Source organism: Gordonia sp. VNK21 (assembly GCF_046098115.1).
GTDB lineage: Bacteria > Actinomycetota > Actinomycetes > Mycobacteriales > Mycobacteriaceae > Gordonia.
On the sequence record NZ_JBJURU010000002.1, the window covers coordinates 156488 to 213181 of the forward strand.

Sequence of the window (56694 nt, forward strand, 5' to 3'; positions counted from 1 at the left end):
GCGGCCGGCCGTAGACGCCTACTAGACAGTGCCCCGGCAGCCCCCAGTCGCCGAGCGCCAGGTAGGCCTCGTGCAGCGAGTCCGGACGCCAGCCCTCGGTGCGGCCCACCCCGTGACAGATCATCCGCAGATGCCGGCCGGCGGTGACCCGCGGATCCTTCTGCCGCAGCGACCCCGCCGCCGAGTTGCGCGGATTGGCGAACGGCGGCTTGCCCGCCTCGACCAGCGAGGCGTTCAGGTTCTCGAAGTCCTCGATCCGGAAGAAGACCTCGCCGCGGACCTCCAGCAGCGCCGGGACCGGCCGCTCGGCGGTGCCGGTCAGCTGGTGCGGGACGCCGTCGATGGTGCGGGCGTTGAGGGTGACGTCCTCACCGGTGCGGCCGTCGCCGCGGGTCACCCCGCGCACCAGCCTGCCGTTCTCGTACACCAGCGACAGCGCGACGCCGTCGATCTTCAGCTCGCACAGGAACTCGATGCCCGCCCCCGCCTCGCCCTCGGTCTTGGCGACCCAGTCGGCGAGCTCGCCGGAATCGAAGACATTGTCCAGGGAGAGCATCCGCTCGAGGTGGTCGACCGGGGTGAACGCGGTGGAGAAGCCGCCGCCGACCAGTTTGGTCGGCGAATCGGCCGCCGCCAGCTCCGGGTGCGCCTCCTCGAGGTCCTGCAGCCGGCGCAGCAGCCGGTCGAACTCGGCGTCGCTGATCACCGGCGCATCGTTGACGTAGTACCGGAACTGGTGCTCGCGGATCTCGTCGGCCAGTTCAGACCATTGCTGCTGTGGTGAGGTCACGGAAAAATCCTATGCCACCGCGCCGACGGCCTGCGTCTGCGAGATCACCGCCGCTCCAGGATGAGGGTGTAGCCCTGGAACGGCAGGGTGATGGTGTCGCCGGTCAGAGTGGCTTCAGCGTCGGTGCTACGGCAGCCGTCCCCGTTGATCAGGGTCAGATGCAGCGAGGCGGTGGTCGCATCGGTTCTGCTGTTCTGGCTGAGCGAGTACTCGCAGGAGCCGCCGATCGCCCCGGTGATGATCATCCGGCCGTCGATCGGATCGTCGTCGGTGAAGATGTAGGTGTGGGTGTCGCCGGCCGCGTCGCCGCCCGCGGCCGGTACCGTCCCGACGAAGGTCCCGATCCAGCCGGAGCCGGTGTAGTCGGTGGTGGTCGGGGTGCTGGTGGTCCAGGTGGGTTCCTCGGTGGACGGGCTGACGAGGGTCGCCGGCGAGGAATGCGTCGCCGTCGTCGACGATGAGTCGTCGTCATCGGAGCCGAGGGTGAGGACGAGCGCCACGACGACGGCGACGATCACCGCCAGGCCGATGAGCACCGCGACCGCCGTACCGGAGCCGCCGCCGCGCCCGCCCGTCCCGTACTGGGCACCGCCGTGCGGGCCCGGCGCCCCGTGCTGAGGCTGAGCCGCATACGGCTGCTGCGGGCTGTAGGGATTCTGGGCCGGATAGGGATTATTGGCCGGATAGGGGTTCTGGGCCGGATAGGGGTTCTGGGCGCCGTACGGATTCTGGGCCGGATACGGATACTGGGCGCCGTAGGGGTTCTGGCCCGCGTACGGATTGTGAGCACCGTACGGATTCGGGTCGGCGGCTCCCTGCGCACCCGGAATCTCGCGGGTGGCCGACGAATCGGGTGCGGGCTGCTGTGCACGCGGATCGGAGACCGGCGCGATCTGCGTCGGCTCGTAGGCGCTGCTGTCCGTCGCGCTGCTGTCCGTCGGGCTGCTGTCCCCCGCACCGCTGTCCGGCACCTCGTCGGGCTCGCCGGATCCTGCTGCGTTCTGGTTCATGGTGCGCGGACCTCTCCCTCGGTGGTGCTGCGTGACGATTCTGCCCCTGCGACGGCGATTCCGCGGTATCGGGGTCAGTCGGTCGACAGGTCGCCGAGCAGCCGGGCCGCACCCGAGGCCGTACGCAATGCGGCGGCCGCTCCGGTGGGGCCGACGCCGGCCAGCCCGCACGCGGGTGTGACCAGCAGGTTCTCGGCGAGCACCCGGCGCGGCAGGCCGATCCGGTCGATCAGCCGGGCCAGCGCCAGCGCCGGCTGCTCGGGATCGAGCGGGCGCGCCGTGTCGCACGCCGGGACGATCCCGGCGGCCAGCATCCCGCCGCCGTCGAGGTAGCCGCCGAGCGCGTCGAAGTCGGGTTCCCCGATCGTGCTCATGTCCAGGGACAACGTGAAGCCGTCGAGCAGCTCGAGCAGCTCCCAGCGCGGCGGCGCGCAACTGTGCAGCAACATCGGCCGGCCGATGGTCGCCGCCATCGACTGCAGGGTCTGCGCCGCCTCGGCCGCCGGGATCGGCCGGATCGGATCCATCCGGGTGAGCGGGGTGACGGTCCCGTCGAGCACCGCCCCGATCGACGGCTCGTCCAGCTGCACCAGCACCGTCGTGCCGAGCCGGCGCTCGAGCTGCTCGGCGTGCTCGGCCAGCCCCGCCGCCAGCGAGGCGGCGACGTCGGCCACCGCCCCGCGATCGCGGGCGATGCGGTGACCGCCGCGCAGCTCCACCTCGGCGGCCAGCGTGAACGGCCCGCAGGCCTGCACCTTGAGCGCGGGCGCACCGCTGCCCGCCCGTTCCCACTGCTCTTCGAGGGCGTCGAGGTCCCAGCGCAGATGGTCCCGGGCAGTGCGCATCAGCGAGCCGGGGGCAGTGCACAGCCGGTAGGTGCGGTGCACGTAGTCCATCGGGACGTCGATCAGCAGGGCTGCGGTGCGTCCCACCAGGTCCGCGCCCGGGCCGCGGGCCGGGAGCTCCGGCAGGAACGGCAACGCCGTCTCGCCGACGGCGATGCGGGCCGCCTCCTGCGGATCGGTGCCCGGCATCGACCCGATTCCGGTGGCGACACCGGCCGGGACGGCGGTGCTCACGCGACCGGGGCGGTCGCCCGGGTCTCGGCGATGCGGCCCGAGCCCAGCACCAGGTCGCCGCGGTCGCCGTCGGGCAGGTACAGCACCGCGGCCTGTCCGCGGGCCACCCCGCGCAGCGGCCGGAGCAGATCGATGCGGATGCCGTCGACGCCGTCGACCACGATCGGGGTGGCGACGGCCGGGGCCAGCCCTCCGTGTGCGCGGACCTGCACCTGGCAGTCCACCGGGCCGTCCGGGATCTCGCCGGACGACCAGACGGCGCGGGTGGCCACGATCTGGGCGATGTCCAGGTCGGCCGCCGCGCCCACGGTGACCGTCGCGGTGTCCGGGTCGATGGAGGTCACATAGCGCGGTGCGCCGTCGGCGCCGGGTCCGGCGATGCCCAGCCCCTTGCGCTGACCGATGGTGAAGCCGTGCACACCGTCGTGTTCGGCGAGCTGCTCACCGGTCGCCGCGTCCACCACGGCACCCGGCCGCACCCCGATGCGTTCGCCGAGGAAGGCCTGGGTGTTGCCGGTCGGGATGAAGCAGATGTCGTGAGAGTCGGGCTTGTCGGCCACCAGCAGACCGCGTGCGGCGGCCTCGTCGCGGATCTGCGGCTTGGCGGTGTCGCCCACCGGGAACATCGCCCGGCCCAGCTGCGCGTGGTCGAGGACGGCCAGCACATAGGACTGGTCCTTGTCGGCGTCCACCGCGCGCCGCAGCTGCCCGTCGGACAGCCGTGCGTAGTGGCCGGTGGCCAGCGCATCGAAGCCGAGGGCGACGGCGCGTTCGGCGAGCGCCGCGAACTTGATCTTCTCGTTGCACGACAGGCACGGGTTGGGCGTTTCACCGGCCGCGTAGGCCGCGACGAATTCGTCGATGACGTCCTCTTTGAACCGGTCCGCGAAATCCCACACGTAGAACGGGATGCCCAGCACGTCGGCCACCCGGCGGGCGTCGTCGGCGTCTTCCCGCGAGCAGCAGCCGCGCGAGCCGGTGCGCAGGGCACCGGGCGCGGTCGAGAGGGCCAGGTGCACGCCGACCACGTCGTGTCCGGCGTCCACCGCCCGCGCCGCGGCCACCGAGGAGTCCACGCCCCCGCTCATCGCCACCAGTACCCGCATCTACAGCACCGCCGCCCGTGACGACATGCCGGCGGCCCGGGCGCGGTCGAGCACCTCGTCGAGCACCGAGAGCAGGTACTCGATGTCGGCGTCGGTGTTGTCCGGGCCCATCGAGAAGCGCAGCGAGCCGCGGGCCGCGGCCCGGTCCAGGCCCATCGCCAACAGGACGTGGCTGGCCGAGGCGACGCCGGCGGTGCAGGCCGAGCCGGTGGAGCATTCGACGCCCCTGGCGTCGAGGAGCATCAGCAGCGCATCGCCCTCGCAGTGGTCGAAGGTGGCGTGCACGATGCCCGGCAGCCCGTCCGGCTGCGAGTTCACGGTGATCCCGCCCAGCTCGCCGAGTCCGCGCAGCAGCCGCTCACGCAGGCCGAGCAGGTGGGCGGTGTGCTGGTCGATGCTGCGCACCGCGTGGTCGAGGGCGGCCGCCATCCCGGCCGCACCCGCCACGTCCTGCGTGCCCGAGCGGACGTCGCGCTCGTGGCCGCCGCCGTGCAGCAGCGGTGCGACGCTCACGTCGCGGCCCAGCAGCAGCGCCCCGGCACCGGTCGGGCCGCCGAACTTGTGGGCGGCCAGGCTCAGGGCGCTCAGTCCGGAGGCCGCGAAATCGACGGGCAGATGGCCGACCGCGGAGATGGCATCGCTGTGCACCGGCACCCCGTAGTCGGCGCCGAGGGCGGCGATCTCGGCGATCGGCTGCACCGTGCCCACTTCGTTGTTGGCCCACATCACCGAGACCACAGCCACCTCGCCGGCGTGCTCGCTCAGTTCGTGGCGCAGCGCCTCGACACTCACCCGGCCGGCCGCGTCCACCGGCAGCAGCACGAGTTCGGCCCCCTCCCGGTCGGCCAGGTACTGGGCGGGGTCGAGTACGGCGTGGTGTTCGACGGCCGAGATCACGATCCGGCGGCACCGGTCGTCGGCGGCGCGCCGGGCCCGGTAGATGCCTTTGACGGCCAGGTTGTCGGCCTCGGTGCCGCCTGAGGTGAAGATCACCTCGGACGGCCGGGCGCCCACGCAGCGTGCGATGGTCTCGCGGGACTCCTCGAGGAGGCGGCGCGCCTGCCGGCCGGCGCCGTGCAGCGACATCGGGTTGCCGGGCAGCCGCCAGGCATCGGTCACGGCCGCCCTGGCCTGCGGGACCAGTGCGGTGGAGGCGGCGTTGTCGAGGTAGACAGACATGATCGTCGTCCAGGATAGCCGCGGCCCGGCCCCCGATACCAATGCGGATCGGCGGTGGTGCCGACGACGGCGCCCCCGCAGTCCACCGGGGACTGCGGGGGCGCGGCCGGGAACCGTCCGCCAGAACGGTTACTTGCGCTTCTTGATCTCTTCGGTCAGCTGCGGGGCGACGTCGAACAGGTCGCCGACCACACCGAAGTCGCTGATCTCGAAGATCGGGGCCTCTTCGTCCTTGTTGACGGCCACGATGGTCTTCGAGGTCTGCATGCCGGCACGGTGCTGGATGGCGCCGGAGATGCCCAGCGCGATGTACAGCTGCGGCGACACGGTCTTGCCGGTCTGGCCCACCTGGAACTGGCCCGGGTAGTAGCCGGAGTCGACCGCGGCACGCGAGGCGCCCACGGCGGCGCCGAGCGAATCGGCGAGTTCCTCGACCACCGAGAACTTCTCGGCACTGCCCACACCGCGGCCACCGGAGACGACGATCGACGCCTCGGTGAGCTCGGGACGGTCGCCGCCCACGTTCGGCGCGAAGCCGGTCACCTTGACGGCGTTCTCGGCCTGCTCGGGCACCGCTACCTCGACGCGCTCACCGGCGCCGGCGGCCGGGGCCGCCTCGACGGCACCCGGGCGGACCGAGATGACCGGGGCGTCGCCGCCGGCCTGCACGTCCACGGTGTAGGCGCCACCGCGGATGGACATGACGGCCGCGCCGCCCTCCTTGACCTCGATGACGTCGGTCAGCAGACCCGAGCCCAGCCGCACGGCCACCCGGCCGGCGACCTCTTTGCCCTCGGCGTTGGCGGCCACCAGCACGCCGGCGGCGCCGTTCTCCTCGGCGAGCGAGGCGAGGACGTCCACCTTGGGGCTCACCAGGTAGCCGGTGGCGTCGTCGGATTCGGCGACGTAGATCTTCTCGGCGCCGGCCGCGGCCAGGTCGGACGCGATCGCGTCGGCGCCACCGGGCTTGCCCACCACGACGGCGGCCGGGGTGCCCAGCGCACGGGCGGCGGTGATCAGTTCGTTGGTGACCTTCTTCAGCCCACCCTCGGCATCCTGCTCGACGAGCACGAGTACTTCAGCCATGTTCTCTCTCCTGAATGTCTTTGCTTCTCGCGGGTGTGTGTACGGGTGGGATCAGATGATCTTCTGACCGGACAGGTACTCGGCGACCTTCACACCGCCGTCACCCTCGTCGGTGACCCGCTCGCCCGCGGCACGCGGCGGCTTCGGGGTGACCCCGGTGACCTGGCTGGCAGCGTTCTCCAGGCCCACGGTGCCGTCCTCGATGCCCAGTTCGGCCATGGTGAGGACCTCGGGGGTCTTCTTCTTGGCGGCCATGATGCCCTTGAAGGACGGGAAGCGCGGCTCGTTGATCTTCTCGTTCACCGAGACGATGGCCGGCAGGGTGGCCTCCACGTTGTAGATGCCCTCGTCGGTCTCGCGCTCGCCGCGCAGGGTCTCGCCGTCGACCTCCAGCTTGCGCAGGTGGGTCAGGTGCGGCAGCTCCAGGTACTCGGCGATCATGGCCGGAACGGCACCGGCCCGGCCGTCGGTGGCCTCGTTGCCGGCGATGACCAGCTCGACGCCCTCGACGGTGCCGAGGGCGGTGGCCAGCGCGTAAGCGGTCTGGATGGCGTCGGAGCCGTGCATGGCGGGGTCGTTGATGTGGATCGCCTTGTCGGCGCCCATCGACAGCGCCTTGCGGATGGCGTCGGTGGCCTTGTCCGGGCCGGCACAGAGGATGGTCACCTCGCCGCCGGTGGCTTCCTTGATCTGCAGCGCCTCCTCGACGGCGCGCTCATTGATCTCGTCGATCAGGCCGTCAACGGCCGCACGGTCCAGCGTGTAATCGTCGGCCGAGAGTTCCCACTCGGCGGCGTAGTCGGGCACGTGCTTGATCAGAACAACAACGTTCGTCATGGGTCTACGTCGACCTCCTGCATCGGGTTCGGCAACTTACCGGCCGGTAAGGCCATGGGTCATAGTTACTCTAGCTGCCCAGACACCACCGGCGTAAGGCGGGCGGCAACTAACCTGCCTTGACCTGTGTCACAGATTCGGCGGCGACTAGTCTCGGTCCAATGACCGATCCGACGGGCGCCACCGACCACACCGCCGTCCCCGCCGCGACCGATCCGGCACAGGTGCCGATCGACGTGACGCTCGCCCTGACGGGCGAGCGCACCGTGCCGGGCATCCCCGCCGAGAACTACTGGTTCCGCCGGCACGAGATCGCCTACGAGTTCATCGCCCCGCGCTGCGCCGGGCTGCGTGTTCTCGAGGCCGGCTCCGGCGAGGGTTACGGAGCGGCGATGATCGCCCGGACCGCCGCGTCGGTCGACTGCGTCGACTACGACGAGCAGGCGGTGGCGCACACCCGGCGCCGGTATCCGGAAGTGACTGTGACGCAAGGCAATCTCATCGATCTGCCGCAGGCCGACGGCGCCGTCGACGCGGTGGTGAACTTTCAGGTGATCGAACACCTCTGGGATCAGCCTGCCTTCGCTGCGGAATGTCGACGGGTGCTGACCCCGGCGGGGCTGCTGGCGATGAGCACCCCCAACCGCATCACCTTCTCCCCCGGCCGGGACACCCCGCTCAACCCCTTCCACACCCGCGAGCTCGACGCCGCCGAGCTCACCGAGCTGCTCACCGGCGCCGGATTCACCGTGACCGCCGTGCTCGGCGTCTTCCACGGCCCGCGGCTGGCCGAACTGGACGCCAAGTGGGGCGGCTCGCTGATCGACGCGCAGATCGAGCGCGCACTGGCCGGGCAGCCCTGGCCCGACGAGCTGGTGGCCGACGTGGCCGGGATCAGCGCCGCCGACTTCGAGATCGTCGACGCCGCCGACCGGAACATCGACGACAGCCTGGATCTGCTGGCGCTGGCCACCGCCCCGGGCGAGGCGTGACGGGCGCCCGATGAGCAGCGCGGTCCCCGGACAGTTCACCCTGGTCCTGCACTCGCATCTGCCGTGGCTGGCCAATCACGGCCGCTGGCCGGTGGGCGAGGAATGGCTGTATCAGTCGTGGGCGCACAGCTATCAGCCGCTGTACGCCATGCTGCGACGGCTGGCCGCCGACGGCTACACCGATCAGCTCTCGCTGGGCATCACCCCGGTGCTGGCCGCCCAGCTCGACGACCCGCACTGCGCGGCGTCGATGTACGAGTGGCTCGCCGACTGGCAGCTGCGGGCGGTCGAGGCGGCCATGGACGACGATCGCGACCGGATCGCCCTGGGCCACCGGGAGTTCCGCGCCGCCAAGGCGGCCCTGGAGGACTTCGAGACGCACTGGCGGCACGGCGGCAGCAGCCAGATCCGCGGCCTGCTCGACTCCGGGGTGTTCGAACTGCTCGGCGGCCCGCTGGCCCACCCGTTCCAGCCGCTGCTCGACCCGCGGCTGCGCCGCCTGTCGCTGCGTGAGGGGCTGGCCGACGCGGCGCTGCGCTGGGGCCACCGGCCCACTGGGATCTGGGCGCCGGAGTGCGCCTACACCCCGGGTATGGAGGCCGAGTACGCGGCGGCCGGCGTGGGCCACTTCATGGTCGACGGCCCCACCCTGCGCGGCGACACCGCGCTCGGCCGGCCGGTGGCCGGCAGCGATGTGGTGGCCTTCGGCCGGGATCTGACGGTCAGCTACCGGGTGTGGTCGCCCAAGTCCGGCTATCCCGGTCACGCCGCCTACCGCGACTTCCACACCTACGACCACCGGACGGGCTTCAAACCGGTGCGGGTGACCGGCAAGAACGTGCCCGGTGAGGCCAAGAAGCCGTACCTTCCGGAGGCCACGGCCGCGGTCGTCGACAAGCACGTCGACGACTTCGTCGCCTGTGTGCGCGAGCGGCTGATCGCCGAATCCGAGCGGATCGGCCGTCCGGCCCTGGTGGTGGCCGGCTTCGACACCGAGCTCTTCGGGCACTGGTGGCATGAGGGCCCGGCGTGGCTGGAGAAGGTGCTGCGCACCCTGCCTCAGGCCGGTGTCAGCGTCGGCACCCTGGCCTCCGCGCGGGCCGGCGGCTATGTGGGCGAGCCGGTGGAGCTCGGTGATTCGTCGTGGGGTTCGGGTAAGGACTGGCGGGTCTGGGAGGGGCCGCAGGTGGAACATCTGGTGCAGCTGAACAGCGAGGTGACCGCCACCGCGCTCGACAGCCTGGACAAGCGCGGCGAACACCGCGACCCCGGCCATCGCGACCCGGTGGCCGATCAGATCCTGCGGGAGACGCTGCTGACGGTGCAGTCCGACTGGCCGTTCATGGTGTCCAAGGACACCGCGGCCGGCTACGCCCAGGACCGCGCCTACAAGCACGCGCACGCCACCCGGGAGATCTGCGCGGCGGCCGACGCCGGCAGAGACAACCGGGCGGGTGAGCTGGCCGCCGGCTGGCGCCGCGCCGACAACCTGTTCGGCGCGCTCGACGCCCGGCGGCTGCCGGACCGGCACGGCGGCGACGGGGGGCGGCGATGAGCGGCGTGCGCCGGCGCATCCTGCTGGTCTCCTGGGAGTATCCGCCGGTGGTCGTCGGCGGGCTGGGCCGGCACGTCCACAATCTGGCCGAGGCCCTCACCGGCCTCGGCCACGAGGTGACGGTGCTGAGCCGGCGCCCGTCCGGCACCGACCCGAGCACCCATCCGACCACCGACACCGTGGTGGAGGGGGTGCGGGTGATCGCCGTCGCCGAGGATCCCCCGGAGTTCGACTTCGGGGTGGACATGATGGCCTGGACGCTGGCGATGGGCCACAGCTTCCTGCGGGCGGGGCTGGCGCATCTGCGCGATTGGCGACCCGATGTGGTGCACGCCCACGACTGGCTGGTGGCGCATCCGGCGATCGCGCTGGCCGAGTTCTTCGACGTGCCGCTGGTGGCCACCCTGCACGCCACCGAGGCGGGCCGGCACAGCGGCTGGGTGGCCGGGCACATCAATCGGCAGGTGCATTCGGTGGAGTGGTGGCTGGCCAACGAAGCGGACACCCTGATCACCTGTTCGTCGTCGATGCGCGACGAGGTGATCGAGCTCTTCTCCCCCGGCCCGGACACCGACGTCACCGTCATCCACAACGGCATCGATCTGACGGCGTGGGAGTTCGCCGAACGGCGCCGGGCCGTGGGGCCTGCCGAACTGCTCTTCGCCGGGCGCCTGGAGTACGAGAAGGGCGTGCAGGATCTGATCGCCGCGCTGCCGCTCATCCGGCGGCGGCATCCGGGCACTACCCTGACCGTCGCCGGTGAGGGCACCCAGCGCGAGTGGCTGGCCGGGCTGGCCGTCAACCACCGGGTGGCCGATGCGGTCACCTTCCTCGGCAATCAGGATCACGACGCTCTGGTGCGGCTGATGCGCCGCTGCGAGGCGATCGTGCTCCCGAGCCGCTACGAGCCCTTCGGCATCATCGCGCTGGAGGCGGCCGCCTCGGGGATCCCGTTGGTCACCTCGACGGCCGGCGGCCTCGGCGAGGCCGTGCACGACGGGACCACCGGACTGACCTTCCCCCCGGCGCAGGCGCCCGACCTGGCGGCGGCGGTGATCGCCACGCTCGACGATCCGGCCGCCGCGGCCGCCCGCGCCCGCCGGGCACGGGCCCTGCTCACCGAGGAGTTCACCTGGCAGGCGGTCGCCGAGCGGACCGCCGCCGTCTACGCCGCCTCGGTCCGGCGTCCGCACCGGCCGCTGGCCCGGCCGGAGATCCCGCTGCGGCCGCTGCCGCATCGCGATCCGGCCAATCCGGTGGCCGACGTCCAGGCCTGACCGGCGCTCCAGTCCGCCCGGCGCTCAGGCCTGCCCGGCGTGCGGTCCGGCTCCGGCGCGATCGACGGTCCGCGACCGGGCGATCAGGCGGTCACCTCGGTTACGAAGGCCGCGACCCGATCGACCAGCTGCGCCAGTCCGGGGTCTTCGAGCGGATAGTGCCCGGCGTTCTGCAGAACCGTCTCGGAGACGGGTACCCAGTGGATCTTCGAGAGCACCGGGTTGCTCAGGTGCCGCGGCGTCCAGCGGTCCCGCTCCGGCTGGGTGAGCAGTACCGGGCACCGGTCGAAATCGGCCGGCTCGATCGCCGGCGGATAGGTCATGTAGCTGTCGAGGAAGGCCAGCGACATGGAGTTCCCGGCCGAGGTGCGGTCGCGGTAGAAGACGCGCAGGGCGTCGTCGTCGTTGGCCAGCGCCGACATCTTCGAGGCGAGGCGCATCGAGTAGCGCAGCCTGCCCAGCGGTGTACCGGCGACCAGGCCCATGAGCGGGACGCCCACCCGGGAGGCGAAGCGGTCGTGCGCGGTCTCGTCGCGCACCTGGCGGTCGCGCTGGTCCAGGAAGGTCATGCCGACGATGCCGCGCACCGCGTCCCGCGGTGAGGCGGCGGCCGCGTGGTAGGCGAGCATGCCGCCGGCGCTGAGGCCGTAGAGCACGGTCGGCTTGGGGTCGCGGGCGTTCTCGGCGGCGAGGAAGTCGACGATCAGCCGCACCCAGTCCGCGTAGGTGGGGTTGGTGCCGGCGGCGACCGCCGTCATCCCGTAGCCGAGGTTGTCCACGGCCACGGTCTCCACGCCGAGCGCGGCCAGTGGGGCGCCGAGGATCAGCGACATCTGCCGGCCGTTGGTCCCGACGCCGTGCAGCAGCACCACGCGCGCCGTCGCCTCCGGCTTGCGGTATCGATCCAGGTGGACGGTGTGACCGTTCCAGTCCCAGAAGTCCTCCTCGGGTGCGGTCTCATCGGTCAGCCGCAGTCGTGGCGGCAGGAACTCCTGCAGTTGGCGCCAGGCGTTCTGGTCCCGGTAGTAGCGACGCTCGGTCATGCCGGCTCCTTGGGTCGAGTGCAGTGCTTGTGACACACAGTGCCCGCCATGGCACTTGGTGTCAACACTGCTAGGATCGGACCCGTGACGACGTTGCGGGATCAGAAGCGGCTGGCGGTACAGCGGGAGGCGACAGCGACCGGGCTCGAACTGTTCGCCGAGCACGGCTATGACGCGGTCACGGTGGATCAGCTCGCCGAGGCCGCGGGCATGTCGCGCCGCACCTTCTTCCGGTACTTCGCCTCCAAGGACGAGCTGATCATGTCCAAGTGGGAGCTGATCGGACGCGACGTCGTCGAGGCGCTGCGGGCCCGGCCGGCCGCCGAGCCGGCATGGACCGCCATGCGGCGCAGCTTCGACGTCGTCGTCGAGCATTACGCCGATCCGTCCCGGCGCGCCACCTCCCTGCGGCTCGACGCGATCGTGGCCGAGCATCCCTCGCTGCGGGGGGCCTATCTGGTGAAGATGCAAGACATCGTGCGCTCGTGCGCCGGGATCCTCGCGCACCGCGACGATGCGGCCGATCACGCGGCCGTGCCCTATCTGATCGCCAGCAGCGCGGGCCTCTGCCTGATGACGGCGATGGCGGCCACCCTGCAGTCCCGGCCGCAGGAGCTGGCCGGGGAGATCGACGCACTGATGGCGCGGGTCGACATCCGTTGACCCTCGCCGCCGGTTCAGCCGGCGTCGCCGGCCGCGCGGGTCTTCTTGCGTTCGATGTCGGCCAGGGCCCGCTCGTGTTCGGCCCGCGCCGCGGCGCCGAGCTCCCAGGCCTCCTTGCGGTTCTTCACCTGCCGGGCCGGCGCGCCGACGGCGATCGCGTAGTCCGGCAGCACTCCGCGCACCACCGAATGCGCGCCGAGCACGCTGCCGCGACCGACGATCGTGCCGCGCAGCACGGTCACCTTGGCGGCCACCCAGGTGTCGGCGCCGATGCGCACCGGGCTCTTGACGATCCCCTGGTCCTTGATCGGGATGTCGATGTGCTCGGTGACGTGGTCGAAGTCGCAGATATAGCACCAGTCCGCGACCAGGGTGGAGCCGCCGATCTCGATGTCGAGATAAGCGTTGACCACGTTGTTGCAGCCGAAGACCGTCTTGTCCCCGATCCGCAGGCTCCCCTCGTGGCAGCGCAGCGAGTTCCCGTCGCCGATGTGCACCCAGCGGCCGATCTCCATGCGCGCGAGCTGCGGAGTGGCGTGGATCTCGACGTTCTTGCCGAGGAAGACCATGCCGCGCAGCACGATGTGCGGATTGGCCAGCCGGAAGCGCAGCAGCCGGTAGTAACGCACCAGATACCAGAGGCTCCAGGCCCGGTTGCGTTTGATCCAGCGCAGCGAGTCCAGGGTCAGAAAACGGGCCTGCGCGGGATCCCGGCGGCGCAGTCCGGCGCGCCAGCGCGAACGATACGAGGCGTTCCACATCGTGGTCATGGGGACAAACCCTAATCGACCGATTTTCCGGGCACGATAGAGTCTTCCGCGAACCTGAAGAAAGGCCAGTGACGCAGAATGCAGCACGCCCAGTCCGGCTCCGGTCGTCGCCCCGGTCGTCGTCGCCCCGGTGGTCGTCCCCGCAGGGCGCTTCTGCCGGCCCTCCTGACCGCCGTGGTGCTGCTGTTAGTCGCCGCCTGCTCGGACGGACACACCGACGTGCGTTCGCAGCCCGCGGCCGGCTGGCCGATGTACGGCGGCAACGAGGGCAACGCCAACTTCAGCCATGCGCAGGTCCCGGACGGCCTCGAACTCTCGTGGACCCGGCCCACCGGCGGCCCGATCACCGCGCCGCTGACCCTCAACGCCAGCGGCGACGTCGGTGTGACCGCGAAGACCCCGAACGGCTGCAATACCTTCGTCTTCGCGCACGACAGCGGACGTAAGAACTTCTGCAAGGCGATGCGCGAGGGCGTGCAGTTCAATGCACTGGCCTTCGATCAGTACAGTCAGCCGTTCATCGGCGAGGAGACCACCTTCCTCTCCTTCAACGGCGGCGGCGCCATCCGGTGGCGGATGCCGGTGGTCGGGGTGCCGGTGTCGGCCAAGTTCGCCGCCCCGGGCACCGTTCTGACCGTCACCCAGCGCGGCCAGGTGCTGTTGCTGAACGCGCAGACCGGCGACTTCCAGGCGCCCGAGCTGCGGCTGTGGCCCGACGTCGATCCGGCCGATCCGCTCAACGGTCTCGGCGACTGCGTGAGCGGCGGGCCCGCCTGCGCGGTGTCCGCACCGCCGGCCGTCGACCCGCAGCGGCACCGGTTCTTCCTGAACTTCGTTCCGCAGGGCGCGAAGGTCTCGCAGGTGCAGGCGATGAGCTACCGCGTGGGCAGCAACGCCGAGAGCGGCGCCCTCGGCGCCAACTGGTCGGCCGAACTGCCCGGCGGGGTGATGGGTCCGCCGGCGCTCTCACACGACGGTCAGACCGTGTACGCCTTCAGCCGGTCCGGCTCCCTGTTCGCGCTCGCCGCGGACTCCGGAGAGGTCAAGTGGCACTACGATCTCGGCGGTTTCGGCTTCGCCACGCTGTCGGTGTCGCCGGACGGGCTGATCATCCCGACCAGCACTCTGGGCGGCCCGCTGACGATCCTCAAGGATGACGGCGACAAGGCCGAACTGGTGACCCGCCGCACCGATGTGCAGACGGTGGGCCTGGCCGCGCAGACCACGGCCGGCACCGCGTGGACCGTGCTCCGCGAGGGTGACGATCAGCACCTGGTGCTCACCGAGGTGTCGACCAAGGACGGCGCCACCAAGCGCTCGCTGCCACTGCCCGACGCCGTCGGATTCACCACCGGGGTCGCCGTCTCCGCGTCGGGTTCGGTGGCCGTGGCCACCAACCTCGGACAGGTCTACTACTTCTCCGGTTAGCGAGGTCGGCGCTGGATCTGCCGTGTCCGTGGGTACTGCCCTGTCGGTGAGGTCTGTCCTGGAGTAGGCCGGCTCCCCTGCCGGTATCGCCGCCTCGAAGCCCCAAACTGAAGCACCGGGGTGATGCGTCTATCAATGTCAGAGGTCGGTCGTACTCTGAACTCAAGACATCGGATCGAGCTGTTTCGCCAGGTGAGAAGGGGAATCTGCACCGGCGAAGACTCGACGAGAGACGCACAACGAGATAGTCGATACCGGCACTTCGGGGGGTACGTATGACGACCAGCATCGACGACACCGGCACGCTGGTGCTGCCCGATGATCCGATAGCGCTCGACGCCCTCGCTGCGGCTGTCGCGGCGACACCGGCCCGGTTCACTCGCGCCGACTACACCGGCTGCACCGACCAGGAACTCGCCCAGTCCACCCTCGCCCTCGAACGGGAGCGGCGCCTGATCGACGCCACCGACGCACTCCCGGCCGGCAGACTGAGCCCGACGACCATCTCCCCAGCATCCTGCACCTGCAGCTCTGGTGCTTCTCGGCCGGTCAGCGCGCGGAATTCCGACCATCCGCCGCAAAGAACCACGACCGCCGTAAGGATGTCGGAGGTCAGTCGTACTCTGAACTCAAGAAAAGAAGTTCGAACATTTAGGCGATATGGGAACAGAACACATCACATCATCGTTGAACCAGTAAGACAGGGCACAGCACTTCGGGGGAGGTGAGCACGCGATGACGACCAGCATCGACGACACCAGCACGATGGTGCTGCCCGACGATCCGATCGCACTCCAAGCCCTGATCACCGCCGCGGTCGCCAAGCAGGCCCGGTTGACCCGCGCCGACTACACCGGCTGCACCGACCGCCAGCTCACCGACCTCACCGAAGACCGCGAACGCGCCCGCCGCCTCATCAGCGCCGCCGACGCACCCCTCCTCGTCGAGATGAGCGACCGCGGCTCGTATCAGCAGGCCGGTGGAGCGAGCCTGGGCGGCTACCTCGTCGGTATCTTGCACCTGTCCGCCGCCGAAGCCCGCCGCCGTCGTCTCCTGGCCGAAGCGGTCGGGCAGTTCACGTCCATGACCGGCGAACCACTCCCACCACGCTGCCCGACCGCCGCCGAAGCATTGAGTGCCGGGACGATCGGCGCCGACCACGTCACCGAAATCTTCAAAACCATGCAGAAGATCCCGCACGCGGTCGACGTCGACCAACGCGCACGCGCCGAACGGGACCTGACCGCCGCCGCCGTCACCCTGACCCCGGAACAGACGCGGATGGTCGGGCACCGTCTGCTCTCCCTCCTCGACCCCGACGGCGAACTCGCCGACGACACCGACCGCCAACGCCGCCGGTCCGTCACGTTGTCGCCGCAGGACCATCAGTTGATGACCACACTCCGCGGCGCGATCACCCCAGCCCTGCGCGGGCTCCTCGAAGTGGTCCTGACCAAATGGGCCGCACCCGGGATGAACAATCCCGACGACCCCCACAGCCCCACCGGACCGGTCGACACCGACGGCCTCGACCCCGAACTCCTCGACGCCGCACGCCGGCGCGACCTACGCTCAGCCGGGCAACGGAACCACGACGCCCTAGTCGCCCTGTGCCGCTTCGCGCTCGGGCATGGGGCGCTCGGCGACCCCACGCGGTTGCCGGCCGAATTCGTCGTCACCATCGACCACCAAGATCTGGCCGAGTTGGCCGGGACCGGGTACACCGCCACCGGCACCCACATCCCCGTCCCCGACCTGATCGACATGGCCGCCGACGCCACCTGGCACCTCGCCGTCTTCGCCCACCACTCGGCAGAAGTGCTCTACCTCGGCCGGTCACGGTTCGCCAACAAAGCCCAACGCCTCGCCATGTTCGCCCGGGATCGCGGCTGCACCAGACCCGGCTGCACCCGCCCCTTCGCCCAATGCGAAGCCCACCACGCCGACCTCGACTACGCCGACGGCGGCACCACCGACATCAACAAACTCGGCGGCGCCTGCGGCGGCGACAACCGCCACGTCAGCACCACACCCGGCCACTGGGAAACCACCATCATCACCGACGGACCCGATCAAGGCCGGGTCGGCTGGCGCATCACCGGCACCAGACACGACTACACCGTCAACCCCATGCACCACATCGGACGCCGCACCACCCACAGTCCCCACTCACCACCAACCGACCCCTGACCCGCCCCGCGGGCCGGCGGTCAGTCCCAGCCGTTGTTGCCTCCCTTCACACCACCCTCGAAGAAGGAGACGCACCATCGGGAATCCGTCAGGCCGTAGGCCGTCACCTGGATGTGCGCGACGTCGCTCGTGCCCTCGACGGGTGCCGTCGCATCCGAGATCAGGATGCTCTCGACGGCCCCGCCCGTGAACAGTTCCATCTGCCCCGGGCGCATGGAGTCGACATCCTGCTCGGATACGTTGTCCACCACCACCGAGATCGGCTGCGATTCCGCTTCCGTGTAGGTCAGCGCACCGAGCCGGGATCCGTCGGGCACCTGCTCGAGATGATCGTCGACGGTCGCATGCGTCGTGAGCAACGGCGCATACTCGCCGACACAGCGCATGTCTTCCAGCGCTGCCTCGTCACGATCGTTGTATGCCGTGACGAGCTGCTGTGTGATCGCCCGGATGTCGGCGCCGCCACGACTCGGCCGTGCACTGGGGGATCCGCTGTCACTGCAGGCGGTCATCGCCGCTGCGCTCAGCACCGTGAGGACCGGCACAACTACGCGCGACCACCCGCGGCCGGCTATTCGTACCCGGCTCTCGACGTCGTTCTGGAACACTGAAGCCGCCTCCCCACCCGATCGTGATGGTTCTTCGAGGCTATGCCCGGTCCCCTGCCCGCCGATCCGGAATCGATCCCGGATCGTCCGAATGGTCGACGCCTCGCCCGACCCGCTCCGCGAGCCCCGTCACGTCATTCCGCCGCCGCACACGACCGGAGAGATCCCGCCGATCCGAACTCACCGGCGAACACCGATCGACGAAACCCCGCTACAACGGGGCCCGTACTCCGGGCTCGCAGAGGAAGGCGACCCCGGTCCGGCCGATCCGGGTGAGGATCAGCGCATAAGCCTCGTCGCCGGAGAGTTTGAGGCGTTTGCGGAGACGATCCGGATCCACATCCAGACCGCGGACCAGGATCTCCAGCCGACCGCAGTTCCGGGCGCTGAGCGCCGTTCGCAGTGCCCGGTCCTTGACCGGCAGCTGTTCGAGCACGCGGAAACCCCGCTCGCCGGGCGGCACCGCCGTCCCCGCCAGATAGGCGATGTGCGGGTCGAGCTGCTCGAGCCCGTGCCGGTGCCCGTACTGGCGCACCAGGCCGGCGCGCACCACGGCGCCGTCCGGATCGATCAGGTAGTCGCCGACCCGATCACGCCGGACGTCGCCGCCGCGGTCGATCTCATCGGCCTCGTCCGAGGTCACCTCGTAGCGATGAACCTCGCCGTCGGGATCGGTGCGCAGCACTGTGGCCCGCTGCCCCGGCAGATCACCGGCCTCGGTCCACAGGCAGGCCTCGCGCACCCCGCCGTCGAGCGAGACGATCTGCACCTGCCCCTCGAAGCCGAACCGGGTGCGCAGATTGTGATAGTCGAGCCCCGGCGCGCACTTGACCACCAGCGGCCGCCCCGCATACACGGCGAGCAGTTCCAGCAGCGGCGGGTCGAGCTGCTCGATCCCGAACACCCGGCCGCGCTCGGTGCGCCGCCCGGGATCGGCGATCACCACATCGGCGGACGACGTGGGAGTGAGCGCATCGGCCCGCAGCAGCGTCGGGACCCGGCCGCCACTCCCCCGCAGCGACAGATTGTGCTGGGCCATCGCCAGCCGCACCGGATCCAGATCGCTGCCGATCACCGCACCGATCCCCGGCTCGTCGGCCAGCGCCGCGGTCTCCGCACCGATCGAGCAGGTCACGTCGTGCACCAGGGCACCAGGATGCCGGGCCGCCAGATCGGCGGCCCGGGCCGCCGCCACCGGTGCCGCGGTCGCCTGCTGCACCGACACCTCGTCGGCCAGCACGTCGTCGGCCGGCATGGCTCCGGCGGTGCCGAACTTGGCGACCGCCCGGCGCCGGGCGCGCACCGTCTCGACCAGCGCCGCCGCCCGGTCCGGATAGCGGGACCGCACAGCGGTCAGATCGGTGAGCAGTGAGTCGGCGCTCAGCGCGTAGTCGGCGGTGACGGTCAGTGCCTTCTCGCCGTAACGCGAGCGCAGAAAGGCGACGTCATCGCCGGTCAGCCGATAGGTCACGGCAGTGTGTGAAACCGGCGCCTCAGGCCTCCGGCTTCACCCCGGTGATCAGCACGTTGTAGAAGAACTGCGGCGGAACCACCTTGCGCAGGACCTTCTCGTCGAGCCAGGTCATCCGCTTCCAGCCGCCGAACGCGAACCGCGCCCAGCCCCAGCCGAGCTTCTCCGGCGGCACCGCGGCCTCGAAGGTCCGCACCGGCCAGCCCAGCATGGCCGCGGCCAGTTCCTCGGCCGCCGACTCGACCTGCACCGCTCCGGCCGCCGAGGCCAGGTTCTCCAGATCCTCCGGGGAGAAGGTGTGGATGTCGACGACGGCCTCGAGCGCCGCCGCCCGGGAGGACTCGTCGAGCTCCTCCTGCGGACGCCGCCACTCCTGCAGCGGACCGAACTTGGTCACGTTGGTCGTCGCCCACCAGGTGAAGCGGCTCATCCAGCGCGCATAGAAGTCACCGTACGTGGACGGCTCCCCGGCGAAGACGAAACGCCCACCCGGCTTGAGCACGCGCAGGACCTCACGCAGCGACTGCTCGACGTCGGGGATGTGGTGCAGCACCGCATGGCCCACCACCAGGTCGAAGGTGTCGTCCTCGTACGGGATGTGCTCGGCGTCGGCCACCCGGCCGTCCACGTCCAGACCCAGGCCCTCCGCATTGCGCAGCGCCACCTTGACCATGCCCGGCGACAGATCGGTCACCGAACCCTTCTCCGCCACCCCCGACTGCATCAGGTTCAGCAGGAAGAAGCCGGTGCCGCAGCCGAGCTCCATAGCCCGCCCATAGGGCAGGTCGGCGTTCGGGACGATCTTGTCGAGCCGCCCGCGCGCATAGTCGATGCAGCGCTCGTCGAACGAGATCGACCACTTCTCGTCGTAGGTCTCGGCCTCCCAGTCGTGGTAGAGGACCTGCGCGAGTTTGGTGTCTTTCAGCGCCGCCTCGACCTCTTCGGCGGAGGCGTGCGGGTTGGGCTTGGGGTCCTCGTGCTGAGGATCGTTGATCGCGGTCATCGTCGTGCCTACTTTCCGGTGAATTCGGCCTTGCCGGGGCCGTTCTCGATGAACGAGGACATGCCGACGGTTCGGTCGTGCGTGGCGAACAGGGCGGCGAACACCTGCGCCTCGATCTTCAGGCCCGTGTCCAGGTCTGTGTCCAGGCCGGCGTCGATGGCGGTCTTGGCGGCGGCCAGCGCCGACGACGCTCCGGCGGTGAACTTCGACGCCCACGCCACCGCGGCGTTGTACACCTCGTCGGGGGCGACGACCTGGTCGACCAGCCCGATCTCCAGGGCCTCCTCCGCGCCGACGTGCCGGCCGGTGAAGATCAGGTCCTTGGCCCGCGCCGGGCCGATCAGCCGGGCCAGACGCTGGGTGCCGCCGCCGCCCGGAATGATGCCCAGGGTGATCTCCGGGACGCCCAGCTTGGCGTTGTCGCCGGCGATACGCCGATCCGCACCCAGCGCCACCTCCAGGCCGCCGCCGAGGGCGTAGCCGGTGATCGCGGCCACCGTCGGCTTGGGGATCGAGGCGATCGCGCCGATCCCGGCCTGCAGCCGGCCCGCGATCTTGGAGATGTCCGCGAAGGACATGTCGTTCATCTCTTTGATGTCGGCGCCGGCGGCGAAGACCTTGGGGCCGCCGTAGACCACGACGGCCTTGATGTCGTCGCGGACGCTCGCCTGCTCGGCGGCCGCGAGCAGTTCGTCCTGCACCTGGCGGTTGAGGGCGTTCATCGGCGGGCGCGCCAGCACGATGGTGCCGACCCCCGGATGTTCAGTGGAAGTCTCCAGCGTCACGAACTCGGCCATGGAGGGCAGGTTACCGGTTCGTACGGTCCGGCGGTCGGCCCGCCCCCGATCGCGCTCCGACGGTCAGGCGTTGCGGAGCCGATCGAGCCGTCCGTCGCCGAGCGCCGCCAGGTACTCGGCCGAGTCGTCGAACCGCAGCGACGCCAGACCCGAGCCGTCGGCCGGATCGGAGACCCGCGGCATCACCGGACGGATCTCCCGCTCGTCGGCCAGCAGCTGCGCCACCGTGGCGAAGCGGCCGATGTCACGCAGCTGCGACCAGGTGGGCGGCAGCAGGAACCGGCGGCCGCTGCGCCAGTTGTCCAGGGCCTGCCCGGCGGTGTTCCATTCGGTGCCGGACGCCTCGGTGGTCTGCCCGTCGGCCTCCTGCCCGTCGGGCATGACGGCGACGAAGAAGCGGGTGTCGTAGCGGCGGCTCTCGTTCTCCGGGGTGATCCAGTGCGAGAACGGGGCCAGCAGGTCGGCGCGCAGCACCAACTCCCGCCGGGTGAGGAAATCGCCGAAGGTGAGCTCCTTGTTCACCAGCGCCGCCCGCTCGGCGGCGAACTCCGACGGATCCGGATGCACGGCGTCGGCGGTGCCGGCCAGCAGCACGCCGCACTCCTCGAAGGTCTCCCGGACCGCGGCCAGCACCAGTGCGCGGGCGGCATCCTCGTCGGCGCTGAGCCGCTCGGCCCACCATCGCGGCTCCGGCCCGGCCCACGCCACCTGCGCGGTGCGGTCGCTGGGATCGACCCCGCCGCCCGGGAAGACGGTCATGCCGCCGGCGAAGGCCATCTGCTGGACCCGGTGCTGCAGGAAGACCTCGATCCCCTGCTGCCCGTCACGCACCAGCAGCACGGTCGACGCATCCCGGATCGGCACACTCTGACTCATCGAATCTTCCTCACTTCACTTGGTCCCAGCACTGGTTGTGGGCAGGTGTCCGCCCGCAGCCGGGCGCTCCTGTTCGTGGCCCGCTCAGCCGAGCCGGCGATGGCCCCCGGCCCGCCGCGCCCGGCGCGCGAAGTAGCGGCCGTCGTCGACGGTCAAGGCGATGTCCTGGCGGAAGGTGGCGGTCAGATTCTCCGCGGTGAGCGTCTGCTCGAGCGGGCCCTGCGCGGTGACCTGCCCCTCGGCGAGCATCATGATGTTGGTGAAGCCGGCCGGGATCTCCTCGACGTGGTGGGTGATCAGCACCAGCGCCGGCGCATCCGGGTCGGAGGCCAGCACGCCGAGCCGGTCGACGAGTTCCTCGCGGCCGCCCAGATCCAGTCCTGCCGCAGGCTCGTCGAGCAGCAGCAGTTCCGGATCGGTCATCAGGCCGCGCGCGATCAGCACCCGCTTGCGCTCCCCCTCCGAGAGGGTGCCGAAGGTCCGGTCGGCGAGGTGTTCGGCGCCCATCGATTCGAGGACGTCGGCGGCCTGCGCGCGATCCATCTCGTCGTAGGCCTCCCGCCAGCGGCCGAGCACCGAATAGCCCGCCGAGATCACCAGATCGGAGACCAGCTCGTCGCCCGGGATCCGCGCGGCCAGCGCCGAGGAGACCATGCCGATCCGGGTGGTGAGCTCACGCAGATCGGTGCGGCCGAGCCGCTCGCCGACAACGAAAGCCGTTCCGGAGGAAGGATGTTCGAGGGCGGCGGCCATCCGGAGCAGGGACGTCTTGCCGGCACCGTTGGGGCCGATGATCACCCAGCGTTCGTCGATCTCCACCTGCCAGTCGACCGGTCCCACGAGCGTCTTGCCGTCGCGCACCAGGTTCACTGCGTGAAAATCCAGGATCAGGTCGGGATCGGTCTGCACATCGGTCACACCCCCATCATGCCGCGCCGCGGCCGCGACCGGGCGCACCGGGCACCGGCCGGTCGGGAATACCCGCCGGGCCCGATGACCTGAACATGGATATGAGCTCCCTCGCCACCTCCCCGGACACCGCCGGGAAAGCCCTCCCCTTCTCACTGCTCGACCTGGCCCAGGTGGGCCCCGGCGAAACCGTCCACGACGCCCTCGCCCGGTCCACCGAGCTCGCCGAATTCGCCGACACGGCCGGCTACCGTCGCCTCTGGTACGCCGAGCACCACAACATGCCGGCCATCGCCTCCGCGGCGCCGGCGGTGCTGGTGGCGCATATGGCCGGCCGCACCAGCACCATCCGGCTCGGCGCCGGCGGGGTGATGCTGCCCAACCATTCGCCGCTGGCGATCGCCGAACAGTTCGGCACCCTCGCCGAACTGCATCCGGGCCGGATCGATCTGGGACTGGGCCGGGCGCCCGGCGGCGACCAGGCCACCTTCGCCGCGCTGCGGCGCGATCCGGCGACCGCCGAGAACTTCCCCACCGACGTCCTCGAACTGCAGGGTTATCTGCGGGGCGCATCCCGGGTGCCGGGGGTCACCGCCACCCCGGGCGCCGGCACCGACGTCCCGCTCTACATCCTCGGCTCGTCGCTGTTCGGCGCGCAGCTGGCCGCCTACCTGGGGCTGCCGTACGCGTTCGCCTCGCACTTCGCACCCGCCGCCCTCGAGCAGGCCGTCGCGCTGTACCGCCGCGAGTTCCGGCCCGCGGAGCTGCCCGACGGCTCCACCTCCGAACCGCATGTGATCGCGGCGGCCACCGTGATCGCCGACGACGACGCCGAGCTGGCCGCCGCGCAGCTGCAGCTGGCCAAGGTGCACCGGGTGCGGGTGCTCTTCGGCCGCGGCACGAACATGTCCGACGAGCAGGCCACCGCCCTGCTGCAGGGACCGCACGGCCGTCAGGTGGACGAGATGCTGCGCTATGCGGCCGTCGGCACCCCGGCCCAGGTGCAGGAGCAGCTCGCCGATTTCGCGCAGCTGGCCGACGCGGACGAACTGATGCTGGCCCCGCTGGCCAGCGACCGGAAGGTCTGGTTCGGCACGGTGGCCGCCCTGGCTCCGACCGCACTCACCGCCACTGGGCGATGACCGTGCACGAGCCGGGCGCCACCTCGGTGTAGCCGGCGTCGCGCACCGCGACCGCCTCCCCGGCCGCCGCCTCGGCCAGCAGCGTCTCCCAGTCCCGGGGGCCGGCCTGCACCACGGCCAGCGGGCAGCCGTCGGCGTACCAGTCGTTCACGAGCTCGCCGGGCACGCACGCCGCACCGAGCATGGAGGCGTGTGAGACCTGCGCGGCGAGTTTGCCGACGGTCATCGGCAGGTTTGGCGCCACGAACAGCCGCAGCCCGCGCGGCGGCGAGTCGGCGGCCAGCTCGCCGTCCACCTCGGTGCCACCGATCTGCAGTTTCCCGATCCGCCGGTCCACCTCGCCGACCGGGCCGGGAACGAAGGCCCGGGCCTGCGCGCCGTCCTGCTCGACGGTCACCCCTTCGACCTCGCCGACGGCGGCCCAGGCCACCCCGCGCGCCCGCCGGGCGATCTTGCGGATGCGGCCGGAGCACCAGGCGTCGAAGTCCGCTGCCCACGGGCCGTCCGCGGCGGCCCGCGGATCCAGGCAGGCCAGCACCGTCGCCCGGGCCGCCGCCTCGACCAGCGCCTGCCGGCCGGGCGGATCGGTCTTCTCGATGTGCAGCACCAGCGGCATGGCGAGAACCTGCGCCGCATCGGCCGGGTCCGGCCGCGCCGGCTGCCACCGGTTCAGCCGCTCCAGGTTCTCCCGGGCCACCACCGCGACGCTCAATCCTCCAGCGGGACGCGGCGCAGCACACCGTCGACCGCGTCGGCGGCTTCCACCTCGTCGCGGGTCACGCCCAGCATGTAGAGCACCGCGTCGAGGTACGGGTGGTCCAGGGTGGCGTCGGCCACCTCCCGCAGCGCCGGCTTGGCGTTGAAGGCGATGCCCAGTCCGGCGGCGGCGAGCATGTCGATGTCGTTGGCGCCATCGCCGACGGCCACCGTCTGCTCCATCGGCACGCCCATCAGTTCGGCGAATGCGGCCAGTGCGCGGGCCTTACCGGGACGGTCCACCACCTCGCCGACCACCCGGCCGGTGAGCGTGCCGTCGACCACCTCGAGGGTGTTGGCCTGCACGAAGTCGAGCGCGAGCTCGCCGGCGAGGGGTTCGATGACCTGCCGGAAGCCGCCCGAGACCACGCCGCAGTGGTAGCCGAGCCGGTGCAGGGTGCGGATGGTGGTGCGTGCCCCGGGGGTCAGCTGCAGCGAGCCGGCCACCTTGTCGATCACCGAGGCGTCCAGGCCGGCGAGCGCCTTGACCCGCTCGTGCAGCGACTGCGCGAAGTCCAGTTCACCGCGCATCGCGGCCTCGGTCACCGCGGCCACCTCGGCCTCCCGGCCGGCCTCGGCGGCGAGCATCTCGATCACCTCGCCCTGGATGAGGGTCGAGTCGACGTCGAAGACGATCACCCGTTTGGCGCGGCGGGCCAGGCCGCCGCGTTCGACGGCCACATCGATCGGGTAGCGGGACGCCACCGCGCCGAGCGCCTCGCGCAGCGCCACATCGGCATCGCCGTTGCCGCCGGCGGTCACCATCAGTTCCAGGCCGGTCAGCGGGTAGTCGGAGACTCCGCGGATGGAGTCGATGTTGCCGCCGCGTTCGGCGACGGCGGCTGCGGTCGCGGCGAAGGCCTCCGCGGACACCGGCCGGCCCAGGACGACCACGGCATGCGTCGACGCCGGGCGTCCGGCGCCCTCGGGGTCGGTGGAGAAGGCCACCTCCATGCCCAGTTCGGCCATCGGGGCGGCCACCGCCGACCGGAGCTGCGCCACCTCGTCGACGGCGTCGACCAGGACGCCCAGGGTCAGGTGCTCGTGGATCACCACCTGCTCCACGTCGAGCAGATCCACCTCCTGCGCGGCGAGCACCCGCATCAGCGACGAGGTGACGCCCGGCCGGTCCGGGCCGCTCACGGTGATCAGCACGGACTGCTGCTCGGTCCCGGGTTCAGACACCCGATCTCCTCTGGTTTCCGTCCGCGGCCGGCGCGGACTGTTCTCGACATGCCACTGCTCGCACAATCACTGCTCTACAGCATAGGAACGGGCCAGGCCCGCCCGGAATCCGGGCGGGCCTGGCTCGCGTGAATCTCGTCGCTCAGTGCGCGGCGGTGGAGTGCTTCTCCGAACCCCAGCCGACGTGCGCCTCCTCGCGGATCCGCTCGACCATGTGCGGGTAGTGCAGCTCGTACGCCGGACGCTCCGACCGGATACGCGGCAGCTCGGTGAAGTTGTGCCGCGGCGGCGGGCAGCTGGTGGCCCACTCGAGCGAGTTGCCGAAGCCCCACGGGTCGTCGACCGTCACCACTTCGCCGTAGCGGTAGCTCTTGAAGACGTTCCACAGGAACGGCAGCGTGGACAGACCCAGGATCAGCGCACCGGCCGTCGACACCATGTTGAGCGTGGTGAAGCCGTCCGACGGCAGGTAGTCGGCGTAGCGGCGCGGCATGCCCTCGTTGCCCAGCCAGTGCTGCACCAGGAAGGTGGCGTGGAAGCCGATGAAGGTCAGCCAGAAGTGCCACTTGCCCAGAGTCTCGTCGAGCATCCGGCCGGTCATCTTGGGGAACCAGAAGTAGATGCCCGAGTAGGTGGCGAACACGATGGTGCCGAAGAGCACGTAGTGGAAGTGCGCGACCACGAAGTAGGTGTCCGAGACGTGGAAGTCCAGCGGCGGGCTGGCCAGCAGCACACCGGTCAGGCCACCGAAGAGGAAGGTGACGATGAAGCCGATGGCGAACAGCATGGGCGTCTCGAACGTTATTCGGCCCTTCCACATGGTGCCGATCCAGTTGAAGAACTTCACACCGGTGGGCACCGCGATCAGGAAGGTCATGAACGAGAAGAACGGCAGCAGCACCGAACCGGTCACGTACATGTGGTGCGCCCAGACGGCCACCGACAGGGCGGCGATCGCCATGGTCGCGTAGACCAGGCCCGAGTAGCCGAACAGCGGCTTGCGGGCGAACACCGGGAAGACCTCGGACACGATGCCGAAGAACGGCAGGGCGATGACGTAGACCTCGGGGTGCCCGAAGAACCAGAACAGGTGCTGCCAGAGGATCACGCCGCCGTTGGCCGGATCGTAGAGATGAGCACCGAACTGGCGGTCCACCTCCAGACCCAGCAGCGCCGCGGTCAGCAGCGGGAAGATCAGCAGGATCAGGATGCTGGTGATCAGGATGTTCCAGGTGAAGATCGGCATCCGGAACATGGTCATGCCGGGCGCGCGTAGGCACACCACGGTGGTGATCATGTTGACCGCACCGAGGATGGTGCCCAGGCCGGCCACGCCCAGACCCATGATCCACAGGTCGGCGCCGACGCCGGGGGCGTGCACCGCATCGGTCAGCGGGGTGTAGGCGGTCCAGCCGAAGTCGGCGGCGCCGCCGGGGGTGAGGAATCCACCCAGGGCCACCAGGTTGCCGAACAGGAACAGCCAGTAGCCCATCGAGTTCAGACGCGGGAAGGCGACGTCCGGGGCGCCGATCTGCAGCGGCAGCACGAAGTTCGCGAAGCCGATCACGATCGGGGTCGCGTACATCAGCAGCATCACGGTGCCGTGCATCGTGAACAGCTGGTTGAACTGCTCGTTGGAGAGGAACTGCAGACCCGGGTGGGTGAGCTCGGCGCGCATAAGCAGCGCCATCAGGCCGCCGACCAGGAAGAACGCGAAGCACGTCACGATGTACATCTGCCCGATCAGCTTGTGATCGGTGGTGGTGATGAGCTTGTAGAAGAACGACCCCTTCGGCTTATACCGTTCGGGATACGGGCGCTCCGGCACCACGCGTGTCGTCGGTTGGTCTACCGCGGTCACAGATCCTCCTCCTGGGCGCCGAAACGCCTGGACTCTCATCCTCAAAAGCACTCACGCGACGCTTCGCAGCGAGCGCTGTACTCATCGATCGTAAACCAGTCCGGGACGAACTGTGCCACTGGTCCTACGATCTGTCGTATTTCCTGCCGGACCAGTACCGTTTCCGCAGGTAGCACCCCCGTTAGAGAGACTCGCCGCACCACCGGAGCACCGCTGTGGTTCTGCTAGCGTAGGCGCGTGCGAGAAAACCCCCCGCTGCGGTCCCGGCGCGCCCTTTCGGCCGGCGCGGCCTTCGTCCTCACCGGCGCGCTGACCCTGGGAGTCAGCGGCTGCGCCGACGACGATCCGACGCTGCGCACCCCGGACGGCAAGGTGATCTCCACGGTCACCTCCCGGATCGCCGAGGCCGATGTGCAGAATCCGGCCCGCGACTTCACCAAGACCTGCCTCGAGCCCACCGAGACCGATCCGGGTCGGGCCGATGTGGCGCGCATCCTGGTGACCGATCCTGCTCTGCTCGATGCCGTGTGCGCGCTGGGCATCGGCGACAAGGTCACCGCGGTCACCACCGGTCCGGGCACCGTCCCGGCCTATCTGGGTCCGCAGCTGGCCGCCGTACCGGCCATCGGCACCACACCGTCGGCGCAGCAGGTGGCCACCGCCCGGCCCGACCTGGTGCTCTCCTCCCCCGCCACCGCCGATCAGCTCGCCGCGGTGCGCGCCACCGGCAGGCTCGGTGACGCCGAGATCGCCACCGTCCCCACCGGCGCCGACTGGCGGGCCACCTTCACCGAGACCGCCGACGCGCTCGGGCGCAGCCGGGCCGCCGCCGACCGACTCGGCGAGTACGACGCCGAGGTCACCCGGACCGGGCGGGTCAAGGACGCCTCGCACGACCAGGTGTCCCTGGTGCGGTTCACCCCCGACGGGCGCTACCTGGAGGGCAGCGACAGTTTCGCCGGCTCGATCCTGGCGGCGGTCGGCGCCCAGCGGCCGGCCGGCCAGCGCGGCGCCGAACCGGTGAAGCTGACCGACGAGAACTTCACCGACGCCGACGGCGACCAGATCTACGTCAGCTATGACGGTGACGATGCGCGCAGCACGGCGATCGACGTGCTCGAGAGCGACCGGTGGATGAACCTGGGCGCCTCCTCGTGGAACCGGGTGCTGTGGGTGGACGACGAGGTCTGGTACCGCACCCGCGGTCTGGCCGCCGCCTGGCTGGTGCTCAACGACCTCAAGGAATCCCTGGGTTGACCGACCGCCGGCTGGCGCTGCACGCGCTGTGGCGCCCCGGCCTGGGGCTGGCGCTCTGGCCGGCCGTCGACGGTGCCGCCGAGCCGCCCCGGCCCGACGCGCTGGGCGAGCTGACGCCGCTGCCGGCCGGAGTGACCGACCTGCTGGCCCACCGCCGGCTGCGGCACACCGTGGAGGTGGCCGAACCGGGCGGGGTCCGGGCGCTGCGGCGGGCCGCGGTGGTCGGGGTACCCACCGCCGTCGAACTCCTCGACCGCTGCGAACATCTCACGACCGGCGGCGAGCTGGCCTTCTACCGCTATCTGCTGGCCGGCGCCCGGGCGGCCATCGCCGCCGGGGCCGTGGCGCCGGTCGCGCAGTCCGTCGACGCCGAGGTGCTGCTGCGCTGGCAGCCGCTGCCGACCGCGGCCTGGCAGGCCTGGTTCACCGTGGCCGCCGCCGGTGCCCCGCCGGCGCTGCGGGCGGCCGGCGAGGAGCCGGTGGCCGACTTCCTGGCCGAGGCGGTCGACGCCGAGGTGCGGCGCCGGCTCGCATCGGCGCCGGTCCTGACCCGGGTGCCGCTGATCGAGAGCCTGAGCCGCCCGGCCGCCCCGGCGCTGCCCGCCGAGTCGGCCGGCCGTGCGCTGCCGGCCTGGCGGGACTGGTGCGACACCTCCCGGCCGGAGGGGGCGACGCTGGTGCTGCGGCTGCACGAACCCGACGACGACGCGGGGGACGGTCACAACGGATTCGGGGACAACGGATTCGGGGACAACGGGTTCGGGGAGGCGACGAGCTCGGTCCCCGATCCCGCGGCGGTGCGCTGGCGGCTGCAGGTGTGCCGGCGCACCCCCGACGGCCACATCGAGCCGGTTCCGCTGCACCGGATCGACCCGCACGACCTCGATGCGATCACCACCGAACTGGCGCGGGCGCTCGCCGTCTTCGACGAACTCGGCCGCGCCGAGACCGATCCGCATTCGCTGGACTACCTGCTCAGCACCGATGCCGTCGCCGAGTTCCTTGCGACCGGCGCCGCCGCGATCACCGCGGCCGGGGTGACGGTGCTGTTACCCCGGACCATCGCCGAGGTCTCCCCCACGCTGGGGCTGCGCGCGGCCGGGCTGCCCGGCGGCGGGAACCGGCCCGGCCTGGTCGGACTCGACGAGATCTCCGACTTCGAGTGGCGGCTGGCGCTCGGCGAGGGACCCGAGGCCGTGCCGCTGAGCCAGGAGGATCTGGACGAACTGGCCCGCCAGCACGGCGATCTGGTGCGGATCCGCGGTCACTGGGTTCGTGCCGAGAACGCGGCGCTGAGCCGGGCGGCCTCGTTCATCACCGCCCAGCGGGCCCTGGCCGCCGGCGGAGCGCGCCCCGACATGGCCGAGCTGCTGGCCATGGTGACCGACCCGGACGACCGGCTGCCGGTGCCCGTGGCCCGCGTCGAAGGTCTGGGCTGGCTCGACGACATCGCCTCCGGCGGCATGCTCAGGCCGGAGCCGCTGGCGCCGCCGGCCGGTCTGGCCGCGACCCTGCGGCCGTATCAGCAGCGCGGCCTGGAATGGCTGAATTCGTTGTGTGCCATCGGGGCCGGAGGGGTGCTGGCCGACGACATGGGTCTGGGCAAGACGGTCCAGGTGATCGCCCTGATGCTGGCCCGGCACGAGGCCGAGTCGGATCCGCCGGGGCCGGCGCTGGTGGTGTGCCCGATGTCGGTGATCGGCAACTGGCAGCGTGAGCTGAGCCGGTTCGCGCCCGGCCTGCGTGTGATCGTCCACCACGGACCGCGCCGGTCGGTGGACGGATTGGCCTCTGCCGCAGCCGATGTGGTGCTCACGACCTTCGCGACGCTCTCGCGCGATGCGGCCGGGCTGCGCGATCTGAGCTGGGATCTGCTGGTGGTGGACGAGGCCCAGCACGTGAAGAACGTGCGCACCGCCGCCGCCAAGGCTCTGCGCGGCCTGCGGGTGCGGCGCCGGGTGGCACTGACCGGTACACCGGTGGAGAACCGGCTCGAAGATCTGCGAGCGGTGATCGATCTGGTCAACCCGGGACTGCTCGGCTCCCCCGCCCAGTTCCGGGCCCGGTTCGCCGAACCCATCGAACGTGAACGCGATCCGCAGGCACTGTCCCGGCTGAACGCCCTGACCCGGCCGTTCATCCTGCGCCGGCTCAAGACCGATCCGGCGATCGCCGGCGATCTGCCGCCGAAGAACGAGCTGACGGTGCGCGCCAACCTGACCGCCGAGCAGGCCGGGCTGTATCAGGCGATCCTCAACGATCTGCATGCGGCGCTGGCCGACAAGCAGCACTCCGGGCAGCGTCGGCGGACGGTGCTCGCGGCGCTGACCCGGCTCAAACAGGTCTGCAACCATCCGGCGCACTATCTGGCCGACGGCTCCCCGATGACCCGGCGCGGCCGGCACCGCTCGGGCAAGGTGGAGTTGCTCAGCGACATCGCCACCACCCTGATCGCCGAGGGCGACCGGGCGCTGGTCTTCACCCAGTTCGCCGCCTTCGCCCACTTGCTTTCGGAATGGCTCGAGCCGGTGATCGGCACCTCGGTGCCGGTGCTGCACGGCGGCCTGCCCCGCACCGAGCGCGACGAGCTGGTGTCCGGCTTCTCCGCCGACGACGGGCCGCCGCTGCTGGTGGCGACCCTCGGGGCGGGCGGCACCGGACTGAATCTGGTGGCCGCCAACCACGTCATCCACGCCGACCGGTGGTGGAATCCGGCGGTCGAGGAGCAGGCCACCGACCGCGCCTACCGGATCGGTCAGACCCGGTCGGTGCAGGTGCGGCGCTTCGTCTGCGTCGGCACCCTCGAGGAACGCATCGACGAGCTGATCGCCGCCAAACGTGAACTCTCCGCACTGACCGTGGCCACCGGGGAGGGCTGGCTGAGCGATCTGGGCGACGATCAGCTCTTCGATCTGCTGGCCCTGCGCGACGAGGCGGTGGGCGAATGAACGCCCGGCGCTCGGGCCGCGCACCGGTGCGCGGCTACGGCATCACCGCCTGGGGGCGCGCCTTCGTCGATCCCGTCGAAGCCGAGGCCGACCACCGGCACATCACCGGCGCCCGCCGCTACTTCCGGGACCGGCACGTGGACTCGCTGACGATCCTGCCCGGCAGGATCACCGCAGCGGTGCGCGGCAGTCAGCTCGATCCGTTCACGGTGACGGTGCAGCCCCGGCGGATCGATCCGCCGACGGTGGTCGACCTGCTCCGCGGCACCGGCCGGCTCGACGCCCTGCTGGAGCTGGCCCGCGGGGAGCAGCCGGCGGCCCTGCGCGAGCTGATCGCCCCCACCGAACCGGCGGACGTGCCGTCCTCGTGCACCTGCCCGGACGAGGCGCCGCGCTGCATTCATGTGCTCGCCACCGTCTTCGAGGTGGCAGCCCGCATCGACCGCCGGCCCACGACGCTGCTGCACGCGATGGGCACCGATCTGCCCGAACTGCTGGCGCTGGCCCGGGGCGGCGACGATGACGGCGAGAGCGACGCGGCGACCGGTGAGGAGGGCGGACCGGGACGCCCGATCGTCCGCGAGGACTGGTACGGCGACCGCACCCCGCTGCCCGCGGCACCGGTCTTCGGCACCGTCGACCCGCTCACCGAACTCGAACCGGCGGCGCTGCGGCGCGCATTGCGCGCCTCCGGGGTTCCGGCCACCGTGATCGCCGAGGCCGTCGACGATCTCGCCGAGCTGTACCGTCTGCTCACCGGCCCCTGACGGGCGTGGTGAGGCAGACTGAGCAGGTGACCGTCATTCCGATGTTCCCGCTGCAGAGTGTGCTGCTGCCCGGCTCCCCGCTGCAGCTGCAGGTCTTCGAGCCGCGCTACCGCGCGCTGCTCGCCGACGTCCTCGCCGACGGCAGCGGCCGGTTCGGGGTGGTGCTGATCGAGCGCGGCCGCGAGGTGGGCGGCGGTGACGATCGGGCCGACGTCGGCACCGTCGCCGAGATCGTGCGGCATGCCCAGCTCCCCGACGGCCGCAGCCATCTGGTGTGCCTCGGCACCGACCGCATCCGGGTGCGCCGCTGGCTCCACGACGACCCCTACCCGCAGGCGGAGGCCGATGTCTGGCCGGACGAGCCGGTGCCGTCGGACATCGACTGGGCGCAGGTGTGCCGGCCGGTCGCCGAGCGGGTGGATCGGCTGTGGGAGATCCATTGCACGGCAGCGGAACTGGCCGGCACCGACCCCGGCGACACACCGTTCCCGCCGCCCGGCATCGACTCGGCCACCGCGCTCTGGAGCTATGCCGCAGCCTCCCCGATCGGCGATGCGGACCGGTACCGGGTGCTCTGCGCTCCCGATCCGGTCACCCGGGCCGAGGTGCTGGCCGCCGCCCTCGACGACGCCGAACCGCTGTACCGGCTGCGCCTGCTCGGCGAGACCTGACGACGACTGACCTGAACCTATCGACCCTGAACCGATCACCCCGAACCGATCACCCCGACCGGAAGAGACGACGCATGAGAACTCCTCGCGCAGTGGGCCGCCGGCTGCTTCCCGCGGTGCTGATCCTGGTGTGGCTCGGTATCGGCGGGGTGGCCGGCCCGCTCACCGGCAAGCTGGCGTCGGTCACCACCACCGACCAGAGCGCGTTCCTGCCCGCCTCGGCCGAATCGACCAGGGTCGCCGACGAACTGCCGGCGTTCACCGACACCGACTACTTCCCGGCGATCGTCGTCGCCGAACGCGATTCCGGGCTGACGGCCGCCGATCAGGACTTCCTGCGGCAGGCCACGGCTCCGCTGGCCGGGGCGAGCGGCTTCGCCCCCGAGTTCTCCCCGGTGCTGCCCTCGGCCGACGGCGAGGCCGCGCAGCAGTTCGTGCTGGTGTCCACCGACGGCAAGCCGAAGGAGCCGATCGCGCAGTTGCGCGAGGCCCTGCAGAACGCCCCGCCGGGGCTGACGGTGGCGGTGACCGGTCCGGCGGCGCAGGCCGCGGATCTGTCGGGGGCCTTCGCCGGTATCGACGGCCTGCTGCTGCTGGTGGCCGGGGTGCTGGTGCTGGTGATCCTGGTGATCGTCTACCGCTCGCCTATCCTGCCGATCGTGGTGCTGGTCTCCGCGGTGCTCGCCCTGGCCCTGGCCTCCGGGATCGTGTATCTGCTCGCCGACGCCGGTGCACTCGAACTGAACGGCCAGAGCCAGGGGATCCTGTTCATCCTGGTCTTCGGTGCGGCCACCGATTACGCCCTGCTGCTGGTGGCGCGGTACCGGGAGTTGCTCGGTGAGACCGACGATCCGCGGCGCGCACTGTGGACGGCGTGGAAGGCCACCCTGCCCCCGATCGGGGCGTCCGCCGGCACCGTGATCCTCGGCGTGCTGTGCCTGCTCGCCTCCGACCTGAACTCCAACCGCAGCCTCGGCCCGATCGCCGCGCTGGGCATCGTCGCCGCCTTCCTCGCCTCCACCACCTTCCTGCCGGCCGTGCTGGCCGTCCTGGGCAAACCGGTGTTCTGGCCGCGTCCGCCCGCCGCCGACGCCGAGCCGCACCGGCTGTGGCGCCGGGTGGCCGGGATGGTCGCCGCCGCCCCGCGCAAGGTCTGGGCGATCACCCTGCTGGTGCTGCTGGCCGGGGCGGCCTTCGCCCCGATGTTCCGGGCCGACGGGGTGGCCACCGAGGACTTCTTCCTCGGCGACGTGGAGTCGGTCCGCGGATCCGACCTGCACGCCGCACATTTCGACGCCGGCTCGGGCACCCCCACCTGGATCCTGATCGACGCCGGACAGGCGCCGGCGGCGGCCGAGGCGGCCACCGGCACCGACGGCGTGGCCTCGGCGACGGTGCTGACCGGGACCGACGGACCGGTGACCCACGACGGGCGCGCCGCGGTCCGGGTGACGCTCAGCGATGATCCCGATTCTCTGCGCGCCCAGGACACCGTCGTCGCGCTGCGCGAGGCGGTGCACGCACTGCCCGGGCAGGCCCGGATCGGCGGGGCCACCGCCGTCGATCTGGACACCCGCACGGTCGCCGAGCGCGACCGCGATCTGATCATCCCGATGGTGCTCGCGGTGGTCTTCGTGGTGCTGATCCTGCTGCTGCGCTCGGTGGCGGCGCCATTGCTTCTGCTCGGGGCCACCGTGCTCTCGTTCGCCACCACCCTGGGTATCGCCGCCCTGCTGTTCAACGGGCCGTTCGGCTTTCCGGGCGCCGACCCGACGGTGCCGCTGTTCGCCTTCGTCTTCCTGGTGGCGATGGGCGTGGACTACACGATCTTCCTGATGAGCCGCGCACGGGAAGAGGCCCGGCTGCGGGGCACCCGCGAGGGCATGCTGGTCGCGCTCACCAGCACCGGCGGGGTGATCAGTGCGGCCGGCATCGTGCTGGCGGCCACCTTTTCGGCGCTGGCGGTGATCCCCCTGCTCTTCCTCGCACAGGTGGCGTTCCTGGTGGCGGCCGGGATCCTGATCGACACGTTGATCGTGCGCTCGCTGCTGGTGCCGGCCGTCACGGTGGACGTGGGCCGGCGCATCTGGTGGCCGTCGGGCCTGGATCGGCGGTGACCTCATGCCTCACCTGATTCCCGAGTCCCCGCGCTTCACCAACGCCTCCGAGGAGTATGTCTGGAACCTGTTGTGCGAGCAGCTCGGCGACGAGGACCTGGTGGTCTACGGCCAGCGGGTCACCGATCACGCCAAGGACCACGAGGCCGACTTCCTGGTGGCCGTCGAGGGCGCCGGCATCGTCTGCCTGGAGGTCAAGGGCGGCGAGGTGTGGCATGACGGCCAGGACTGGCTGCAGGCCCGGCCGTCCGGTCCGCCGAAGGTGATCGATCCCGTCGAGCAGGCGCGCGGCGCGCTCTACGCGCTGCGCGAGTACGTCGAAGGCCATCCGGCCTGGACGCAGGGGCGCCTGCGGTGGGATCACCTGGTGCTCTTTCCGCACAGCCGCGTGGGCCGGGACTTCGCGCTGCCGGACTGCCCACGGTGGAAGGTGATCGACCGCGATCAGCTCGATCAGCTGTTTCCGCTGATCCGGCGGGTGCCGCTGCAGAAGCAGCAGGATCTGCCGATGCTCAGCGAGATCGGCATCGCCCAGTTGCAGACCACGCTGGCCGGGCGCGGCCTGCCGCAACGCGACGTGGTGGCCCGATCGCTGGAGAACGAGACCCGGGCCGACCTGCTGACCGCCGAGCAGGCGACGCTGCTGGGCGCCATCGCACTGCTGCAGCGGGTGGAGGTGCGCGGCGGCGCGGGCAGCGGCAAGACCTTCCTGGCCCTCGAACAGGCGCGCAGACTCACCAAGGACGGCCTGCGAGTGGCGCTGCTCTGCTATTCGCACGGACAGTCGTCGTATCTCAAGCGCACCGTCGCCGGCTGGAAGTACAACGAGAAACCGGCCTATGTCGGCGAGTTCCATCAGCTCGGCGTCGGCTGGGGTGCCGCGAGCGCTCCGCCCGAGTCGGTGCGTACGGCGCAGACACAGGACTTCTGGGAGCATGAGCTGCCGGCCGAGATGACCCGGCTCGCACAGGAACTCACGCCCGAGCGCCGGTTCGACGCGATCGTGGTCGACGAGGCGCAGGACTTCGCGGACGGCTGGTGGCCACCCCTGCTGGCCGCGCTCACCGATCCCGAGGAGTCGGGGATCTTTCTGTTCAGCGACGAGGCGCAGCGGGTCTTCGACCGCACCGGCTCCCCGCCGGTGCCGCTGGTGCCGCTGGTGCTCGACCACAATCTGCGGAACACCCGACAGATCGCGTCGTCGTTCTCTCCCCTGGTCGGCCAGCGGATGCGGCTGCGCGGCGGCGACGGACCGGAGGTGACCGTGGTTCCGTGCGCCCGCGAGGAGGCCGTCGACGTCGCCGACGATCAGATCGAGGCGCTGATGGATGCCGGCTGGCGGCCCGAGGACCTGGCCCTGTTGACCACCGGCAGCCGCCATCCCGAGCAGGTGGCCCGCAACGAGGACGGCCCCGAGGCGTACTGGGACACCTTCTGGGATACCGACCAGGTCTTCTACGGGCACGTTCTCGGTTTCAAGGGGCTCGAGCGCCGTGCCGTGGTGCTCGCCCTGAACGAGAAGGAGATTCAGGAGCGCTCCCCCGAACGCCTGTACGTGGGCCTGTCCCGGGCCCGCGACCAGTTGGTGGTGTGCGGCGATCCGGACGACATCCGGACGATCGGCGGCCCCGAGGTGGCGGCCCGGCTGGGGTTGTAGGCGAGGTCGATCCGCAACGCCCGCACCGCCGGCCGCACGGCGCGAGCACCCGGCGCGTGGAATAGCGGTGGGTCGACGCGTCCTGATCGTGGGAGCGTCGAGCGCGGTCGGGAGGTTCGCGGTGCAGCTCGCTGCGCAGTCCGGCGCGTACGTCGTCGCCGTCGCACGCGACGAAGGTCACCGCCGCACCCTACGGCTCCTCGGGTCGAGACCTACGCTCTCCTCCATCCCGGCGCCACCGTCATCGCACTCGGCCACTCGGCGGGCGCGGACGAGCAGTTCCCCTACGGCGCCTTCGTCGCCGACCCCGCGACCTCCGGCCGGTCGATCACGAGCTTCTTCCTCGGATCCGAAGCCGACCTCGCCGGCGAGATGCCCCTCCTCTCCGCCGACGAGCAGCTCCAGACCGGCGATCTGGACGTCCGCAACTGGACGGGGCTCTCGGACTGGATCGAGCAAGGAGCACCCCGACCGTCCGGCAGAGTCGTCTTCCGCGTGGACCACACCGGATCCCCCGGCGGGCCCGCCCCGCGCGCCTAGCTTCCCGCCGAGCGTGCCCGGATGTGGGCGCCGCCGGCCCTGCCGCCACTTTGCTATTCGCAATAATGTTTGCCATTTGTGTCGACACGGGTCGATCCTGTCGGTACCACACCCGACGATGAGAGAGGACGACGCCGCGGGCACAGCAGACGAGCAGCACAGACCGCGCGTGACGACCGAATTCGACGCGAGCTACTGGGAGGACCACTGGAGCACAGCACCCGGGCACGACGATCAGCGCATGCCCGTCAATCCGTATCTTCCGGCGGAGACCGCGGATCTGCCCGCCCGGAGGGCGCTCGACGCCGGGTGCGGTACCGGAACAGAGGCGATGTGGCTCGCCGACCACGCTGGACGGTCACCGCCGCCGACATCTCGGCGACCGCGCTGTCCACCGCGCGAGCCCGCGCCGCGCAGACCGGCCTGGACTCCCGGATCCGTTGGGTGCAAGCAGATCTCGCCCGATGGGAGCCTGCACAGACCTGGGATCTCGTCGTCACCAGCTACGCGCACGCCGATATCGGCCAACTCGCTCTCTACCGGCGCCTGGCCGAATGTGTGGCCCCCGGCGGCACGATGCTCGTCATCGGACATCTGCACCACGCCGCCGGCGGCGGCGACCACCACCCCGAGGAGGCGACGGCCACGCTCGAGGGCGCCCTGGACGTGTTCGGCGCCGCGGGCTGGCAAATCGACTCCGCCTATGAGAACACCCGAACCGCGGGCCCCGGCGCAGCCCCAATCACCTTGCGCGACATGATCGTCCGCACCCACCGCGCCACCTGATCCGCCGGCGGCCGCCGGCTCAGCCGCCGAGCTCCCGGCGCTGCCGCATCCGCCCGTGCCCGTCGAGTTCGACAATGGTCTCGACGCCGATCCGCTCGAGGAAGGTGACGTCGTGGCTGACGATGAGCAGTGCGCCGCGGTACGCGTCGAGTGCCTCGGCGAGCTGCTCGACGCTGGTGATGTCGAGATTGTTCGTCGGCTCGTCCATGATCAGCAGCTGGGCGGGCGGATCGGCCAGGAGCAGCCGCGCCAGGCAGACCCGGAACCGTTCGCCGCCGGAGAGGGTGCGTACCGGGCGGTCGACGCTGTCACCGCGCAGCAGCAGCCGGGCGAGCTGGTTGCGGATGGTGCCGGGAGGCGTCGCGGGTGCGACGGCCTGTACGTTCTCGATCGCGCCGGCGTCGTCGTCGAGCCCGTCGAGACGCTGTGGCAGGTAGCCGACGCGGTCGGTGACGAGCCGGCCGTGGGGACGTCCGGCCACCGGCTCGGTCCGCCCGAGGAGCTGGTGGATCAGCGTCGACTTCCCGGCGCCGTTCGGGCCGACCAGTGCCACCCGTTCCGGCCCCTGGACGACGACGGTCCGATCCTGATCCTCCAGCTCGGCCAGGCGCCGCCCGCGCGGAACGTCGGGGTCGGGCAGGTCGAGATGGATGTGCTCGTCGTCGCGGACGCGGGCGTCGGCCGCGTCGAGAGCTGCCTGCGCGGCCTGGACCTTGTCATCGAGCGTCGACCGCATCGATCCGGCGGAGACCTGTGCTTTGCTGGCACGGTTCCCCGCGACGATCTTGGGGATGCCGCCGTCCCTCTGTGTCTTCCTGCCTGTTCGCTCGCGGCGCGCGAGCTTGGTCTCCGCCTCGATGCGCTGCTTCTTCTCCACTTTCAGGGTCTGCTGAGCCGAACGCGCGGCCTGCGCCGCGGCGGCCTGCTCCTGCTCCTGATGCGCTTTCCAGGCGCTGTACGGGCCGCCGAAGGTGTCGAGGCTCCCGCCGTAGAGCTCAGTGGTGTTGTCCATGTGCTCGAGCAACTCGAGGTCGTGGCTGACGACGACGAGGGTGCCCGGCCACTCGTCGACGAACCCGGCCAGCCGCGCCCGGGTCGCGCGATCGAGGTTGTTGGTGGGCTCGTCGAGCAGTGTGATCGGGGTGCGGCGCAGGCGCAGACCGGTGATGGCGATGAGCATGCTCTCGCCTCCGGAGACCTCGGCGACCCGGCGGTCGAGGTCGGCGGCGGAGAAGCCGATCTGGTCCAGGGCTTCGTCGGCGCGGGCCTCGATGTCCCAGTCGTCGCCGATCGTGTCGAAGTGACGCGGGTCGGCGTCGCCGGACTCGATCGCCCGCATCGCCTCGAGGATCGGCTCGATGCCGAGCAGTTCACCGACCGTCGTGTCCGGTCGCAGGGTGAGCGTCTGCGGCAGATACCCGACTTCCCCGATGGTGTCGATGTGGCCGGCGCTCGGCCGCAGCTCCCCTGCGATCAGTCGCAGCAGGGTGGATTTGCCGGCACCGTTGCGGCCGATCAGCCCGGTTCGGCCGGTGCTGAAGGTGCCGTTGACGTGGTCGAGGGCGATGCTGCCGTCGGGCCATTCGAAGGTCAGATCGCGCAGGGTGATCGCGGACTTGGTGGACATGGCGGTACTTCTCTTTCTCTGCCGTCAACCGCCGGAGGGCGGGACGGGAACCGTGCCGATGCGGCGAGCGGTGACGCTGGGCCTCTGAGGGGCGTCGACGATCTGGAGCCGTCACCCGGACGTCGCGCCGAAGCCTGAGTCGTCTGACAGACGCAGCCGCACGCCCGCACCCGTGCACTCGGAATGATGTCTCGGTGCGATGCGAATCCGCCGGTGAAAACCACACGGGCCCTTGATATCCCGGAACGGGACCGGCTCACGCGCGGAGGTTGGACGATGATCGCCCACGGAGGCGGGCGGTGCCCGCACGGGTGAAAGCCACCGGCAGTTCGGCGGCTAGGCTCTGTCGACCTCGATCATCTCCACGGCGCCGACTCTACCAGCCGCGGGCCGCACGGCCCATCGTATTCACGGTGCGGCAACGGCACCGCTGCCGGCGGACCGCAGTGCACCGACGAAGAATCCCGCTGACCGCCCGTGCGGGCGGTCAGCGGGATCAGGGGTGCGGAAGGTGCCGGTCCTTAGAAGTCCCAGTCCTTAGAAGTCCCAGTCCTCGTCTTCGGTGTTGACGGCCTTGCCGATCACATACGAGCTGCCCGAGCCGGAGAAGAAGTCGTGGTTCTCGTCAGCGTTGGGCGAGAGCGCGGAGAGGATGGCCGGGTTCACACCGGTCTCGTCCTTGGGGAACATCGCCTCGTAGCCGAGGTTCATCAGCGCCTTGTTGGCGTTGTAGCGCAGGAACTTCTTGACGTCCTCGGACAGCCCGACCTCGTCGTAGAGCGACTCGGTGTAGTCGGTCTCGTTGTCGTACAGGTCGTAGAGCAGGTCGAAGGTGTACTCCTTGAGCTCCGCCCGGCGCTCAGGGGTCTCGATCTCGAGTCCGCGCTGGTACTTGTAGCCGATGTAGTAGCCGTGCACGGCCTCGTCGCGGATGATCAGGCGGATCATGTCGGCGGTGTTCGTCAGCTTGGCCCGGCTGCTCCAGTACATCGGGAGGTAGAAGCCGGAGTAGAAGAGGAACGACTCGAGCAGCGTGGAGGCCACCTTGCGCTTGAGCGGGTCGTCGCCGCGGTAGTAGTCCATCACCACGTGCGCCTTGCGCTGGAGGTACTCGTTCTCCTCCGACCAGCGGAAGGCCTCGTCGATCTCCTTGGTGGAGCAGAGGGTGGAGAAGATCGAGCTGTAGCTCTTGGCGTGCACCGACTCCATGAACGCGATGTTGGTGAGCACCGCCTCCTCGTGCGGGGTGGTCGCATCCGGGATGAGCGAGACCGCACCGACGGTGCCCTGAATGGTGTCGAGCAGGGTCAGGCCGGTGAACACCCGCATGGTGAGCTGCTGCTCGTATTCGGTGAGGGTGCCCCAGGACGGGATGTCGTTGGACACCGGCACCTTCTCCGGCAGCCAGAAGTTGCCGGTGAGCCGATCCCAGACCTCCGCGTCCTTCTCGTCGGGAACACGATTCCAGTTGATCGCGGAGACACGATCGACCAGCTTGATCGGGGCCCCACCAGCAGGGCTGTGAGCGGACGCAGACATGGCACCTCGGGCTTCTGTGAAGGTCTGAACGAACGGTGCTGTCAACACTACGCGTTGCGTCGAGGGGCCCGTTCGACCACAAGATGGTGTGTCCCGACCCGCACCGGCGTGTCGGTGGTTTCGGCAGCCCGGGCGTGTCGGGAATCCGCGCTAGGGTTACGGATCGGAGTCGGCGAGGCGGAGTGGTCATGGGCGTGAAGAGCGGCGATCCCGGGGCGCTGATCCGACGCCGGGTGCGTTACTACTACCTGCTCGGCGTCCTGGTGGCCGGGATGTTCGCCGGCGAGCTGACCATGCACTTCACCGAGGGCACCTAGTCGAGCTGGGCGGTGGCCCTGGCCGCCGCCGCGGCGGTGGTCCTGGGGGTCGGCTCGGGGCTGCGCGGGGCCGACCTGGGCCTGTCGCCGGCCGCCCTGGGCCGCGGGGCGCTGCTGGGCGCGTTGCTGCGCCGGCATTCGGTGCGCACCGCGGTGATCGCGCAGGCCCTGCTCTTCGGCCTGTGGCACATCGTGTCCTCGACCGGGCTGTCGGCCAGCAACGAGGGCCTCGGCGATGCCGTCGGCCGCGGCACGATCGGCACCGTGCTCGGCGTCCTCGGCGCCGTCGCCTTCACCACGATCGCCGGCCTGATCCTGGGCTGGCTGCGGGTGCACACCGGCAGCCTGCTGCCGTGCATCACCCTGCACTGGGTGGCCAACGGTGCCGGAGCGGTCGCCTCGGCACTGGCCTGGCAGCTGAGCTGAGGCCCGCCGCCGCGCGTCAGACGCCGATACCGGCGTGGTCGTCGCGGTAGACCGCCACCACCGCCGGCCGCGGCTGCGACTTCCCGCCGTCCGGCCAGTGCGAGAGGGGCTTGTCGACGGTGGCGTCGTCGTCCTCACCGGGGTGCTGGACGCAGACCACCACCCGCTTGTCGCCGATGATCGGCCCGCAGGTCTCGGCGCCGCGCGGGACGGTGAGGAACTGTTTGGTCTCACCGCGCCGGTCGCCGTCGAGGGCCACCGCGAACAGACCGTCGTTGCTTTCGAGCGCATTGCCGTCGGTGGAGATCCACAGGTTGCCGTGCGGGTCGAAGGCGACGTTGTCCGGGCAGGAGATGGGGCTGACCTTGGTCTTGTCGAAGCCGCCGTAGTAGGTGTCGGCCTCGGCCGGATCGCCGCACACCAGCAGCAGATCCCAGGTGAGGTCCTCGCCGGCGTGGTTGTCGGTGATCTCGAGGATCTGGCCGTTCTTGTTCTCGTTGCGCGGGTTGACCGCGTCGGCGCCCGGCTTGCCGTCCACCCCGCGCTTGGTGTTGTTGGTGAGCGCGCAGTACACCTTGCCGGTGGCCGGGTGCGGCTCGATGTCCTCGGGGCGGTCCATCTTGGTGGCCCCGGCCTTATCGGCCGCGAGCCGGGTGAACACGGCCACCTCGGCCGGGGTCATGCCGGTGATGTGGGAGGTCGCGGCGCCGTCGGCGCCGACGGTCAGCAGTTTGTGCCAGCGTCCGCTGCCGGCCGCATCGGTGACGGTGACCGGCGCATCACCGGTGAACGAGGCCACGTAGAGGGTGCCCTCGGAGAGGATCCGCATGTTGTTGCGGCGGGCGGCGGCGGTGCCGGCCTGGTCGATCTTGCGGCTGGAGACGAACTTGTAGATGTATTCGAAGCGTTCGTCGTCGCCGGTGTACGTGACCACGGTGCCGGCGTCCGGACCGTCGGGGACGACGTAGATGTTGGCCGACTCGTGCTTGAGCCGGCCGAGCGAGGAATGTTTGACCGGCACGGACGACGGATCATGCGGGTCCACCTCGACGATGTAGCCGAAGCGGTTGGCCTCGTTGGGTTCGACAGCCAGATCGAAGCGCTTCTCGTAGCGCCCCCACTGGTGGTAGTCGGCGTCGTCCTCGAAGCTGTAGCGGGCCAGCCGGTCCGCGGCCGTCGGGTCGGTGACCGCGCTCGCGTTCATGAAGTAGTTGTTGTAGTTCTCCTCCCCCGAGAGCATGGTGCCCCACGGGGTGATGCCGCCGGAACAGTTGGCGATGGTGCCCAGCACGGTCCTGCCGTCAGGGTCGTCGGCGGTGCGCACCAGCTCTGTGCCGGCCGCCGGACCGACCAGCCGGAACGGCGTGGAGGCGGTGATGCGCCGGTTGCGCTGTCCGATGACCGGAGTCAGTGAGCCGTCCCGGTCGCTGCCCTCCACCTCGAGCACGGTGATGCCGTGGGCGGCCATCGACGTCCGGGCCTGCGCCTCGGTGGGCTGCTTCTCGGTGTAGTCGCGGAACATCATCGCCTCGGTGGTGTACTCCTGGTTGCACACCAGGTAGTAGTGGTTCGCCTCGCCCTCCACCGGGATCAGCCCGGCGAAGTCGTTGTTGAAGCCGAACTGCCCGGCCTGCGCCTCCGGGGTCTGGTTGTCGAAGTCGAACTCCGGCGCACCGGGCAGCACCGGATCGCCCCAGCGGATGACAACCTGCTGCCGGTAGCCGTCCGGAATCCGCAGAGCGTCATCGGTATTGGCCGCCACCGGCTCGAACCGCATGCCCTCGAGCGGACCGCCGGCGCCGCTGCCGCCGGACGACGACTGGTCGTCGCCGCAGGCGGCGAGCACCGAACCGGCGCCCACGGCGACCGCCGTCGCCAGGGAGCCCTTGAGCAGGCTCCGGCGGGACAGCGCGGTGCGGGCCACATCGCGGAAGTACTCGTTGCCGCTGGTGTTCCCCGGCTCGTGCCAGCACGCCTCACCGCATTTGTAGCGGCAGGTCAGCTGGGAGCGGGATGATCGTCCGGCCGCACCGGTGGCGGCAGAAGTGAACAGCTGCAAGGGAATACGCACGCGATAGCCTCCAGAGGTCGTAGAGTCCGGGCTGCGGACCGACACCCGAGACACGCTAGGGAGCGCGGGAGAACGCGCGCCGACACCGGTGCAAACCGGAGTTGAACGTCAGACGTTGCGAGACAGGCTCCTCAGGCTTCCGCACCCGGAATCGCAATCCTTCCGGTCGTCCTGACAGTGCCGGCATGACTCTGTGACGATGCCCCTGTTCGTGTGCGAGATGCGGATTTCCCCTGTCCTTGAACACGGTCCAAGAAACAGGGAAAACCACAATTATTCACCAGGGCAAATAATCACAACATGCAGCTGACGCAGCCCTCCACCTCAGTGCCTTCGAGGGCCATCTGCCGCAGGCGGATGTAGTAGAGCGTCTTGATGCCCTTGCGCCAGGCGTAGATCTGCGCCTTGTTGACGTCGCGGGTGGTGGCGGTGTCCTTGAAGAACAGCGTCAGGCTCAGCCCCTGGTCGACGTGCTGGGTGGCGGCGGCGTAGGTGTCGATGACCTTCTCGTAGCCGATCTCGTAGGCGTCCTGGTAGTACTCCAGGTTGTCGTTGGTCAGGTACGGCGCGGGGTAGTAGACGCGGCCGATCTTGCCTTCCTTGCGGATCTCGATCTTCGAGGCCACCGGGTGAATCGAACTGGTCGAGTGGTTGATGTAGCTGATCGATCCGGTCGGCGGCACCGCCTGCAGATTCTGGTTGTAGATGCCGTCGCGCTGCACGGCCGCCTTGAGCTCGAGCCAGTCGTCCTGGGTGGGCACCGCGATACCGGCGTCGGCGAAGATCCGGCGGACCTTGTCGGTGGCCGGCTCCCACACCTGCTCGGTGTACTTGTCGAAGAACTCGCCGCTGGCGTACTTGCTCTTCTCGAAGCCAGCGAAAGCGCTGCCCCGTTCGCGCGCAATGCGATTCGAGGCGCGCAGTGCGTGATAGAGCACCGTGTAGAAGTAGATGTTCGTGAAGTCGATGCCCTCCTCGCTGCCGTAGAAGATGCGCTCGCGGGCCAGGTAGCCGTGCAGGTTCATCTGCCCCAGGCCGATGGCGTGGCCTTCGTCGTTGGCGCGCCGGATGGACGGCACCGAGTCGATGGAGGTCTGGTCGGACACCGCGGTGAGCCCGCGGATCGCGGTCTCGATGGAGTGGCCGAAGTCCGGCGAGTCCATCGTCTTGGCGATGTTCATCGATCCGAGGTTGCAGGAGATGTCCCGGCCGACGTGCGAGTAGGACAGGTCGTCGTTGAAGGTCGACGGCGTCGACACCTGCAGGATCTCCGAGCACAGGTTCGAGTGGGTCACCTTGCCGTCGATCGGATTGGCCCGGTTCACCGTGTCCTCGAACATGATGTACGGGTAGCCGGACTCGAACTGCAGCTCGGCGAGGGTCTGGAAGAACTCGCGCGCCTTGATCTTGGTCTTGCGGATCCGCTTGTCCTCGACCATCTCGTGGTACTTGTCCGAGACGTTGATGTCGGCGAACGGCGTGCCGTAGATGCGCTCGACGTCGTACGGGCTGAACAGGTACATGTCGTCGTTGTTCTTGGCCAGCTCGAAGGTGATGTCGGGGATCACCACCCCCAGCGAGAGGGTCTTGATGCGGATCTTCTCGTCGGCGTTCTCCCGCTTGGTGTCGAGGAAGCGGTAGATGTCCGGGTGGTGGGCGTGCAGGTACACCGCACCGGCCCCCTGCCGGGCGCCGAGCTGGTTGGCGTAGCTGAACGAGTCCTCGAGCAGCTTCATGATCGGGATGACGCCGCTGCTCTGGTTCTCGATCTTCTTGATCGGGGCGCCGTGCTCGCGGACATTGCTCAGCAGCAGCGCCACCCCGCCGCCGCGCTTGGACAGCTGCAGCGCCGAGTTGATGGAGCGGCCGATGGACTCCATGTTGTCCTCGATGCGCAGCAGGAAGCAGGACACCGGCTCACCGCGCTGCTTCTTGCCCGAGTTGAGGAAGGTGGGGGTGGCCGGCTGGAAACGGCCGTCGATGATCTCGTCGACGAGGTTGCGGGCGAGGGCGGTGTCGCCGGCCGCGAGGGTCAGCGCCACCATGCACACGCGGTCCTCGAAGCGCTCCAGGAAGCGCTTGCCGTCGAAGGTCTTGAGCGTGTAGCTGGTGTAGTACTTGAACGCCCCGAGGAAGGTCGGGAAGCGGAACTTCTTGGCGTAGGCGTGCCCGAAGAGCAGTTTGACGAACTCGCGGTCGTACTGCTCGAGCACCTCCGGCTCGTAGTAGTTCTCCTCGACCAGGTAGTCGAGCTTCTCGTCGAGGTCGTGGAAGAAGACGGTGTTCTGGTTGACGTGCTGCAGGAAGTACTGCCGCGCCGCCTCCCGGTCCTTGTCGAACTGGATGTTCCCGTCCGCGTCGTACAGGTTGAGCATCGCGTTGAGCGCGTGGAAGTCGAGTTCGCCCGGATCGTGACCCGCCGGGGAGGCGTGCACGCCGGACACGCTGGCCGAGACGGTGGAATCAGACACGGGAACTGCGGTGGGCGACACGATGACTCCTAAAGGGAACTGCAGAACAACAGGGAGAACGGGATGAGAGGGCCGGTCAGGACCGGGTGAAGGCGGGACCGGCGGCGAACTCGGCGAGTCCGGCGCGCACCCGATCGACGTCGTCGGAGGTGCCCATCAGCTCGAACCGGTACAGGTACGGGACCTGACATTTGTTCGAGACGATGTCGCCGGCCAGACAGAACTCGGCGCCGAAGTTGGTATTGCCCGCCGCGATCACGCCGCGGATGAGCGACCGGTTGTGCTCGTCGTTGAGGAATTTGATGACCTGCTTGGGGACGTATCCCCCGCCGGTCCCGGCGGTCGCGCCGGCGGCTTCTCCCCGATCGCTGATCTTGCCGCCGCCGTAGGTGGGGCAGACCAGCACGTACGGCTCGTCCACCCGGAAGTCGCCGGTGCGGTCGATCAGCGGGATACGGGCCGCACGGGTCCCGAGCTTCTCGACGAAGCGGTGGGTGTTCTCCGACACGGAGGAGAAGTACACGATCAGCGGCAGACCGTCGCGGGCATCCGGGCCGGCGCTGCCGACCCGGTGTCCGTGTGCGACGACGGCAGACATGACCGGCCGATCAGGCGACGCGCGCGGCGAGGGCCTTGATGCGGTCCGGACGGAAGCCCGACCAGTGCTCGTCGCCGTCGACGACGACCGGGGCCTGCAGGTAGCCCAGCGCCATCACGTAGTCGCGAGCCTCGTCGTCCTGGCTGATGTCGACGACGTCGTACTCCAGACCGAGCTTGTCCAGAGCTTTGTAGGTCGCATTGCACTGCACGCATGCCGGCTTGGTGTAGACGGTGATCGCCATCGCTGACTCCTCGGGTGAGTTGAAGACTGTGGTGTCTGTGCTGGTGGAAACTGGACTGTCTGGACTTGTCAGGTCGCTGTGTGGACTGGTCAGGCCCCAACGGTGCCCTCCGGGCGGAATCCGTCCGTTCGGCGGGTCCGGGCGGGCGGATTCAGGCCGTCTACGAGGGCAAATGACCGTCATGTCATTTCCTCTGACCGGGTCTGCCTGCCGGACTCCCCAAACACTACACCTTGTGTCTGACTTTTCTCGTCACCACAAGAACTTGTGAATAACATTCGTGAAACTTGCAGGTCGTCCTCTGCTCGTCCACAGGCCGTCCGGCGTGTCTCGGTGTGTTGGGCGTGTCGGAATCCACACCCGTCCACAGCACTCCACAGCCGGTCCACACGCTTATCCCCCGCAGCCGGGCGGCACCTGTGGACCGGCCGGTGAGCTCACGCGTCGACGGCCACCTCGTCGACCAGACGGCGCACCGCGGCGGTCACCTGATCGACCAGTTCCGGTTCACCGGCCCAGCCCTCCTCGAGTCCGCTGGTGGCCAGCCCCAGCTCGACCTCGGCGAGGACCTGTGCGCCGGCGATCCCGGCGGCCTTACGGACGTCCTCGCGGGCCCAGGTGCCGGCGTACCGGCCCAGTGCGGCACCGATCACGCCCACCGGCAGCCCCGCCAGGGCGCCGTTGCCGTACGGGCGGGAGAGCCAGTCGATGGCGTTGCGCAGCACGGCCGGCGATCCGCCGTTGTACTCCGGGGTCACCACCAGCAGGGCATCGGCCTCGCCGACCTGGGCGCGCAGCGCGTCCACCCGTCCGTCCCGCAGCCCGTCGAGATCATCGTCCTCGTTGTAGAAGGGCAGCAGGTGCAGATCCTCGGCGACCTGCACGTCGATCTGTTCGGGCGCGTGGGCGACGGCGAGCTCGGCCAGGCGGCGGTTGACCGACTCCCGGCGCAGGCTTCCCACCAGCACGACCACCCGCAGTTGACGATCCGACATACGCATTCTCCTTAGTCATCGTTCGAGCACTATCGACCACCATTTAAACGGACCGCGGTCCGATGTCCATCCCTGAAGTCACCGTGATTCGAATCACCGGGGCGGGCGGTGCGGCGGTCTGTGCAGGTCACCGAGTATCGTGCAGGCATGATCGCCGACCGTCCGCACCCTCTCGACCTCCCTCTCGTCACCGGTGGGGCCGTGAGCACCGAACGGGCGGACGCGGCACGGAACCGGCAACTGCTGCTGGCCGCGGCCAAGACCCTCATCGACAATCACGGCGCCGCCGCGGTGACGATGGACGCCGTCGCCCGCGAGGCCGGGGTGGGCAAGGGCACCGTCTTCCGGCGCTTCGGCAGCCGCAACGGGCTGATGATGGCACTGCTCGACCACTCCGAATCGGCGCTGCAGCAGGCCTTCCTGTCCGGCCCCGAGCCGCTCGGGCCGGGCGCGCCGCCGCTGGAGCGGCTGATCGCCTACGGCCGCACCCGGCTGAAGATGACCGTCGACCATCTCGACATCCTGCTCGAGGCCGGCGCCGACAATCCCGACCGGCTCAGCCACCCGGTCTGGGCCGTGTCCACCCAGCACGTGCAGCTGCTGCTGCGGGATCTGGGCTACCCGGGCCACCTGGAAGTGGTGGCCAACGCCGTGCAGGCGCCCCTCGATGCGATGGCGGTGCGCCACCTGCTCGACGTGGTGGGGCTGAGCCGCGAGCAGATCGCCGACGACTGGGAGACGATGGTCCGGCTGCTGCTCTCCGGACTCGGCTGAGGCGGCCGAACAGCTCAGCCCGGGGCATCGCGGGCGGTCAGCGCCGCCTCCCGGCTCAGTGCCGGCCCGGCCGGCAGCAGTGAGATCACCGGCCACGGCGCCTCCTGCGGAACCTCGGCCAGACCGAGCACCGCGGCGGTGTCCGCGCCGGTGAGGCGATAGCGCACACCGTCGTCGCCGATGAAGTGCTCGCCGCCGCTGCGCACCCGGTAGCCGCTGCCCGGTCGCAGATACAGTCCGTCCAGGCCCGGTCCCCCGCCGTCGGCGGAGACCAGCCGCCGCACCGCGCCGCCGTCGGGCACCGGAATCGATCCGGCGACGATCAGCCGGTCGTCGGTGCCGCCGCCGGCCGAGGGCAGCCGGCTCCAGCAGAGCACCTCGCCCGGACCGGCTGGCTGCGGGATCGCCGCCGGAAAGGAGTCCAGCGGCAGCCGATGGCGCACCGGCAGCGCGGTGAGGGTTCCCGGGGCCAGGCGCGGCACCTGCACCTGCGGGGTGTCTGCAGCCCGGCGCAGGGCGTCGGCGGCCACCGCACCCACCGGCTGCACCCCGTCGGCGAGCACCACGAAGTACGACGGCGCATCGTCGACGCCCAGGGTGGCCACCACACTGCCCACCGGATGACCGGCCAGCCCGCCGGGTCCGGGCCGGCCGCGGCCGTCGATTCCGGGCAGGGTCAGCGGCGCCTGCGCCGGAACGGTGTTCAGCAGCGCGGCGCTGACCGGTCGCACCGGCGTCTGCTCGAGGTGCAGCGCCCGCAGCACCGCGGTCTCGGCCGGATCGACCCGGGCCCGGACCACCGTCTCGCCGCCGCCGGCCTCCGCATCGGCCGGCATCCGGTAGAGCAGCCAGATCTGCCCGGCCGTACTCACCAGGGCGGCGTCGCCGGGACGGGGACGGCTCACCTGCGGCCGGCCGGCCAGCACCGCCGTCCCGGCCGCCGGATCGTCGCAGACCGTCCAGCCGGCCGGTCCGCCGGCCGGAAGCCGGGCCGGCGCGCCGGCGACCCCCAGCGCCGCACCGCGCGGATAGGCGTCCAGCGAGCGCTGTGAAACCCGTTGCGGGACAGCAGGTTCACCGAGAACGAGCCGGGCCGATGCCAGATTCGGGACCGGGTGAACGACCCCGTCGTCGAGAACGTAGAGCGCTCCGGAGTCGGCCACTACCAGCCGCGCATCGCCGACCGTGGGCTGCGGCCGGATCACCCCGTAGAGCCCGGCGCCGGCCGTCACCAGCAGTGCGATCACCGCGCCGGCCATCAGCGCCCGCCACTGGCTGCGCAGCGGATCGTGCAGCATCCGCGCATCCCTGCGGACCAGCGCGTGTTCGGCACGCGCCAGCCCGAACCGGTATCCGCTCACCTGCGCACGCGTCGTGAATTGTCGCGACATGATCCCCCCGAAAATCAAATCCCGTGTGCGCCACCTTAGGCCGATGTACCGTGGCGCCACACGTTTTTCCCCGACCCCGCCACCGGCATCGGAGCGGGCGGGGGAAGCGCCGGGGCTGCGGGGGAGGCACTCATGGCGATGCAGGCGACGGCGGCCTTCGACGTGCCGTGCGCCGAGGGCTCGGTGGGCGTCCAGCGCCGCGGCACCGGCCTGCACACCGTGCTCGCACTCGCGCCGCCGCCGGCCGGACCGGTGGTGCACGACGGCGTTCCCGCCGGTCCCGGTCTGCCGCTGTCGGTGCTGACCGGCTGGCTCCGGCGCCCGGCCGCGGCCGGCTCGGCCGTCTCGGTGATCACCTGCGCCCGGCGCTGGGGCGGAGCGGGCCCGGTGATCCCGGCCTACCGGGAACTGCTCGGCCCCCTGACCGTCACCGGACAGCGCGCGGTGTATCTGCTGCTGCGCACCGAGGCCGGCCTCGACCGCGATGCCGCCGCGGCGGTGCGCCGCTGCCGGTCCGCGACCCGGCTGCTGACCGGACTGCTCGGCGAGGCCGGAGTGGCGGCCCGGCCGCTGACCGCCGCACAGGTCGGCGAGCTGAGCCGGACCGTGGGCCTGACTTTCGGCCGGGTCGCCCTCGAGACCGGGCCGGCGGCCCCGGTCCGTCCCCTGGCCCTCGGCGTCGCCGGCCCGTCCGGGGCCCTCGAAGGGGTGTGGGCGGCCGGCCCCGGCGGCACTACCGCCCTGACCATCAGCGGTGGCCCGGATCGGGTGCGGCTGCACGCCTGTGCCCGGAGCGCGGCGCACGCGTACTCGACCGGCGCTCGACTCCCGGACGGTGCGGCCCCGCCCGCCCCAGCCCCGGAGAGGGTCGCCACGGAGAGCGCGGTCCTGGACGGTACGGTCCTCGATGCCGCCGTTCTGGACACCGGCCTCCTGCCGATCGGCGGTGCCGGACCGCTGGTCGGCGCCGACGGCGGCGGACGGCCGGTGACCCTGCCGCTCTCCGGTCCGGAGGTGCCGCGGTCCTGGCTGCTCGGCGACGAGGTGCTGGCCCGGCGGATCGCGGTGCGGCTCGCGGCGCTCGGCATCGCCGTCTGCGTGCACACCGACTCCCCGCAGCACTGGGCCGGACTGCTCGCCGCCGCCGGACGGCCGGATCTGCTCCGGTTCGCCGACTCCGGGCCGGCGCAGGTGGTGCTGCACGAGGGCGCCGCTCCGCCGCCGCAGGCCCCGGGTGCGACGGTGCTACGGCTGCTTCCGGCCGATGCCGATGTCCCGCCGCCGGCGGATCCGGCGCTCATTCAGACCGGGCCGGGGGCGGCGATCGCCGCCGGCGGCGGCCGCAGCCTCCCTCTCCGCCTGGTCCGCGGTCCCGCCGAGGACCGGCTGCTCGCCGACCGCTGACCCGCGGCCGGCCGGGCCGGCCGGGGCGGTCAGGACGGTTCGTCGGCGCCCAGCGGCACTCGGGCGCGGAACAGCACGGCCCGGCTCGAGGCCGCCCGCACCAGCACGTCCGGATCCGCGTCGGAGAGCCACAGCGCATCCCCGCAATCGACCGTCGCGCGCTCGGAGCCGTCGGCCGTGGCCACCTCCACCCGGCCGGCCAGAACCGCCAGGATCTGCGGGCCGGGCATGTCGAAGCCGATCGTCGACGGACCCTCCAGTCCGGTGCCGTCGAGTTCGATCCGGGACAGGCGGAACTCCGGCGCCGGGGTCTGGTAGACGCGTTCGGCGCCGACCGCCGTCACCGGCGGCATCAGCACGTCCCGCGAGACGGGGGTGAAGTCGAGCACCCGGAGCAGTTCCGGGACGTCGATGTGTTTGGGGGTGAGTCCGCCGCGCAAGACGTTGTCGGAGTTGGCCATCGCCTCGACGGCCACCCCGCGCAGGTAGGCGTGCAGATTGCCGGCCGGCAGATACACCGCCTCCCCCGGCTGCAACCGGACGAAGTTGAGCAGCAGCGCCGCCAGCACCCCCGGATCGTTCGGGTAGGCCTCGCCGAGTTCGAGCACCGCACGCAGTTCGTCGGCGAACTCGCTGCCGCGCTCGAGCGCCCGGACCGCCCCGGCCAGCACCTCGGGCACCAGCGCATTGATCACCGACTCGGGCAGGGTCAGCCAGGTGGTGAACACCGCCCGCAGGCCCACCGCATCGGGCTGACCGGCCAGCATGCCCAGATACGAGTCCAGGCCCGGCACCTGCAGCGAGCGCAGCAGGGCGACGGTCGGGGCCGGGTCCCGGAAACCGGCGAGCGCGTCGAACTCGCTGATGGCCACCACGATCTCCGGCTTGTGCCAGGAGTCCCGGTAGTTGCGCCGCGGATCGTCGGCGGCCAGGCCGCGCGCGTTCTCGGCGGCGAAACCCTCCCGGGCCTGTTCGGCGCTCGGGTGGGCCTGCAGCGACAACGGCTCCTCGGCGGCGAGCACCTTGAGCAGGAACGGCAGCCTGCCGTCGTAGGCACCGGCGGTGGGCGTGCCCAGTTCGCGCTCCGGGTCGGCGTCGATCACGCTGAGCAGATCGGTTCCGTCGCCAGGATCCGCGCACCGGGCCGGGGAGGCCGGATGCGCACCGAACCACAGCTCCGCCTCCGGATGCGGGGAGGGCGTGGATCGGCCCTGCAGACCCGCGATCACCGTGCGCGAACCCCAGGCGTAGGGCCGCACCACTCCGTTGAGTATCTTCATTCCCCCACCTCGTGGCCCGGTTCGCCGAGCAGCGCCAGATAGGCGGCCGCCAGTCCGGCGCGGACCGTGATCAGCAGATGTCCGGCCAGGTCGGCGGGCGCGTCGCCGAACAGTTCGTCCGGGCCCGCCGGGACCACCGGCACCGACTCCGGATCGACGACGCCGGCGGTGACCAGCCCGGCGTCGGGCAGTGCGCCGATGCGTTGCTGCGCATGCCAGGCCCGGGCCGTGGTGGTCACCAGCAGCAGCCGGCTGCCCGCCGGAGGCGGCGCCTCGTCGAAGTCAGGATCGTAGAAGATCGATGCGGCCCGATCGCCCGGTGCGGCGGCGAGCCGGGCGATCGCACCCGCCTCGTCGGCGACGGCCGCCGGGATCCCGGCGACCGCGAACAGGCAGGCCGCGGCCTGCGCAGCCACGGCGGTGGTGCCCGGACTGTCTCCGGCCCACACGCACTGCCGCCCGGCGATCCGCTGGGCCAGAAGCTTGGCCTGGTTGGTGAAGCTGTCCTGCTGCGGGTGATCGGCCGCCGCCTCCGCGTCGAGCTGATCGGCGAGCCCGCCCAGCTCCGGCGGGGCCGGCGACAGCCGGACCTGCGTGAGCGCAGTGAGCACGGCCAGCAGCCCGGCGACCAGTCCCGGGTAGCCGAACCGCGGGTCGACGTACAGCCGCGGCGACAGATCGATCACGTCCCGACCGGCCCGGCCACCGGACTCGACGGCCTCGCGCAACGGCCCCTCGATCGGGGCGAGAACCGCCACCTCGGCGTGCCGCCGCAGTGCCCGCGTGATCGCATCGGAGAGCGGCGGGTCGCCGGCGTCCTGGCCGCTGATCACCACCACGTCCAGCGGCCCGGTCCAGCCCGGCAGGCTCGGCGTCACCACCAGCGGGACGTCGGCGCGGGCGGCGAGTACGGCCACCACCAGGGCCGCGGCCCGGGCGGCGAGGATCGACCTGCCGGTCACGATCACCACGGCCCGCGGACGCACCTGCGCGAGCGGTTCGAGCACCCCCTCGGCCTGCGCCTGAGCCACCGACCGCACCTGGGCCCCGGCCATGGCGGCCGACCGCAGCAGACCGTCGCGGTCGGCGGAGAGAAGGGACTCGACGTCGTCGAGGTCACCGATGATGGCGGGCATGGCTCACAGCGTGCGCGATGGCGCGGGGTCAGTCAACCGGGTCCGGCAGGACGCGAAGATGGCCGCGACGGCCCGGCCGCGGGCCGGCGGCGGGGGCGCTGCCGGGAGCAGGGCTGCGCTCGGAGGAGCGGCGGTCAGCGCGGTGCCGTCCGGGCAGCGCATCGTCGGTGTCTTGGTGCGCGGAGAAACCGGCCTTGGGGGCCAGTGCCGTCGATCCGGCGCCGGCCTCGCGGACGGCCTCGGCCAGGGCGGTCAGCTCCGAGTCCTCGGCCGGCTGCACGAACTCGCTCTCGCTGCGCAGCATCTGCCAGCCGACGGGCACCGTGATGCGATCGGCGTGCTCGGAGCACAGATCCCAGGAGTGCGGCTCGTCGGCGCCGGCCAACGGCCCGATGACCGCCGTCGATTCGGCGTAAACAAAGGTCAGCGTCGCCACAGCGAGGCGCGAGCACCCGGGACGGCAGCACTGACGAGGAGAGTTCACGCCGGTCAGCCTATCGCGCAAGACCATCGGGCGCCGCATCGACACGCAGTGCGGGCGACCGGAGATCACCCCGCGCGGGCGCTGCCTAAGATGGTGAGCCATGCGATCGAGTCCGTCTGACCGCCGCAATCTGCGGGCGCTGCTGGATCCGCCGCGTCGTGTCCGCGACCGGCGGGGCCGCGGGCTGCGCGGACCGCTGTTCCCGCCGGGCATCCCCGCCCGCCGGACACCGTCGGACGTCTTCGATCGCACCGCCGTCGACGCCTTCGCCGCGATCGACGCGCTCTGGCACGACCAGCTCACCGACCTCGATCTGAGCGTCGACGAGGTGCCGCGCATCCTGCCGCACGATCTGGAATCGATTCAGTGGCCCGAGGAGGTCACCGCCGACGGTCCGGTGCCGCTGGCCCGGCTGATCGATGCGGGCATCGATGCCGCGGGCCGGCCCACGAGGGCGCAGATCATCCTGTTCCGCCGGCCGCTGGAACTGCGGGCCCACGATGCGGAGGAGTTGCCGGAGATCCTGCGCGAGGTGCTGATCCAGCAGGTGGCCGTCTACCTCGGACTCGACGAGGAGACCGTCGAAGGGGGCCCGGCGGCGTGACCCCCGTCCCGGACCGGCGCGGCGCACGCGGCGGGACCGGCCCGGCGGTGGTCTACGGGCGGCGGCTCAGATGATGCCGCGCTTGAGGCGCCGGCGTTCCCGCTCGGACATGCCGCCCCAGATGCCGAAACGCTCGTCGTTGCCCAGGGCGTATTCGAGGCATTCGGCTTTGACCTCGCACCCGTGGCAGATCCGCTTGGCCTCCCGGGTGGAGCCGCCCTTCTCGGGGAAGAACGCCTCGGGGTCGGTCTGCGCGCACAGCGCGCGGTCCTGCCATTGCTCTTCGACCGCATCGAAGAGTTCCTCGAACTCTGTCGGAACCGCCGACAGATGACTGCGCTGCCCGGAGCAGCTGCCGAACGCTGCATTCACCGGATCAGTCATTCGACGCCTCCTTCACTGGTTCGTTCCTGTCGTGCCTTACCGAATTCTGCGAGCCGGGGCCCGCTTGATCAGATCGCGAATGACATTGCTGTGATTACACACGGTGACAATCGTCTCAGTCAAGCTGAACGGCAGAATTGCCATACCACTCGCATCCGGAAATCCCCCGTAAGGGACGACACACCGGCCGTTATCGTGTGCAAATCCGGCGTGTCGTTCAGACACTCGACAACCGTGCGTCCGAGCGCCTGCGGCCCGCCCCGTAGGGTTGGCGCTGTGAAGGTCACCGTTCTGGTCGGAGGCGTCGGCGGCGCCCGTTTCCTGCAAGGCGTACGCGAGCTCTTCGGCACCACCGAGTTCCCCTCGACCGGACCCGACGGTACCGAAAGACCGGCGGGGCCGCACCAGGTCACCGCGATCGTCAATGTGGGCGACGACGCCTGGATGCACGGGGTGCGGATCTGCCCCGACCTGGACACCTGCATGTACACGCTCGGCGGCGGGATCGACACCGAGCGCGGCTGGGGCCGGGTCGACGAGACCTGGCACGCCAAGGAGGAGCTGGCGGCCTACGGCGCCGACCCGTCCTGGTT

Annotated in this window: 52 protein-coding genes (1 of these 52 running past the window's edge); 22 read left to right on the plus strand and 30 right to left on the minus strand. The window is 70.7% G+C overall.

All coding sequences use genetic code 11. The features are described from left to right. The 7 genes from ACJMNC_RS03750 to ACJMNC_RS03780 all read right to left on the minus strand — a co-directional run. The coding region (locus ACJMNC_RS03750; protein ID WP_408946603.1) for a DNA ligase LigA-related protein at window positions 1-790 on the minus strand (790 nt) is incomplete at its 3' end. Between the two features lie 44 nt (window positions 791-834). Beyond that, entirely contained in the window at window positions 835-1800 is a 966-nt protein-coding gene (locus ACJMNC_RS03755) for a hypothetical protein (protein ID WP_408946604.1), read from the minus strand. A gap of 74 nt (window positions 1801-1874) precedes the next feature. After that, complete coding sequence (locus ACJMNC_RS03760; protein WP_408946605.1) at window positions 1875-2879, minus strand: vitamin-B12 independent methionine synthase; 1005 nt, start codon at window positions 2877-2879, stop codon at window positions 1875-1877. Continuing rightward, window positions 2876-3985: a tRNA 2-thiouridine(34) synthase MnmA gene (mnmA, locus tag ACJMNC_RS03765; RefSeq protein ID WP_408946606.1), complete on the minus strand. Its 1110-nt coding sequence runs from the start codon at window positions 3983-3985 to the stop codon at window positions 2876-2878. Before mnmA ends, ACJMNC_RS03760 begins: the two co-directional genes overlap by 4 nt. After that, window positions 3986-5164 (minus strand): cysteine desulfurase family protein, encoded by a 1179-nt coding sequence (locus tag ACJMNC_RS03770; RefSeq protein ID WP_408946607.1) that lies wholly within the window; start codon window positions 5162-5164, stop codon window positions 3986-3988. It abuts the gene before it with no gap. Between the two features lie 129 nt (window positions 5165-5293). Then, on the minus strand, window positions 5294-6250 hold the full coding sequence (locus ACJMNC_RS03775; protein WP_408946608.1) for an electron transfer flavoprotein subunit alpha/FixB family protein: 957 nt from the start codon (window positions 6248-6250) through the stop codon (window positions 5294-5296). A gap of 51 nt (window positions 6251-6301) precedes the next feature. Then, the gene (locus ACJMNC_RS03780) at window positions 6302-7087 is read right to left on the minus strand and encodes an electron transfer flavoprotein subunit beta/FixA family protein (protein ID WP_408946609.1); all 786 of its coding nucleotides are present in this window, start codon (window positions 7085-7087) and stop codon (window positions 6302-6304) included. A gap of 161 nt (window positions 7088-7248) precedes the next feature. On the opposite strand from ACJMNC_RS03780, the gene ACJMNC_RS03785 reads away from it, so the two are divergent. The 3 genes from ACJMNC_RS03785 to ACJMNC_RS03795 are packed head-to-tail and all read left to right on the plus strand — an operon-like array spanning window position 7249 to window position 10911. Continuing rightward, window positions 7249-8079, plus strand: coding sequence for a class I SAM-dependent methyltransferase (locus tag ACJMNC_RS03785; RefSeq protein WP_408946610.1), 831 nt, complete (start codon window positions 7249-7251; stop codon window positions 8077-8079). A gap of 10 nt (window positions 8080-8089) precedes the next feature. Continuing rightward, window positions 8090-9634 carry a 1,4-alpha-glucan branching protein domain-containing protein gene (locus ACJMNC_RS03790; RefSeq protein WP_408946611.1) on the plus strand — a complete coding sequence of 515 codons (1545 nt, stop codon included), beginning with the start codon at window positions 8090-8092 and terminating at the stop codon, window positions 9632-9634. Further along, a complete protein-coding gene (locus tag ACJMNC_RS03795) occupies window positions 9631-10911 on the plus strand; it encodes a glycosyltransferase family 4 protein (RefSeq protein WP_408946612.1) in 1281 nt (426 codons plus the stop codon). Before ACJMNC_RS03790 ends, ACJMNC_RS03795 begins: the two co-directional genes overlap by 4 nt. 83 nt (window positions 10912-10994) lie before the next feature. Here ACJMNC_RS03795 and ACJMNC_RS03800 read toward each other — a convergent pair whose 3' ends face one another. Continuing rightward, on the minus strand, window positions 10995-11954 hold the full coding sequence (locus tag ACJMNC_RS03800) for an alpha/beta hydrolase (RefSeq protein ID WP_408946613.1): 960 nt from the start codon (window positions 11952-11954) through the stop codon (window positions 10995-10997). An 84-nt stretch (window positions 11955-12038) separates the two neighbouring features. Here ACJMNC_RS03800 and ACJMNC_RS03805 point away from each other — a divergent pair, with 84 nt between their 5' ends. After that, window positions 12039-12617, plus strand: coding sequence for a TetR family transcriptional regulator (locus tag ACJMNC_RS03805; RefSeq protein WP_408946614.1), 579 nt, complete (start codon window positions 12039-12041; stop codon window positions 12615-12617). Window positions 12618-12631: 14 nt separating this feature from the next. Here the strand turns inward: ACJMNC_RS03805 and ACJMNC_RS03810 are convergent, their stop codons facing one another. After that, complete coding sequence (locus ACJMNC_RS03810; protein WP_408946615.1) at window positions 12632-13387, minus strand: acyltransferase; 756 nt, start codon at window positions 13385-13387, stop codon at window positions 12632-12634. A gap of 78 nt (window positions 13388-13465) precedes the next feature. On the opposite strand from ACJMNC_RS03810, the gene ACJMNC_RS03815 reads away from it, so the two are divergent. The 3 genes from ACJMNC_RS03815 (at window position 13466) to ACJMNC_RS03825 (ending at window position 17005) form a co-directional block, all read left to right on the plus strand. Then, a complete protein-coding gene (locus ACJMNC_RS03815) occupies window positions 13466-14815 on the plus strand; it encodes a PQQ-binding-like beta-propeller repeat protein (RefSeq protein ID WP_408946616.1) in 1350 nt (449 codons plus the stop codon). A 275-nt stretch (window positions 14816-15090) separates the two neighbouring features. Beyond that, entirely contained in the window at window positions 15091-15543 is a 453-nt protein-coding gene (locus tag ACJMNC_RS03820) for a hypothetical protein (RefSeq protein WP_408946617.1), read from the plus strand. Window positions 15544-15550: 7 nt separating this feature from the next. Further along, a complete protein-coding gene (locus ACJMNC_RS03825; RefSeq protein ID WP_408946618.1) occupies window positions 15551-17005 on the plus strand; it encodes a DUF222 domain-containing protein in 1455 nt (484 codons plus the stop codon). Window positions 17006-17025: 20 nt separating this feature from the next. Here the strand turns inward: ACJMNC_RS03825 and ACJMNC_RS03830 are convergent, their stop codons facing one another. The 6 genes from ACJMNC_RS03830 to ACJMNC_RS03855 all read right to left on the minus strand — a co-directional run bounded on the left by ACJMNC_RS03830 (window position 17026) and on the right by ACJMNC_RS03855 (window position 22678). Then, window positions 17026-17613, minus strand: a complete 588-nt coding sequence (locus tag ACJMNC_RS03830) for a hypothetical protein (RefSeq protein WP_408946619.1) — start codon at window positions 17611-17613, stop codon at window positions 17026-17028. A gap of 211 nt (window positions 17614-17824) precedes the next feature. Continuing rightward, entirely contained in the window at window positions 17825-19084 is a 1260-nt protein-coding gene (locus ACJMNC_RS03835; RefSeq protein WP_408946620.1) for a THUMP-like domain-containing protein, read from the minus strand. A gap of 22 nt (window positions 19085-19106) precedes the next feature. Then, window positions 19107-20087 carry a class I SAM-dependent methyltransferase gene (locus ACJMNC_RS03840; protein WP_408946621.1) on the minus strand — a complete coding sequence of 327 codons (981 nt, stop codon included), beginning with the start codon at window positions 20085-20087 and terminating at the stop codon, window positions 19107-19109. Between the two features lie 8 nt (window positions 20088-20095). Continuing rightward, window positions 20096-20884 (minus strand): enoyl-CoA hydratase/isomerase family protein, encoded by a 789-nt coding sequence (locus tag ACJMNC_RS03845; RefSeq protein ID WP_408946622.1) that lies wholly within the window; start codon window positions 20882-20884, stop codon window positions 20096-20098. A gap of 63 nt (window positions 20885-20947) precedes the next feature. After that, a complete protein-coding gene (locus tag ACJMNC_RS03850; protein WP_408946623.1) occupies window positions 20948-21760 on the minus strand; it encodes an NUDIX hydrolase in 813 nt (270 codons plus the stop codon). A gap of 84 nt (window positions 21761-21844) precedes the next feature. Next, window positions 21845-22678 (minus strand): ABC transporter ATP-binding protein, encoded by an 834-nt coding sequence (locus ACJMNC_RS03855; RefSeq protein ID WP_408946624.1) that lies wholly within the window; start codon window positions 22676-22678, stop codon window positions 21845-21847. 86 nt (window positions 22679-22764) lie between these two features. Here ACJMNC_RS03855 and ACJMNC_RS03860 point away from each other — a divergent pair, with 86 nt between their 5' ends. Continuing rightward, window positions 22765-23811, plus strand: coding sequence for an LLM class flavin-dependent oxidoreductase (locus ACJMNC_RS03860; protein WP_408946625.1), 1047 nt, complete (start codon window positions 22765-22767; stop codon window positions 23809-23811). On the opposite strand, the gene ACJMNC_RS03865 is transcribed toward ACJMNC_RS03860, so the two are convergent. From ACJMNC_RS03865 to ctaD, 3 genes are all read right to left on the minus strand, one after another. Next, window positions 23792-24523 (minus strand): peptidyl-tRNA hydrolase, encoded by a 732-nt coding sequence (locus ACJMNC_RS03865; protein WP_408946626.1) that lies wholly within the window; start codon window positions 24521-24523, stop codon window positions 23792-23794. The two genes, ACJMNC_RS03860 and ACJMNC_RS03865, sit on opposite strands and share 20 nt — an antisense overlap. Then, entirely contained in the window at window positions 24520-25752 is a 1233-nt protein-coding gene (gene serB / locus ACJMNC_RS03870; RefSeq protein WP_408946627.1) for a phosphoserine phosphatase SerB, read from the minus strand. Before serB ends, ACJMNC_RS03865 begins: the two co-directional genes overlap by 4 nt. 142 nt (window positions 25753-25894) lie before the next feature. Beyond that, the gene (gene ctaD / locus ACJMNC_RS03875; RefSeq protein ID WP_408946628.1) at window positions 25895-27613 is read right to left on the minus strand and encodes a cytochrome c oxidase subunit I; all 1719 of its coding nucleotides are present in this window, start codon (window positions 27611-27613) and stop codon (window positions 25895-25897) included. 237 nt (window positions 27614-27850) lie between these two features. Here ctaD and ACJMNC_RS03880 point away from each other — a divergent pair, with 237 nt between their 5' ends. The 8 genes from ACJMNC_RS03880 (at window position 27851) to ACJMNC_RS03915 (ending at window position 38356) form a co-directional block, all read left to right on the plus strand. After that, a complete protein-coding gene (locus tag ACJMNC_RS03880) occupies window positions 27851-28870 on the plus strand; it encodes an ABC transporter substrate-binding protein (protein WP_408946629.1) in 1020 nt (339 codons plus the stop codon). Next, window positions 28867-31818, plus strand: a complete 2952-nt coding sequence (locus ACJMNC_RS03885) for a DEAD/DEAH box helicase (RefSeq protein WP_408946630.1) — start codon at window positions 28867-28869, stop codon at window positions 31816-31818. The genes ACJMNC_RS03880 and ACJMNC_RS03885 overlap by 4 nt, the downstream gene beginning before the upstream one ends. After that, window positions 31815-32585, plus strand: coding sequence for a hypothetical protein (locus ACJMNC_RS03890; protein WP_408946631.1), 771 nt, complete (start codon window positions 31815-31817; stop codon window positions 32583-32585). The genes ACJMNC_RS03885 and ACJMNC_RS03890 overlap by 4 nt, the downstream gene beginning before the upstream one ends. Before the next feature lie 26 nt (window positions 32586-32611). Then, on the plus strand, window positions 32612-33256 hold the full coding sequence (locus ACJMNC_RS03895; protein ID WP_408946632.1) for an LON peptidase substrate-binding domain-containing protein: 645 nt from the start codon (window positions 32612-32614) through the stop codon (window positions 33254-33256). Window positions 33257-33330: 74 nt separating this feature from the next. Next, complete coding sequence (locus tag ACJMNC_RS03900) at window positions 33331-35373, plus strand: MMPL family transporter (protein ID WP_408946633.1); 2043 nt, start codon at window positions 33331-33333, stop codon at window positions 35371-35373. 4 nt (window positions 35374-35377) lie between these two features. Then, a complete protein-coding gene (locus ACJMNC_RS03905; RefSeq protein ID WP_408946634.1) occupies window positions 35378-37030 on the plus strand; it encodes an NERD domain-containing protein in 1653 nt (550 codons plus the stop codon). Window positions 37031-37402: 372 nt separating this feature from the next. Next, entirely contained in the window at window positions 37403-37570 is a 168-nt protein-coding gene (locus ACJMNC_RS03910) for a hypothetical protein (protein ID WP_408946635.1), read from the plus strand. A gap of 333 nt (window positions 37571-37903) precedes the next feature. Next, window positions 37904-38356 (plus strand): class I SAM-dependent methyltransferase, encoded by a 453-nt coding sequence (locus tag ACJMNC_RS03915; RefSeq protein ID WP_408946636.1) that lies wholly within the window; start codon window positions 37904-37906, stop codon window positions 38354-38356. Between the two features lie 19 nt (window positions 38357-38375). Here ACJMNC_RS03915 and ACJMNC_RS03920 read toward each other — a convergent pair whose 3' ends face one another. Together ACJMNC_RS03920 and nrdF are read right to left on the minus strand one after the other, a co-directional pair. After that, window positions 38376-39983, minus strand: a complete 1608-nt coding sequence (locus ACJMNC_RS03920; protein ID WP_408946637.1) for an ABC-F family ATP-binding cassette domain-containing protein — start codon at window positions 39981-39983, stop codon at window positions 38376-38378. 537 nt (window positions 39984-40520) lie between these two features. Continuing rightward, window positions 40521-41522, minus strand: a complete 1002-nt coding sequence (nrdF, locus tag ACJMNC_RS03925) for a class 1b ribonucleoside-diphosphate reductase subunit beta (RefSeq protein WP_408946638.1) — start codon at window positions 41520-41522, stop codon at window positions 40521-40523. A 188-nt stretch (window positions 41523-41710) separates the two neighbouring features. On the opposite strand from nrdF, the gene ACJMNC_RS03930 reads away from it, so the two are divergent. Together ACJMNC_RS03930 and ACJMNC_RS03935 are read left to right on the plus strand one after the other, a co-directional pair. Further along, a complete protein-coding gene (locus tag ACJMNC_RS03930) occupies window positions 41711-41839 on the plus strand; it encodes a hypothetical protein (RefSeq protein WP_408946639.1) in 129 nt (42 codons plus the stop codon). A 12-nt stretch (window positions 41840-41851) separates the two neighbouring features. Further along, window positions 41852-42265, plus strand: coding sequence for a lysostaphin resistance A-like protein (locus ACJMNC_RS03935; protein WP_408946640.1), 414 nt, complete (start codon window positions 41852-41854; stop codon window positions 42263-42265). Between the two features lie 16 nt (window positions 42266-42281). On the opposite strand, the gene ACJMNC_RS03940 is transcribed toward ACJMNC_RS03935, so the two are convergent. From ACJMNC_RS03940 to ACJMNC_RS03960, 5 genes are all read right to left on the minus strand, one after another. Next, window positions 42282-44336, minus strand: coding sequence for a PhoX family protein (locus ACJMNC_RS03940; RefSeq protein WP_408946641.1), 2055 nt, complete (start codon window positions 44334-44336; stop codon window positions 42282-42284). A gap of 293 nt (window positions 44337-44629) precedes the next feature. Then, window positions 44630-46828, minus strand: coding sequence for a class 1b ribonucleoside-diphosphate reductase subunit alpha (gene nrdE, locus ACJMNC_RS03945; RefSeq protein WP_408946642.1), 2199 nt, complete (start codon window positions 46826-46828; stop codon window positions 44630-44632). A gap of 55 nt (window positions 46829-46883) precedes the next feature. Next, a complete protein-coding gene (gene nrdI / locus ACJMNC_RS03950; RefSeq protein ID WP_408946643.1) occupies window positions 46884-47405 on the minus strand; it encodes a class Ib ribonucleoside-diphosphate reductase assembly flavoprotein NrdI in 522 nt (173 codons plus the stop codon). Window positions 47406-47415: 10 nt separating this feature from the next. Then, entirely contained in the window at window positions 47416-47649 is a 234-nt protein-coding gene (gene nrdH, locus ACJMNC_RS03955; protein WP_408946644.1) for a glutaredoxin-like protein NrdH, read from the minus strand. A gap of 437 nt (window positions 47650-48086) precedes the next feature. Beyond that, a complete protein-coding gene (locus ACJMNC_RS03960; protein ID WP_408946645.1) occupies window positions 48087-48644 on the minus strand; it encodes an NAD(P)H-dependent oxidoreductase in 558 nt (185 codons plus the stop codon). Window positions 48645-48791: 147 nt separating this feature from the next. Here ACJMNC_RS03960 and ACJMNC_RS03965 point away from each other — a divergent pair, with 147 nt between their 5' ends. Beyond that, on the plus strand, window positions 48792-49418 hold the full coding sequence (locus tag ACJMNC_RS03965) for a TetR/AcrR family transcriptional regulator (RefSeq protein WP_408946646.1): 627 nt from the start codon (window positions 48792-48794) through the stop codon (window positions 49416-49418). 14 nt (window positions 49419-49432) lie between these two features. On the opposite strand, the gene eccB is transcribed toward ACJMNC_RS03965, so the two are convergent. Then, window positions 49433-50809 carry a type VII secretion protein EccB gene (gene eccB, locus ACJMNC_RS03970; protein ID WP_408946647.1) on the minus strand — a complete coding sequence of 459 codons (1377 nt, stop codon included), beginning with the start codon at window positions 50807-50809 and terminating at the stop codon, window positions 49433-49435. Between the two features lie 132 nt (window positions 50810-50941). Here eccB and ACJMNC_RS03975 point away from each other — a divergent pair, with 132 nt between their 5' ends. Beyond that, a complete protein-coding gene (locus ACJMNC_RS03975; protein ID WP_408946648.1) occupies window positions 50942-52213 on the plus strand; it encodes a hypothetical protein in 1272 nt (423 codons plus the stop codon). A 29-nt stretch (window positions 52214-52242) separates the two neighbouring features. On the opposite strand, the gene manA is transcribed toward ACJMNC_RS03975, so the two are convergent. The 3 genes from manA to ACJMNC_RS03990 are packed head-to-tail and all read right to left on the minus strand — an operon-like array spanning window position 52243 to window position 55113. Next, complete coding sequence (gene manA / locus ACJMNC_RS03980) at window positions 52243-53493, minus strand: mannose-6-phosphate isomerase, class I (protein WP_408946649.1); 1251 nt, start codon at window positions 53491-53493, stop codon at window positions 52243-52245. Further along, the gene (locus tag ACJMNC_RS03985) at window positions 53490-54629 is read right to left on the minus strand and encodes a hypothetical protein (RefSeq protein ID WP_408946650.1); all 1140 of its coding nucleotides are present in this window, start codon (window positions 54627-54629) and stop codon (window positions 53490-53492) included. The genes manA and ACJMNC_RS03985 overlap by 4 nt, the downstream gene beginning before the upstream one ends. A 28-nt stretch (window positions 54630-54657) precedes the next feature. Further along, window positions 54658-55113: a DUF3499 domain-containing protein gene (locus tag ACJMNC_RS03990; RefSeq protein WP_408946651.1), complete on the minus strand. Its 456-nt coding sequence runs from the start codon at window positions 55111-55113 to the stop codon at window positions 54658-54660. 100 nt (window positions 55114-55213) lie between these two features. On the opposite strand from ACJMNC_RS03990, the gene ACJMNC_RS03995 reads away from it, so the two are divergent. Beyond that, window positions 55214-55717: a metallopeptidase family protein gene (locus ACJMNC_RS03995; protein WP_408946652.1), complete on the plus strand. Its 504-nt coding sequence runs from the start codon at window positions 55214-55216 to the stop codon at window positions 55715-55717. A 66-nt stretch (window positions 55718-55783) separates the two neighbouring features. Here the strand turns inward: ACJMNC_RS03995 and ACJMNC_RS04000 are convergent, their stop codons facing one another. After that, entirely contained in the window at window positions 55784-56101 is a 318-nt protein-coding gene (locus tag ACJMNC_RS04000; protein ID WP_408946653.1) for a WhiB family transcriptional regulator, read from the minus strand. A 276-nt stretch (window positions 56102-56377) separates the two neighbouring features. Here ACJMNC_RS04000 and cofD point away from each other — a divergent pair, with 276 nt between their 5' ends. Then, a protein-coding gene (gene cofD, locus ACJMNC_RS04005) for a 2-phospho-L-lactate transferase (protein ID WP_408946654.1) crosses the window boundary here: on the plus strand, window positions 56378-56694 show its 5' end (the start). 697 nt of this gene lie beyond the right edge of the window; 317 of the gene's 1014 nt are visible here — the first part of the coding sequence; the start codon lies at window positions 56378-56380; the stop codon falls past the right edge of the window.

Bases quoted from the DNA above. Each gene is read 5' to 3' on its own strand.
- ACJMNC_RS03920 (WP_408946637.1), bottom strand. From the start codon at position 39,983: ATGTCCACCAAGTCCGCGATCACCCTGCGCGATCTGACCTTCGAATGG.
- ACJMNC_RS04000 (WP_408946653.1), bottom strand. From the start codon at position 56,101: ATGACTGATCCGGTGAATGCAGCGTTCGGCAGCTGCTCCGGGCAGCGC.
- ACJMNC_RS03840 (WP_408946621.1), bottom strand. From the start codon at position 20,087: ATGACCGCGATCAACGATCCTCAGCACGAGGACCCCAAGCCCAACCCG.
- ACJMNC_RS03825 (WP_408946618.1), top strand. From the start codon at position 15,551: ATGACGACCAGCATCGACGACACCAGCACGATGGTGCTGCCCGACGAT.
- ACJMNC_RS03800 (WP_408946613.1), bottom strand. From the start codon at position 11,954: ATGACCGAGCGTCGCTACTACCGGGACCAGAACGCCTGGCGCCAACTG.
- ACJMNC_RS03900 (WP_408946633.1), top strand. From the start codon at position 33,331: ATGAGAACTCCTCGCGCAGTGGGCCGCCGGCTGCTTCCCGCGGTGCTG.
- mnmA (WP_408946606.1), bottom strand. From the start codon at position 3,985: ATGCGGGTACTGGTGGCGATGAGCGGGGGCGTGGACTCCTCGGTGGCC.
- nrdF (WP_408946638.1), bottom strand. From the start codon at position 41,522: ATGTCTGCGTCCGCTCACAGCCCTGCTGGTGGGGCCCCGATCAAGCTG.
- ACJMNC_RS03845 (WP_408946622.1), bottom strand. From the start codon at position 20,884: ATGGCCGAGTTCGTGACGCTGGAGACTTCCACTGAACATCCGGGGGTC.
- ACJMNC_RS03910 (WP_408946635.1), top strand. From the start codon at position 37,403: ATGCCCCTCCTCTCCGCCGACGAGCAGCTCCAGACCGGCGATCTGGAC.
- ACJMNC_RS03960 (WP_408946645.1), bottom strand. From the start codon at position 48,644: ATGTCGGATCGTCAACTGCGGGTGGTCGTGCTGGTGGGAAGCCTGCGC.
- ACJMNC_RS03905 (WP_408946634.1), top strand. From the start codon at position 35,378: ATGCCTCACCTGATTCCCGAGTCCCCGCGCTTCACCAACGCCTCCGAG.
- ACJMNC_RS03780 (WP_408946609.1), bottom strand. From the start codon at position 7,087: ATGACGAACGTTGTTGTTCTGATCAAGCACGTGCCCGACTACGCCGCC.
- ACJMNC_RS03755 (WP_408946604.1), bottom strand. From the start codon at position 1,800: ATGAACCAGAACGCAGCAGGATCCGGCGAGCCCGACGAGGTGCCGGAC.
- eccB (WP_408946647.1), bottom strand. From the start codon at position 50,809: ATGTCGCGACAATTCACGACGCGTGCGCAGGTGAGCGGATACCGGTTC.
- ACJMNC_RS03850 (WP_408946623.1), bottom strand. From the start codon at position 21,760: ATGAGTCAGAGTGTGCCGATCCGGGATGCGTCGACCGTGCTGCTGGTG.
- ACJMNC_RS03975 (WP_408946648.1), top strand. From the start codon at position 50,942: ATGGCGATGCAGGCGACGGCGGCCTTCGACGTGCCGTGCGCCGAGGGC.
- ACJMNC_RS03930 (WP_408946639.1), top strand. From the start codon at position 41,711: ATGGGCGTGAAGAGCGGCGATCCCGGGGCGCTGATCCGACGCCGGGTG.
- ACJMNC_RS03790 (WP_408946611.1), top strand. From the start codon at position 8,090: ATGAGCAGCGCGGTCCCCGGACAGTTCACCCTGGTCCTGCACTCGCAT.
- ACJMNC_RS03820 (WP_408946617.1), top strand. From the start codon at position 15,091: ATGACGACCAGCATCGACGACACCGGCACGCTGGTGCTGCCCGATGAT.
- ACJMNC_RS03890 (WP_408946631.1), top strand. From the start codon at position 31,815: ATGAACGCCCGGCGCTCGGGCCGCGCACCGGTGCGCGGCTACGGCATC.
- manA (WP_408946649.1), bottom strand. From the start codon at position 53,493: ATGAAGATACTCAACGGAGTGGTGCGGCCCTACGCCTGGGGTTCGCGC.
- ACJMNC_RS03965 (WP_408946646.1), top strand. From the start codon at position 48,792: ATGATCGCCGACCGTCCGCACCCTCTCGACCTCCCTCTCGTCACCGGT.
- ACJMNC_RS03785 (WP_408946610.1), top strand. From the start codon at position 7,249: ATGACCGATCCGACGGGCGCCACCGACCACACCGCCGTCCCCGCCGCG.
- nrdH (WP_408946644.1), bottom strand. From the start codon at position 47,649: ATGGCGATCACCGTCTACACCAAGCCGGCATGCGTGCAGTGCAATGCG.
- ACJMNC_RS03775 (WP_408946608.1), bottom strand. From the start codon at position 6,250: ATGGCTGAAGTACTCGTGCTCGTCGAGCAGGATGCCGAGGGTGGGCTG.
- ACJMNC_RS03815 (WP_408946616.1), top strand. From the start codon at position 13,466: ATGCAGCACGCCCAGTCCGGCTCCGGTCGTCGCCCCGGTCGTCGTCGC.
- ACJMNC_RS03995 (WP_408946652.1), top strand. From the start codon at position 55,214: ATGCGATCGAGTCCGTCTGACCGCCGCAATCTGCGGGCGCTGCTGGAT.
- ACJMNC_RS03860 (WP_408946625.1), top strand. From the start codon at position 22,765: ATGGATATGAGCTCCCTCGCCACCTCCCCGGACACCGCCGGGAAAGCC.
- ACJMNC_RS03810 (WP_408946615.1), bottom strand. From the start codon at position 13,387: ATGACCACGATGTGGAACGCCTCGTATCGTTCGCGCTGGCGCGCCGGA.
- ACJMNC_RS03770 (WP_408946607.1), bottom strand. From the start codon at position 5,164: ATGTCTGTCTACCTCGACAACGCCGCCTCCACCGCACTGGTCCCGCAG.
- ACJMNC_RS03985 (WP_408946650.1), bottom strand. From the start codon at position 54,629: ATGCCCGCCATCATCGGTGACCTCGACGACGTCGAGTCCCTTCTCTCC.
- nrdI (WP_408946643.1), bottom strand. From the start codon at position 47,405: ATGTCTGCCGTCGTCGCACACGGACACCGGGTCGGCAGCGCCGGCCCG.
- ACJMNC_RS03795 (WP_408946612.1), top strand. From the start codon at position 9,631: ATGAGCGGCGTGCGCCGGCGCATCCTGCTGGTCTCCTGGGAGTATCCG.